Consider the following 57671-nt stretch of genomic DNA (forward strand, 5'->3'; position numbering starts at 1 on the left):
GCTGGCTCGGCCGCGCTTCGCCAGCAGGCTTTCGGTCGACGCGGCGCCGGCGTGGGCGGCGGAGGCGGCCGTGCGCACGGCTTCGGCCAGCGGCTCGTCGCGTCCGGCGGCCGCGGTGAGGGCCTCGGCGGCGGGGACCATGGCGTCGACCATCGTCTTGTGGCCCACCTCCGCCTTGCCGAGGCGCTGGACCACGGCCACGCCGCCGGCGGCCGCTTCGGCCAGCGCCGCCGTGGTCAGCTCCGGCGAGCGCGAGAACTCGCGGAACCACATGCCGAACAGGGGGCCGCTGGTGCCGCCGGTGTTCAGGAACCCGTCGGAGACGGCGGTGAACACGGCGTCCGGCGCGTCGGAGGCGACGCCGGCCAGGTTGGCCTCCACGCGGCGCAACGCCGAGCGCAGGTTCGTGCCGTAGTCGCCGTCGCCGGCGCGGCGGTCCAGCTCGGTCAGCTCTCCGGCCTGGTCGACGACCGTCTTGATGAACCGCTCGACCCAGCTCCGCGCGTTGATGGTCTCCATGGTTTTTCTCCTCACCAGGTCAGGGCCGGCGTGCGGACGGGGGCGTCCCACAGCTCCAGCAGTTCGGCGTCGGCGCGCAGCAGCGTGATCGAGCAGCCGCGCATGTCGAGCGCGGTCACGTACGAGCCGACCAGCGAGCGCGCCACCTCGATGCCGAGGCCGGCCAGATGGGCGCGAAGGTCTTGGTGCGCGGCCGAAAGCTCCAGGCCGTGGGTGGCGCCGAGGCCGTTGACGATCGCGATCACCTGCTCGCCCGCGGTGAGCCCGAGTGCCGCGACGACCGGGTCGGCCAGGTCCGCGACCAGCTTCCGCGCCGGGGCGAACGGGCGCCGCTCGATGCCGTGCTCGCCGTGGATGCCGACGCCGAACTCGATCTCGTCGTCGGCCAGCTCGAACGACGGCCGCGACTCGCCGGGGTGCGTGCACGAGGAGAGTGCGAGCGCGAGCGTCCGGGCGGACGAGGTGACGCGCTCGGCCAGCGTCGCCAGCTCGTCCAGCGAGGCGCCGCGCTCGGCCGCCGCGCCGCAGATCTTCTCGACGGCGACCACGGCGGCCGTCCCGCGCCGGCCGGGGCCCTCGGTGCGGTCGGTGGCCAGGTCGTCGTCCACCAGCACCGTGCGGACCTCGACGCCGTCCTCGGCCGCCAGCTCCGCGGCGATGGTGAAGTTCAGGACGTCGCCGGTGTAGTTCTTGATGATCAGCAGCACCCCGCGCCCGTGGTCGGCGGCCACGACGGCGGCGCGGACCTGGAACGCGGTCGGGCTCGCGAACACCGCGCCGGGCACGGCGGCGTCGAGCATGCCGGGGCCGACGAACCCGGTGTGCAGCGGCTCGTGGCCGGAGCCGCCTCCGGAGACGAGCGCGACCTTCGGCCGGGCGGCCTCCGCGCGGACCACGTACGCCGGGTCGGCGTGGTAGCGGACGAGGTCCGGGTGCGCCTGCTCCAGGCCGCGCAGGGCCTCGGCCACCAGGTCGTCGGGATCGTTCACCAGCTGTCGCACGGCCATTGTGCTCACCTCGCCATGGTTCGTCATCGTCGACTTTGATTCGACATCGTCGAATGTTCGACGAACCATACGAGCCCGGCCCGCTGTTGTAAAGTGCACCGCGTCCACGCGGAAGAGGTGTCGCGATGATCCAGGCCGTCGACCGGGCCGTTCGCGTCCTCGGGGTCCTGCAGGGTGCGCGGAGCGTGCCGCTCTCGGACATCGCCGCGCGGCTCGGGCTCGCACCGTCCACAGTGCACGGGATCGTCAAAACGTTGCAGGCCAACGGAATGGTCGTGCAGGAGGCGGGCTCCACGCGGTACCGGCTCGGCCCGGTGGTGCTGCGGCTCGGCAACGCCTACCTGGGCAGCCTGGAGCTGCGCTCGCGCGCGTTCGCCTGGTCCGCGGAGCTGGCCAAGCGCACCGGGTACGCGGTGCGCGCCGGTGTCCCGCTGCCCGGCGAGGTGATGATCGTGCACCACGAGCCACGCCCGGACGGGTCACGGCAGATGTCGGAGGTCGGCCTGGTCGTGCCCGCGCACGCGACGGCGCTCGGCAAGGCCGTGCTCGCCTTCTCGCCCGGCGCCGACCCGGGTGAGCTGCGCAGCATGACCGGCGAAACGGTGACCGACCTGGCCGTGCTGCGGGCCGAACTCGACGACGTCCGCCGCGACGCCGTCGCCGCGGAGCAGGAGGAGGCCGTGCTCGGGGAGTGCGGCCTGGCGTCGCCGGTCTTCGACGCCGCCGACGCCGTGGCGGGCGCGATCGGCGTGGTGGTCCCCCTCGCGGACTGGCCGGTGGCCGGCGCCGTGCGGGTGGCCGTCGCGGAGACGGCCCGGACGATCTCGCGTGAGCTGGGTGCCTCGCGCTGGCCCGGGCCGTCCGCCTGAGCGGCGCTCAGCCGCAGGTCTGGTTCTTCGCCGGGTCGTGGTCGTAGCGCAGGGAGGTCCGGCCGACGGCGTGCACCAGGTTGTCCCAGAACCGGCCGAACGTCAGCGGGGCGCGCACGGAGTCCAGCATCTCCCGGTTGTGCGGGCAGGCCAGCGTGCGGCGGATGTCGTCCAGCCGGGCGGCGGTGAAGTCGCCCCTGGCGGCGAGCTCGGCCGTGGTGCCGCGGCCACCGTCGGCGACGTCCCAGTCGATGCCGGCGTACTTGTTGTGGCCGGTCCGGCGGTCGGGGTACGGCGTGGTGTGCGCGGCGATCGGGTTCGACAGCCCGATCGGGTCGTGCACCCACGCGTCCAGCGGCAGCAGCAGGCCGGGGCCGCCGATGTTGAAGAACGTGACGGTGTCGTGGCCCGAGGTGGTCGGGTAGGCGTGCCACTCGCCCTGCGCCGTCTGGACCAGGACCACCGGCTCGGGCTCGGTGTCGAGAAGGGCGCGGATCGGGGTCGCGATCGCGGTGAACTCGTCGAAGTCCTCGGCCAGGATCGGGTGCTCGTGGTGGCTGTCGGAGACGTAGTTGGCGCGCTCGTCGGCGATCCCGCGCGCCTCGTCGATCGGGTGCTGCAGGTGCGTGTACGGCGTGCGCAGCCAGCCGACGGCCACCAGCGCCCACACGCCCAGCGCGATCGCCGGGACCACCGTCAGCCGGGTCAGCCGGATCGCCATCACGGGCAGCAGCAGGCAGAACAGCGCGGGCAGCAGCATCCGCGCGTGCATGAAGTCACCGCCGACGCGGATCACGTACAGCGCCAGCCCCAGCGCGGCGAGCACCGGCACGGCCACCACGACCGCGATCTCGCGGTTCACGCGCTTGCCCCACAGCAGCACCACGGCGATCAGCGCGCACAGCAGCACCGGCACCCACAGCCAGTACGGGCCCACGAAGTCGGCGAGGTAGCCGAACCCCTTGTGCCACAAGGCGTTCGACGCTTCCTTGACGAGCGCGGTGTTCGGCGTGAGCAGCCCGTAGTAGCCCATGCGGAACACCTGGTAGGCGGCCGGCAGCGCGGCCGCGGCGACGATCCACAGCAGCCCCGCGCGCCAGCCGCGCCACGCGAGCACCAGCAGCCCCACGCCCGCGACGGCGCTGAACAGCGCCAGGTCCGGCCGCACGAGGTACCCGAGGCCGATCACCACGGCCGTCAGCCACACCGGCCCGGCGCCCTGGTGCCGTGCGCGGCGGACCAGCAGCCACCAGGTGCCGCCGAGCCACAGCGTGATCAGGCCGGTCTCGAGCCCGGAAGTGGCGAAGTCCCGGAACGGCGGCAGCGCCACGAGGACCAGCGCCCCCAGCGGCACCACGAACACCGAGCGCGTGGCCCCGGCCAGCCGGCGCGCGCCGTCGAGCGCGAGCAGCAGCCCGCCGACGGAGCACAGGAGACCGGTCACCACGGCCAGCCACTCCAGCCGCAGCCCGGGGATCCAGGCGAACGCCAGGAGCAGGAACGTCCACAGGGTGCTGGTGTTGGACTCGACGCGTTCGCCCGCGTTGAACACCGGCCCGTTGCCGGCCAGGATCTGGCGGACGGTCCGCAGCACGATCATGCCGTCGTCGCTCATCCACCGGCGGTTCCACGCCAGCACCGCGAACCCCGCGACGGTCAGCCCGAGCACCGCCCAGTTCCACGCGCGCGCCCGCGTCCAGCCCCGTTGCGCCGGGTCCGCGCCGGGGCTCGTGGGCAGCGTTTCACTCACCACGGTGCTCATCGGATCTCCTCGCCGGCCAGGTCAGGCTGCTTTGTCATGCGGCCCGCGACCGCTGCGCGATCGTACCGGCGGGCCGCTGGAGTGGCTGGGGTGGTGCCGACCGGGTGCGGGTGCCGACGAGGGTGTGGTTGTTGTGGTCGGCGCTGGTGGGGTTGGCGGAGGTACTGCCTCGGGGCCGGTTCGGCCGAACATGCCGAGGCGTCAGACGGGTGACGACAGTCGTCCTTTTTATCTGCTTAGTCTGATTAATGTCAATAGTCGTTTGTGTGAACATAGCTAGTCCTGGGGTCTACGTCACTCTCTGTCGAATACGCCGCTTGGCCTCTTCTCGCCGGTTTGCTGATTTGACAGGGTGATCATGGGTTCGTCGGGGGCCTGGCGATTGGCTGGTTGCTCTTGACGAGGGGGATCTCGTGCGTCTTTCCCGTGTGCGTTGGCGCGCCTTTGTGGTGTCGGCTGCGGTTGTTCTCGGTTCAGTGGCGGTGGTTCAGCCGGTATTGGCGGCGCCGGCCGCGGGTGTCCCGGATTCGGCACCGGACGAGGCGACGGCGACGGCGTATGCCCGGTCCGGTGACAAGCCGGTCGAGGTCTCGTCGGAGACGACGGAAACTTCCCGGACCGTCGCGAACCCGGATGGTTCGTGGACGTTGACCGAGTACGTCCATCCGGTACGGGTCAAGCAGGGCGGCAGCTGGGCGCCGATCGACACCTCGTTGATGCGAAGACCGGACGGCACCATCGGGCCGAAGGCGGTGACGGTGGACGTCGCCCTCAACCCCGGCGGTGCAGGCTCTGCGGCAAAGCCGATCGTGCAAGCGGGCGAGGAAGGCACAGAGGTCGGTCTCAAGTGGATCAGCGACCTTCCGGTGCCCACGCTCGACGGTGACACCGCCACCTACTCCGAGGTACTGCCGGGCGTCGATCTGACGGTGAAGGCAGCGGCTGAGGGTTATACCGAGAACCTGGTCATCAAGACGCCCGACGCGGCGAAGAACCCGCAGCTGCGGGACGTTCCGTTCGGGCTTTACACGAAGAACGCCACTGTGTCCGTCGCAGCAGGCGACGGTCGGGGCACCCCCGCGCAGTCGAAGCCGACTGATGGGCTCGAGGTCAAGGACACTGCGGGCCAGGTTGTCTTCGCCGGTGACGCGTCACGGATGTGGGACTCCTCCGGGACGGGCTCGCCCGCTGAACAGCAGCTCGGGGAGGGTGGCGGCCGGCGTGAGGCGGTGATGAACTTCGCGCTCACACCGGACAAGGTGACGATCAGTCCCGACCAGGCTTTCCTGGCCGATCCGGCGACGCGTTATCCCGTGTCTCTGGACCCGGACAACTGGTGCACCTCCTGTGGGATCCAGTCGCACGTGGTGGTCCAGGACGGCTACAAGGACGCGCATAACTGGAACGCCTCGACCGGTGACTTCTCGGATCTCAAAGCCGGCTACGAGAACTACGACAAGGCCGGGACATCGCGGTCCTACATTCAGATGAACACGGCTCGCCTGGGTGGCACGGTCATCAACAGCGCGACCCTGAACACCACGGTGCTGCACAGTTACAGCTGTTCTCCGGAGCCGACCGGCCTGTGGATCTCGAATCCGGGTGACAGCGGTACCACCTGGAACAACCAGCCGTCGTGGCCGTACTTCGTGTCCGACATGAACGTGGCCAACTGTCACGACGCGGGCGACGTCACCGGCCAGTTCGACGCGTTGAAACCCGCACGGGACGCGGCCGCGAACTATTGGCAGAGCGCGTGGTTCGTACTGGCTGCCAAGAACGAGGGTGCTGGAACGGACACGTGGCGCCGGTTCGCTCTGAACCCGTACTTCCAAGTGAACTACGACTCCTACCCGAACCCGCCGGCGAACCTGTCGATGCAGAACGGGCTGCTGCCGTGTACCAGCGGCGCGAACCGTCCGTGGGTGTTCACCAAGTCCCCGCAGCTGGCGGGCCGGGTGTCCGATCCCGACGGCGGCACGCTGCAGGCGAAGTTCGCCGTTGCGTTCGGCGCGCTCGGGCACAACGTCTACACCCACGACAACGCCGCGAACATGGTGACCGTGGGTACGCCGGGCCCGAATCAACAGGCCACCGCGCAGCTGGCCGCGGTTCCGGGCGGCTGGATCAACGACGACGGGATCTACAACTGGTCGATGCAGGTCACCGATGGGCAGCTGCAGTCGAACTTCGTCGGCAACTGCGAGTTCACGGTGGACTCCAAAGTTCCGCACGCTCCCAGCGTGGCCATGAGCGGATCACCCCCGGTCAACCAGGGTGATCCGGCGAGCTTCACCGTCTCGGTCGACATGGCGACCGCCGGGTTGTATGACATCGACCACTTCATCTACACCACCGATGGATCCGAGCCACAGACGCAGGGCTCGCCGACGGCGCCTGCTGCCCAGAGCACCAATGCCTCCGGCAACCTGGTCGCGACCACGAGCCTGTCGACGACAGCGGTCAACGGCAACCAGAACCTGATCCGGGTCAAGGCAGTCAACAAGGCGGGCACCCCCGGTCCGAACGCGACCTGTGTCGCGGACGGCCACCTGGATGGTCCGTCTTGCTCGTACCACGTCCAGCCGGTCACTCCGGCCAAGAGCCTGCTCGCCGCCTGGTCCGCTGACGAGACCAGCGGCACCGTCCTCGGTGACACCGCCGCGGCAACTCCGGGCAACTCCGGTCTCGCCGCTCACCCGGCCACTCTCGCGGGCAGCGCAACGTGGTCCGCGGGCTACAACCAGGGCAACAGCTGGACCCACCCGGACACAAATGGCTACGGCGAGGGGCAGAAGGGCGCGCTGACTCTCGACGGCGTCTCCGGTTATGCGCAGACGAGTGGGCCACTGCTGGACACCACCGAGTCGTTCTCCGTTGCCGCGTGGGTGAAGCTCACCGACACGAGCCACTCGCAGTCGGTCCTCGCCCAGGACGGCACGCTCACTGACCCATTTCTGTTGCAGTACAACAAGGAGAGCAACGCCTGGGTGATGAGGATGACCACCGGCGACAACACCGAGGTCAACGACAACCGTGCAGTCGCGACCAGTCCGCCGCAGCTCGGCATCTGGACGCACCTCGCCGCGACCTACGACGCGTCCACTCACATCGCCACCCTCTTCGTCAACGGCGTCAAACAGGGCACCGTCCTCGCGCACCCGTGGTCCGCGACCGGACCCACGTTGATCGGCGCGAGCAAGTGGAACAGCAGCCGCATCGACTACTTCCACGGCCAGATCGACGACGCCCAGGTCTGGCAGCGTGAGCTATCGGCCCAGGACGCACACGACCTGGGGAACACCGGCGTACTCGTGGCGAGCTACGGCCTCGCCGAGGGGTGCGGACCTGAGCTGACGAGCCCGGCCTCCCGGGTTCCCTCGCAGCAGGCCAACTGGCCGGTCGACGAAACGACCGGTTCGACGGGGAAGGACTCGAGCAGCTTCGGCCACGACCTCACCCTGACCGGGGGCTACAGCTGGGTTCCCGGCCGCGTCGGAGGTGGCGTGCACCTCGACGGAGCCAGCGGTTCCGGGAGCACAGCCGGCCCGGTAGCCGACACTTCTGGCTCGTTCACCGTGTCCGCTTGGGTGAAGCCGGACGACCTCGCTGCGACCTACACGGTGCTGTCCCAGGACGGCGCGCACGCACCGGCCTTCCTGTTGCGGTACGGGAAGGACGTCAACCGGTGGGCGTTCGGGATGTCCCCGGCGGACGATGCGGCGAGCCCGGTCCAGTGGGCGACCGGGACCTCGGCGCCCCAGGCGACGACGTGGACGATGGTCACCGCGGTCTTCGACATCGAAGCCATGCAGGCCCGGCTGTACGTCAACGGCAAGCGTGAGGCGGCTACTGCAGTGCCTGCCGCCTGGTCCGGCTCGGGCAAGACATTCCTGGGTGCTGAGCCCGGTGCGCGAAACCTGTTCAAGGGCACAGTCGACCAGGTCGGAGCTTGGGCAACCGCTCTTTCCGACGATCAAGTCGCCGCGATGGCGGGCTACAGCCACTACGACTCGGTCAGCCAGACCGTCGCCGGCGCCAGTGGCGGAGTCACCCTGGAGGCGGAGGCGGACGCGAATGGTAAGCCGACGGCGTGCGCTGCCCGATTCGACAACTCGTGGAGCGGGCAGGTCGACGTTCCGAAGCCGGCGAACTTCCGCACTGACAAGTCGTTCACCGTCGAAGCATGGGTGAAGCACACCTGGACTGCGGCGGACGTGTCCGCACAAGGCGCTGTGGATCCCTTCGCGCGGGCAGTGGTCGGTGGGAACGACGCGCAGTACTCGCCGTTCATGCTGGGATACCGGGCGGTCGCTGGCAGTTCGGGAACATTGCACGGCAAATGGAGCTTCCTGCTCTCGACGTCGGCTACCGCGGACGGAGCCTGGTACGCGCTCAGCGACGCCGACGCCGTCAACAACACATGGACTCATCTCGCGGTTTCCTACGACGCGTCCTCGAAGATGGTCACCTTGTACGTGAACGACGTGAAGCAGAACTTCTTCCTCAACACCCAGGACGGCAGCGGAGTATCGGGCCGCGACGCGAGTGCCGGGCTGTTCCTGGGCCGCGGTATCTGGAGTGGCAACCGGTCGGACGAGTGGTACGGGGGCCTCGCTGGCGTCCGGGTCTATTCCGGTGTGCGTGGCTTGGCCATTGTCGGCAACGACCGGTTCGAGGACGACCCTCGCCAGCTGTTCGCGGGCTGAGTTCGCCGTTTCTTCGAGGGCTTGAGGGCAGGGGTTTGTCATGCGGACGCAATTTCGGTTTAGCACGTGGGTAAGAGCCACGGCGGGCGCGGTCGTCCTGATGTTGGCCGCGAGCGCGCAGCAGGCCGTAGCGGCACCGGCGGCAGGGCCGAGCGGCTGGCACGGGCTGGGATGGGATCTGCCGCCGCTGCAAGCGACGGCGTCAGTGGCGGGGAAGACCGGTGGTCTGGAACCGCATCCGGCCCCCACACCGTCAGCACCGCTACCGTCCGTCGCTTGGCCGGCCGCGTCGAGCACCGACGTCGCGCTGACCTCGGACCCAGTGGCCGCGAAAACACCGGTCACGGTTACCCGTAGCCAGAAGGCGTCGCCTGCAGCGCACGCGGCAGGCACCGTCAAGCTCGACGTACTGGACAAGTCCGCCGCGGACAAGGCCGGAGTCCGCGGCACCCTGATGAAGGTGACACCGTCGGCGGGGGACACCAGCGGGCCGCTGGAGCTGAACCTCGACTACCGCTCGTTCGCCGGGGCGTACGGCGCGAGCTATGGGTCGCGGCTGCGGTTCGTGCAGTACCCGGAGTGTCTGCTGTCCACTCCGGACCAGCCGCAGTGCCAGGTGAAGACGCCGTTGCCGTCGGCCAACAACACCCAGACCGATCATCTGACGGGCCAGGCATCGCTCGTTTCGCCGAGCAGCGCCATGGTGATCGCTGCCGAGGCTGACGACAAGGGAGACGGCGGTGACTTCAAGGCGACGGACCTGAAGCCCGCCGGTTCGTGGAGTTCGGGTGGCTCGACCGGTGCGTTCACCTACTCGTATCCGCTGAACGTCCCGGCCGGCCCTAGTGGCAAGGGCCCGGGACTGGGCCTGGACTACTCGTCTGACGCGGTGGACGGCCTGACCTCGGCCACGAACAACCAGGCTTCGCCGATCGGTGACGGCTGGTCGCTGTCGGGCGGCGGGTTCATCGAGCGCTCCTACAAGTCCTGTGCCGAAGACCTCGGGGGGAACAACGGCCAGAACAAGCAGAACGGTGATCTGTGCTGGTTCTCCGACAACGCCACACTCTCGTTCGGCGGGTCCAGCGACATGCTGGTCAAGGACAAGAACAGCGCCAACAGCTGGCACACCAAGATCGACAAGGGCTCGAAGATCGAGAAGCTGGACAACGCCGCCAACGGCGTTCAGGGCAGCGAAGCCTGGAAGCTGACCACCTCTGACGGGACGCAGTACTTCTTCGGTCTCAACCATCTTCCCGGCTGGCAGAACGGCAACGCCGAAACCCACTCGGCCTGGACTGAGCCGGTCTACGGCAACAACCTCGGTGAACCGTGCTACCACGCTGCCTTCACTGATTCCCTCTGCGCCAACACGGCGTGGCGCTGGAACCTCGACTACACGGTCGACACCCACGGCAACGCCACCGCTTACTACTACGACACCGAGAACAACGCCTACGCGGTCAACGCCAACACTGCCGCGCCGAGCACCTACGTCCGCAGCGGATACCTGTCGCGGATCGAGTACGGGTTCAACACCCGCGTCGCGAACGTCTACTCGACGCCGCCGGCCCGTGTGCTGCTGGGTACCACCGAGCGCTGTCTTCCGAACGCGACGTTCACGTGTGACGCCGGGCAGCTCACCAAGGACAACGCGACGCACTGGCCGGATGTGCCGTTCGATCGGATCTGCACCGTCGGCACCAAGTGCCTGAACGCCTCCCCGAGCTTCTTCAGCCGTAAGCGATACACCACGATCACCGGCCAAGTCACCGACGGTGCCGGCAGCTGGAAGCCGGTGGTCTCGTGGGCGCTCGGCCAGTCCTACCCGCCCAGCGGAGACGGGAAGAGTCCCGCGCTGTGGCTCGATTCGATCACTCAGACCGGACTGGCAGGAACCTCAAGCAGCAGGCCGCCGGTTTCCTTGCCGCCGACGCTGTTCCACGGAATACCGAAAGCCAACCGCGTCGACGCCTCCACGGGCTACACCGCGCTGACCCGGCAACGGATCGACTCGATCACCACCCCGATGGGCGGGGTCACCACGGTCAAGTACGCCGAGCCGGAATGCGTACCCGGTTCGAAGATGCCCGCGTCCCCGGAGAGCAACACTCTTGCCTGCTACCCCGTCTATTGGACGCCTGGCGGCGCGACGGACCCGATCCTCGACTGGTTCAACAAGTTCCCGGCCACCGACATCACCGAGGATGGCAACACCGCGCTGTCCCAGCAAATCGTCACGCACTACGACTACATCGACGGTGCGGCCTGGCACCACGACGACAACCCTCTCTCCGACCCCAAGTACCGCACCTGGTCACAATTCCGCGGTTACGGTGAGGTCAAGACCACCAAGGGAGCTGCATCCGGCGATCCGTCCGGGCCCCGGACCGTGACGGACGCGCGCTACCTGCGCGGCATGGACGGCGACACGCAGCCGGGCGGTGGCCACCGCAGTGTCTCGGTTCCGAGTTACTGGGGCGAGAACGTCACCGACCTCGACCAGTACGCCGGCTTCACGAGAGAGAACCTGACGTACCTCGACGGCAACGTCATCGCCGAGTCCCTCAACGACCCGTGGCGCAGTCCGAACGCGACAGCGACCGACACAGACGGGCTTCAGTCCTTCTACACCGGCACCGCGGTCGCGCGAACCCGGGTCTGGGTCGCCGCGACGCAGCAATGGCGGGTCAGCCGAAAGATCAGCACCTTCGGCGACTACGGACTCGAGGTCGCCACCGAGAACGACGGCCTCCTCAACGGCACCACGCCCGATCCCGGCCAGACCACCTGCACCACGAGCACCTACCTGCCCAATACCAGTATCTGGCTGCTCAACAGCGTCCAGCAGGCCAGGACGTTCGCCGGCACCTGTTCGACACCGGTGACCGCGGCCACGATCGTCTCCGATTCCAAGAACTCCTTCGACTCGCTGCCCTACGGCAGCGCGCCGACCATCGGCGACATCACCCAGACCGACGTCCTCGACACCTGGGTCCCAGGCGGCGAGACGTTCCAGTCCCCGGCGCACACCGCCACGTTCGACAAATACGGCCGCAGCCTCAAAATCGCGGATCACCGCAATCTGCCGACCCTGACGGCCTACACCCCGGAGACTGGAGGTCCGGTCACCCAGATCGCCACCACGACACCACCGGTCAGCGCCACCGACACCAGGACATTCACTTCGACCAAGATCCTGGACCCGTTCTCCGGCGCGATTCTCGCCGAGATCGACAACAGCGGGATGCGCACCGATGCCACCTATGACCCGCTCGCCCGGATCACCGCGGTGTGGAGTCCTGGACACGACAAGAGCCAGAACGCACAGCCGACCACCACCTATGAGTACTCCGTAACCGCAGACACCGGCAAGGTCAGCTACGTCGCGACCAAGACCCTGCTCGCCAACGCCGGCTATTCCACCAGCTACGCGCTCGTCGACGGTCTCGGCCGCACAATCCAGACCCAGGCCCCGACGCCGTACAGCCAAGGCGGAAGGCTGATCGCCGACAGTCTCTACGACTCCCAGGGCCGCGTTTGCACCACGCACAACAACTACTGGAACGGCGACTCGGGCCCGGACAAGACGTTGCACGTCGTCCAGCACAACGCGGTTCCGAACAGCACCTTCACGACCTACGACAGTGCCGGCCGGACCATCGGCGTCGCTTATGCCTTGGACGGCACCGAGCAGTGGCGCACCACGACCAAGTACGACGGTGACCGCACGGTCACCATCCCTCCCGTCGGCGGGACCGCGACCGCCGCAGTCACCAACGGGCTGGGACAGAACGTCCAGACCATCCAGTTCCACGACCGTGACCACACCGGCACCACCGATCCCGGTGACGTCACGACCTACACCTACACACCCGGTGGCCAGCCGGCCACGGTGACCGACGCGACCGGCAACAACACCTGGACCACCAGCTACGACCTACACGGCCGCAAGGCTTCCTCCACCGACCCGGACACCGGGGCCATCAGCTACACCTACGACGACGCCGACCGGCTCGCCACCAGCACCGACGCGATGCACCGGACACTCGCCTACAGTTACGACAACATCGGTCGCAGGACCGGCGAATACCAGGACTCGCTCACTGGGACCAAGCTCGCTGAATGGGCCTACGACACGGTCATGCCCGGTCAGCCCTCCGGTTCGACTCACTACGTGGACGGACGCGCCTACTCCACCGCGGTGACCGGCTATGACCCCGCCGGTCACGTCACCGGTACCAGGTACACCATTCCGGCGTTCGAGACCGGTCTCGGCGGGACATACAGCTTCAGCACCGAGTACAACTCGCTGACCGGTGCGGTCGCCACGACCACGAGCCCGCAGAAGGGCGGTGTGCCGCGGGAAACGATCTACCACGACTACGGCGCGCTCGGCCAGCCCACCGGGCTACGCGCGTCCTCGGCCGGTGGCAACTTGCTGTACCTCGTGTCCGAAACGGACTACAACCCCCAGGCCCAGGTCCTGCGGACCAACTTCCAGGACCCCGCCAGCCCTTACCAGGTAGCCGTTTCCAACACCTACGAGGACGGCACCAACCGGCTTTCCGGAACCCTGGCCCAGCGTGCCACCGATACCGGGCACGACGTCACCAACCGCCACTACACCTACGGCCCCGACGGCAGCCTCACGAAGCTGGCTGATATTCCTCAGGGCGGCTCACCTGACGTGCAGTGCTTCCAGTACGACTACCTGCAGCGGCTGACCAACGCTTGGACACCCGCCAGCACTGACCCGGCAAAGGCCGACTGCGGAGCCACCCCGAACGCGAGCGCGCTCGGCGGCGCGGCACCGTACTGGACTTCCTGGAGCTACAACACCGCCGGAAACCGCACCCAGCAGGTCCAGCACGCAACAGGCGGTGTCGCGACGACGACCACTACCTATCCAGATCCGGGACAGACGCGCCCCCACGCTGCCCTGACCGCGAGCAAGACCAGTGGGAACGCCACCACGGCCAGCGACTACAGCTATGACGACGACGGTCGTACGAAGACTCGCGGGCCGTCTGGGGCGGGGCAGTCCTTCACCTACGACGCGGAAGGCAACATCGCGTCGGTCACCGAGGCCGATGGGAAGACCAGCACTTACGTCTACGACGCTGATGGCAACCGCCTCGTTACTCGCGATCCGTCCGGTGTCACTCTCACTGTGGGTGACACTGAACTGCACGTCGCCGCCGGCGGGACCACGGCGATCGGCACCCGCTACTACTCCTACAACGGCCAGCCCATCGCGGAACGCAACGCGGTCTCTGGTGTTTCCTGGCTGCTCACCGACAACCAAGGCACTGCCTACGCCACGGTCGATGCCGCGAACCTGGCTGTCCGTAAGCGTTACCAGGATCCTTACGGCGTTCCTCGTGGTAATACCGATGGGCCCTGGGCCGACAATCACGGCTTCCTGGGCGGCTTCCAGAACACGACGGGGCTCACGCATCTCGGCGCCCGCGACTACGACCCGCTCACGGGCAGCTTCACCACGCCGGACCCGGTCCTGGATCTGAGCCAGCCGGCGCACCTGAATGCTTACACGTACGGGTTCGACAACCCGATCGGCAGCCCTGACCCCACAGGCCTTGAGCCCCAACTGTCGGAGTGCGACAAGGCGGACGATCGGCTTGCATGTGAGAACTGGGGTTACACAGCCAGTACCGGTAACGCGTCGGACGACAAGTTCTACAACACTTATCGGCGTTCCTCGATCAAGCTCTGCAATTGGAGCCGTCACTGCCTGACCGACAACCGTGACGTTACGACCAAGGGCCGTAGGGCACCTACTCAGGAGCGCGCGGAGTCGATCTACCGGCAGTTCCACCACGAGGGAATGACGATTCAGCAGATCGTCGAGCTGGGTTGGCAGATGACCGGTATTCCCGACGCGATCGACTGTGTCAACGATCCGTCGTGGGGTTCGTGTTTGTCTGCGGCGGCATCGCTTGTGCCTTACCTCAAGGGTGGCAAGGCGATCAAGGCCTTGGCGGAGTCTGAGAAGTTCGCTGCGGCGGGAAAGTTCATCGGCGACATCGCCGACGCTGTGCGAGGAGGTGACGATGCGGTCGATGTCGCGGTCACAGCGTGCGCGCGACACAGTTTTACTGGTGATACTCGCGTCCTGATGGCTGACGGGGGCACAAAACCGATCGCTGAGGTCAAGGTCGGCGACGAGATCATGAACGCTGAGCCTGACGGTCGAGGTGTAGAGGTTCACACCGTAACCGCGGTTCACGTGACGACCGATGACCAGGACCGGGTCGAGCTTACGACGGCGAGCGGGCCAGACCAGGTCAACACCACCGAGCATCACCAAATCTGGGAAGCGCGCAGCCATCACTGGGTGGAAGCAGGCCAACTCCAGCCTGGCGACAAGTTCGAAACCCTCACCGGTAACCTGACGATCACCAAGGTCCGAGCTGGCGTCGAGCAAGGGACCACTTATGACCTGACGATCGACAGTGTCCACACGTACTATGTACTGGCTGGGACCAGCCCAGTACTTGTTCACAATACCGACTGTGTGAACTGGTCGCCCAAGAGCATTAAGACGTTCGGTCACACTTTCAACACCCACGGTGCCGGTGCAAAGAACACTCGGAGCCTGATTGACCGTGCCCGTAGTACTGGAAATCAGCAGGGTCAATGGCTGGACAATGATGCGGTTGCCGAGTTCTTGCAGGGCGTGCATGTTGAGGGCGCAGGCCCTAGGTCAGTTCAAATTCCCGAAGGCTTGGGGCAAGTGATCATGCCGGATGGCAGCATCGTTCCAGCCAGGGCTGCTACCCTGGTGCCGAGCCCAGGTGGCCTGTATAAGACGGCCTTTCCAACCCTCGGGTCCGGATAGAAGGAGTTTCGTTGGGATTCCGCTGCACTTTGGAGCAGCCATCTTGGTCATCGTCGGCTCCCGAGGTGCTGATCGCCCTAGGGGTTGAGGATGACTTTGAGAGCATGGTCATGGCGGCCTGCGGCATGCTTGGGGACACCGACTGTCGATTTCACATCGAGGGGTTTGGCAGTCTCGAATGGCCCGTGGACGTTGCATACGACCTCTCGGCCTTCATGGAGCAGTTGCCTGATCTCATCGCGCGGATCAGGGCGCGAAACTATGCGGAGCTTGACATGTATTCTCAGGGTATTGAGCGAACGTTGGAATTCACCCACAAGGGAGAATCGGTGGAGATTCGCTGCCTGTCGAGGACGGACTGGGTGCCGAATCCGAGTATTGAGATCATGAGCAGAAAAAACCTCGAAGAAATGCTCTCTCGGTTGGCTATGGACTTTGCGATCTCTCTTACTGTGATCGGTTCTCCGATTGCGCAGGTCTACCCATTTTCTAATTGGGCCTCAGGTAACGATTAGTGCTTCTGTTTGACGGTAGAGGAACGCAACCGGGAAAAAAATCAGTGACCGCACTGAAATGTTTCCGTGGGGTCGCAGGGCGCCTGGTGGTAGTGGTTGACGGCAACGTTCATCGGAAGTGCGCAGCCATCACTGGGTCGAAGCAGGCCAACTCCAGTCTGGCGGAGGGCGTTGCCGGGCGGGTCGGTGGCGCTGCGCCGGAGGCTGAGGCGGATGTCGGCGTATGCTGTTCGGTCACGCCGATGTGGGCGTCGCTCAACAATTCCTTGATTGCGACGAGCCCGTCGCTAGTCGGATGAGGTTAAGCGCGAGTGGGGGGCGGACGCCTCGAGTTTGATACTCGAATTCGAGCCGAAGTCTATGGCAGGGATTGGTAGTTTAATGTCGATTATTAATTCGTCCGATCCAGGGTTCCGCGCGTGTAAGTTAAATTTCAACACGTTGATCGATATTCAACTTGAAGCCGAAGCTCGAGGTTGGGCTACTCGATGGACCTCGGTAGATGCACTTCGTAGTCAGGTCAAGGAAGACTTCGTGATACTTCGGACCCTATGCGGGAGAAGCGAGAATGGGCTGTGAGCTTGTATCGATGCATGATTCTTTTCTCAAGCACCGATGACCTGGGATCCGGCAAGGTTGTCACGATGGATGTTGATCCCGCAAGGCTGGAATCTTTCGAACGTCTCGATCGGAATTTGGATACCCGTAAGGCGTTTGCGCGAATATTCTCGCTCGCATCAAATGGCATCTCGGTGGATTCGAAATCTTAGTACTGCAACGGCCTTCGAGTGAGTGAGTGGCCTCGTCTTCTGTGGTTGCTGAAGTGGGATTGGTGTTAAGGTGGTTATGATCGGAGGTGGGTGGCAGTGATGGTCAGATTCACGGGATGCGATAGCCCTGAACGGCGCATACCTCAAGGCGCGGAAGCTCTTCGAATGGGTGAGGATTACCGCTTCCTTGGGATATACTCCCAGTCGGACGGTGCCAACAAATTCCGCATCCGATTCTCGGAGATTGAGCCCCCGTTTTCGGCCCGTCTGAATGGAGTGAAGTGGGTTTCTGGGAGGCCTTTACGGACCACGAAGACTGGGCTTTACGACTCTACGAAGTTGGCCGTGACAGGTCGGATCATTGTGATTCAGAATGAAGTCTGTGCGAAGTTATGTCGTTGAAGAGGATGCGTCTGGTAGGGATCTTTGGTCAATCATGCCCTCCGGGGCTGGTTGTCGGCAGTAGTCGACAGTGAGGACGACGAGACTGGCCTGCGCCGGGTCGCTGAGTGGATCGTCGCCCAGCTCGGGCTGGACGGTGTTCGGAGGTGATCCGAGGTCCTGAGGTCCGAGCAAGGCAGTCGAGATCGATCCCAGCGAGGCTCTGGTAGGAACGCCGTCCGCGCGTGTCGAGGACGATCCGCTGTACACGGGCTGAGCTCGCCCGCGGCCCGCCCGAACCGTGCCGAACGGGTGAAATCCACCGGTCGGAGCCGCATGGGAGACGTCAGGACCACTGACAAATGTCACCCCCGACCGATGCGCGGCCTCACTACACCGCGCCACCGCGGACGACCAGCATGAAGAGGTGACAAAAACCCACCAAGTCCGGAAAGGACAGTCATGACCGCGATCTCCGCCCAAGCCCTCGAACAGCCGCAAAGCCGGTCGGCGTTCCGCGTTGTGCGGGGGCTGGTCGGTGGGTACCTCGGGCTCAGCGTGCTTACGCTCGTGGCGATCTTCCTCATGCGTGACAACAAGACGATGGTGACCGACGCCGTCTGGGTGCGGGCGACCATCGTCGTGGCCAGCGCGCTGCTGACGCTCTCGTTCGCCGTGCGGGCTGCGCGCGGGTCGCGGCGGGCGTTTCTGCGGTTGCGCATCGTTTCGGGCGTGATGCTGGTCGCGATTGTGGTGATCGTGGCGCTGCCGGGGGCGTTCCCGGTGTGGCTGCGGATCGAGCAGGGCGTCTGCGGCCTCGCGCTGCTGGGGGTCGTCCTGGTCGTCAACGGCCGGCACCTGCGGGCGCTGTTCGCCCGGAGCTGAGCAGGCGTGACCGGTAGCGTGCGGGAGGTGGACCAGAGCAGCGGGGTGGCCGGCCGGCCGGATCGGTGGCTGCTGGGCTGGCGGCGGTTCCTGCTGGACGCCGGGCTGCTCGTCTACCCCCTGGTGACGGCGGCCGCGATCGCGCAGGACTCCAGTGGCGCGGGCCTGGTCGCCGGCTGGGTGATCGTGGCGGCGTTCTGCGTCGGCTACGTGCTGGCCGCGTGGTCCGCGGCGCGGGGGCTGACGCGCCGGTTCTGGACGCTGATCGGGGTCCTCACCCTGCTGTTCCTGGCCGCGCTGCCGTTCACGCACGTGAACGCGTTCTTCCTGGCGACGGTGATCGTCTCGCTCGTCGCGCCGCGGCTGCCGCGTTACGCCGTCCCGCTCGTGGCCGGGTCCGCGCTCGCCGCGCTCGTGGTGCCGTGGGTGGTGCGGCCGTGGCAGAGCGGGCCGGGCTGGACGCAGGCCGTTGCGCTGGTGTTCACCGCGCTCATGGTCTACGCGTTCGCCGAGGCGATCCGCGCCAACCGCGCGCTGGTGGAGGCGCGCGCCGAGGTCGTCCGGCTCGCGTCGGAGGCCGAGCGGGCGCGGATCGCGCGGGACCTGCACGACCTGCTCGGCCATTCGCTCACCGCCATCACGGTCAAGAGCAACCTCGCGCGGCGGCTCGCCGTGAAGGGGGTCGAGCGGTCGGTGGACGAGATCACCGAGGTCGAAACGCTCTCCCGGCAGGCACTCGCCGACGTGCGCGCCGCCGTTTCGGGGTATCGCGACGTCACGCTCGCGGGCGAGCTGGCGCGGGGCCGGGAGCTGCTTCGCGCGTCGGGGGTCATCGCCGACCTGCCCACGGCCGCGGACGTCGTCGACGGCGCGCACCAGGAGCTGTTCGGCTGGGTCGTGCGCGAGGGGCTCACCAACGTCGCCCGCCACGCCCGCGCGACGCGCTGCACAGTCGTGTTTTCCGCGTCGGCGCTGGAAGTCCTCGACGACGGCGTGGGCGCGCGGGCGTCCGCGGGCAGCGGCCTGACCGGGCTGCGCGAGCGCGTCGCCGAGGCCGGCGGGCGAATGGAAGCCGGGCCGCTGGACCCGAAGGGCTGGCGGCTGGCCGTGGTGATGGGAGCGCCCGCATGACGATCCGACTGCTGCTCGCGGACGACCAGGAGCTGGTCCGCCAGGCCCTGTGCGCGCTGCTGGAGCTGGAGGACGACTTCGAGGTCGTCGGCTCCGTCGGCCGCGGCGACCTGGTGGCCGACGCCGCGCTCGCGGGACGGCCCGACGTCGCCCTGCTGGACATCGAGATGCCCGGCCTCGACGGGCTCGCGGCCGCCGCGGTGCTCGCCGCGCAGGTGCCGGACTGCCGCGTGGTCATGCTCACCACGTTCGGCCGCGCGGGTTACCTCCGCCGGGCGATGGACGCGGGCGCCGTGGGCTTCGTCGTGAAGGACGCGCCGGCCGAGGTGCTCGCCGACGCCATCCGCAGGGTGATGAAGGGCGAGCGCGTGGTCGATCCGGCGCTGGCCGTCGCCACCCTGGCCGCCGGGGAATCCCCGCTGACGGCCCGCGAACGCGACGTGCTCATCGCCGCCCGCTCCGGCGTCTCGGTCGCGGAGATCGCGGCGAACCTCTACCTGTCGGAGGGCACAGTCCGGAACTACCTGTCGGCGGCGATCTCGAAAACGGGCACCCGCAACCGGATGGAGGCCCTGCGGACGGCCGACGAGCGGGGCTGGCTGTAGCGGCTCGGGCCGCGCGCCGCAGGCCGCCGTGGTTGGGTGAGGCCCATGACGACCGAGCGATTCGAGGTCCGGCGCGAGGTGGCCGCGCCTCCGGCGACGGTGTTCGCCTTGCTCTGCGATCCACAGGGGCACGTGGCCATCGACAGCTCCGGCATGCTGCAGTCCGCGGACGGCGAGCCGGTCCGCGCGGTGGGTGACGAGTTCGTCGTCCACATGGACCGCGAGGCCCTCAACGACCTGCCGATGGGCAAGTACGACGTCACCGTGATCATCACCCGGTTCGAGCCGGACGCGCAGCTCGAGTGGACGATCTCCGGCACGATCCAGCCGCCGATCCGCCACCTCTACGGCTACCGCCTGGAACCTGCCGAGGCCGGCACCCTGGTCACCTCGTATTACGACTGGAGCCAGATCGAGGAGCGCTACCGCGACAAGGTCGCCTTCCCGGTCATCCCGGAAACCGCCCTGCGCGCGACGCTGGGCATCCTGGCCCGCACCGTGGAGAAACGCTGACCGTCCACTGAGGACTGACCGCGCCCGGCTATCGCGCGAGCAGTCCCGACTCGTAGGCGCTGATCACGAGCTGGGAACGGTCGCCGCGGATCCGCCGGGTCGCCTCGATCCCGTCCATCTCCGGCATCCGGACGTCCATCAGCACCACGTCCGGCTCCTGCGCGACGGTCCGGGGCCGAGCCGGCGAGCCGTCCTGCTCGTGGTTTACAGATATCTAGGACTTGTAAATCACCTTGTACATCGGTTACCGTTTTGTAAATCCAGCCCACGGAGGAGGGTCTGATGAGTGAAGTGATCGGGACCGTGCCCGCCGGCTCGACCGAGCAGTGGCGCGATCGCAAGCGGTACCTGTGGCTGATCGGGCTCGTGGTGCCCTCGCTGGCGTTCCTCGCGATCGGGCTGCACGCGGCGACCGGGTGGGGCGTGTGGTTCTGGATCGGGCCGATCGTGATCCTGGTGGTCGTGCCGCTGATCGACCTGCTCGCCGGGCTGGACCGCGGCAACCCGCCGGACGACGTGATCGAGCGGCTGGAGAACGACCGCTACTACCGGTGGATCACCTTCGTCTTCCTGCCCGTCCAGTACCTCGGCTTCGTCGTGGCGTTCTGGCTGATCGCCCGCGGGGACCTGTCCATTGTGGACAAGATCGGGCTGGCCGTCTCGATCGGCTGCATCGGCGGGATCGGCATCAACACCGCGCACGAGCTGGGGCACAAGAAGGAGAGCCACGAGCGCTGGCTGTCGAAGATCGCGCTGGCGCAGAGCTTCTACGGGCACTTCTACATCGAGCACAACCGCGGCCACCACGTGCGCGTGGCGACGCCGGAGGACCCGGCGAGCAGCCGCGTCGGCGAGAGCTTCTACCGGTTCTGGCCGCGTACGGTGTTCGGCTCGCTGAAGTCCGCGTGGCGGCTGGAGCGCAAGCGTTACGCCCGGCGCGACCGGCACCCGTACCGCATCGGCAACGACGTGCTGAACGCCTGGCTGATGTCGGCGGTGCTGTGGGCGGCGATGATCGTGTGGCTGGGCGTCGGTGTCCTGCCGTACCTGGTGATCCAGGCCGTGATCGGCTTCTCGCTGCTGGAAGTCGTCAACTACATGGAGCACTACGGGATGCGACGGCAGCGAGTGGGCGCGCCGGGGCGGCGCCGGTACGAGCGCGTGGATCCCAGCCACAGCTGGAACTCCAACAACATCGCCACCAACGTGCTGCTGTACCACCTGCAGCGGCACAGCGACCACCACGCCAACCCGACCCGCCGCTACCAGACGTTGCGTGATTTCGCCGAATCCCCGGTGCTGCCGACCGGGTACGCCGGGATGATCGTGCTCGCGCTGGTCCCGCCGCTGTGGCGCCGGGTGATGGACCCGCGGGTGCTCGCCCACTTCGGCGGTGATCTCAGCCGGGCCAACCTCCAGCCGCGTAAGCGGGCCAAGATCCTTGCGCGGTACGGAATTTCCGGTTCGACGGCCTCGACGGCAGTGGACACACACGGCGACGCGACCGAAGGCGGCATGTGCCCGGGCTGCGGCTACGTCTACGACGAGCAGCTCGGCGACCCGCGTGAGGGCTTCCCGGCGGGCACGCCGTGGTCGGCGATCCCGGACTCCTGGTGCTGCCCGGACTGCGGCGTGCGCGAGAAGGTCGACTTCGTCGCGCCGGGACGGGTGGGTGCGTGATGCGGATCGAAGCGGACCGTGGCAAGTGCGCCGGGCTGGGCATGTGCGAGGCGATGGAGCCCGATTTCTTCGAGGTCGGGGACGACGGCACCGTGCTGGTGCTCGACGAGCGGCCTGGTGAGGAGCACCGGCACGACCTTGTTGCCGCGGTCAACGCTTGCCCTGTGCTGGCCTTGAAACTGCGGGACTGACCGTGACTCTTGGGGTTGCCAGCGCGTCCGGTACGCCGTTGGCTCGGGGGCCTAGAATGACGATCATGAGCGGATCACCTCCGGCCGCCCCGACCGACGGCGGCCAGTACCGGCAGCCGATCGTCGCCGCGGCGATCGAGCTGACCGCGCGGTCCGGCTGGTCGGCGGTCACGATGGTCCGGCTGGCCGAGGTCGTGGGCGTCAGCCGTCAGACCGTCTACAACGAGGTCGGCTCCAAGGCGGCGCTGGCGGAGGCGATGGTCGCGCACGAGCTGGACCGGTTCCTGTCGGTCGTCCGCGCCGCCTTCGACCGCCGTCCGGACGACCTCGTCGAAGCGGTCTACGAAGCGGTCCGCGCGGTCCTCGAACTGGCCGACGACAACACCCTGCTCCGCGCGATCGCCTCAGCCACGCACGGCGCCGACACCGAGCTGCTGCCCCTGCTGACCACCCACGCGGACACCCTCCTCACCGAGGCGCGGACGACACTCATCCGGCGCGTGGAGTCCTACCGGCCGCCGTTGGACCCCGACCAGCTCGCCGCGGTGATCGACCTGATCGTCCGGACGGTCCTGAGCCACGTCATGCAGCCTTCCGACACGCCGGCGCGCACGGCGGACAGTTTGGCCTGGATCGTGGGGCGTGTGCTTGAGGTGCCGGCCGGGGTTTCGTTGCGGCATCGGGTTTGAGGGTGTTTGTGGTTAGTGGTGGCGGAGGTTGGTGAGGACGAACTCTGCGGTTTTGAGTACGCCGCCGCAGCGGTCTTTGTCCCAGTAGTGTGACGGTGAGGTCTCTCCTCGGTAGCTGAATTGCAGCATCTTTGCGTCGCTTATCCCGACTGCGACGTTGCAGTCATTGGGTCCGCTGAATTCGTGGTAAATGACAACCGGGTAGCCATCGAGGGAAACTTCGGACCAGGGCTCGAGGCCATGCTCCGCAGACGATCGAGACGCGGCGAGCTCGGTGAGATTCTGTGGTTTCACCAGCGGTTCCAAAATGGTGACGAGCGGTCCACGCGGCGAAGTCCAGTTGCAGCGGAACAACGTGGGGTCGTTGCTCACGAACGGCTGGACGTCGCTGGGTGGGTCAGCCACTACGGCGGCCACTTGTTCCTTGTCCAGGATTTGGCAGGGGGCCTTCTCGAACGGCGTGGGATCCAGCGGCTGCTTTACCGGAGTGAACGGTATAGCGGCACCCGGCCTTACTGGGGTGGGCGGCTGGTCCAGGATCGGAGTGGGCTGCTTCGGGCCGCAAGCGGTGAGCAATGCGGAACCCGCTGCCAGCGCGCACAAAATGGCCGCGGACTTCGTCGAGTTCATTAGACTCATTCCGGGAACGCTGTCGGGTTGACACGCCACTGCTTTTCGTTGTTCATGCCGGAGTTGCCCGGCATCTCCGGCAGCTCTGGGAAATTGGTGGCAGATTGCTGCAGGCTGATCGAGCCAGCCGCAAAATCGCCGAGTGTCGTGACTGATTTGGCGAACAGGGCGCCGATCTTATCCACCAGTGTACTGAAGGCGTCAATCACCGTGTCTATTACGTCTTTAGCTGTGAAGAAGTCTGCGATGGGGATTTCCACGGTGAGTGCCGCGAGTACTCCTTTGATGCCGATTTTGGCGAGCTCGGACGCGCAGGTGCCGACAAGTTCGAGAGCGCTTTCGTAGGTTGTAATCACACATTGGGCGATCTTGACAAGGTTCTCGGACATGCTCGCCACGGCATTCTGCTGGTGATCAAGGGTGCCGCTGACTCGATTAGCATAGGTCGTGAACTGGTCGGCTGCACGGCCCGACCAGGTTCCGCTCACTGCCTGGACTGCTGCGTTGACGCCTTTTTCTCTCGCGGTGTCGAGTGTGTTGTTCTGAGCGAAGGCAAATGCCATTTCCTGCACTACGACGGCATTGCCCAGCAACTTGTTCCGGATGGTGTCGAGCAAACGGATGATGTCGTCACGGCCGAAGATGTTCGCCACCTGGCGGATCTTCGCGTCGGATCCCTCGGGGTATGGTCCTGGTGGCGGTATCCGCTTCGGCGGGGTGACTGTTGTATCGTCCATGATCAGTTCAACCCCTCTTCCTTGTTTCGTAGGCGTCTGTAATCCTCTTCGTCTTGGGTTTCGTAGTAGTCTGCGGCCTTGTCCAGCGCTTCGGCGAGTTGCTCCAACTGTCCGGCACCGCGCACGCTTTTATCGCGTATGCTGGAGATCGCCGAGTTGAAGGCTTCGACGACTCTGGATTCGACGCCGAGCAACCCGACGTCTTCGTTGCGAAGGACCATCGACGACAGATCGTTGTTGGCGAACTTCAGCACCTTCTCGCGTGCGGCGAAGATGTCCTCCGTCGCTCCTCGCAGGGCTTGCGGGTAGACCTCGAAGCCGGAGCCGGACGAGTCGTTGGTCATCGGGTCGAGACCGCTCATCGGGTTCCCACCTCTCGGGCGGCTTCGTCGACCATGATCTTGCGACGGGTCGAAGCCGCGGATTCCGCGTTGTTCACCGCGCGCAGGACGTGGCCTGCCAGGCTGGCGCCGGTTTGGACGGCGACCGCGTCCTGGTCCAGCTCGACCGAGATCAGGGCGCCCGAACCGTCCACGATGACCTGGCCGAGGTCCGCGCCGATGTCCAGGACCAGCGGCAGGGCTTCCCCGTCGGCCGCGGCCTGCTCCACCGCGGCGACCCGGGCGTCGATCTCCTTGGCCAGGTTGTACAGCTCTTCCTCGGTGTTCACCAGTGCCCCCGTCCGGTCTCCGGCTCTTCGTCGGTCAGGAAGTCGATCTCCTCGAAGTTCTCCTCGTCGTCCGGCCGGCGCGGCGTCCTGGTGGACGTCGGCGGAGCCGGCTCGGGGCGGTCCTCCTCGGCATAGGGCGTCCACTCCGGCTGCGGCTCCGGCGGCGTCGGTGGCTCCTTGCCGAACAGCGCGTTCAACTCCGGCAGTGACGACGCCCGCGCGGTATCGCGCGCGTTCTTGATCGTCTGGACGATCACGAGCCCCAGCTTCTGCCCGGCTGAACCGTGCAGCGCACGGTCGTCGATCCGCAGGTCCACGAGCTTTCCCTGGCCGGTCACCACGGCGGTGACCAGGCCGTCGGCTGTGCGCGCGGCGTGCCGGGCAGCCGCGAGCCGGGCGTCCAGTTCGCCGGCTTGCTGCTGCAGCTGCCTGAGATCGCCGACCGGTTGGCGCGGTGCGGTCATGACCGCATCACGGCGTCCACCATCCTCATCCCCCTACTCCAAGTTCCGTCACCATCACGGAACGTGCCCGACTCGTACAATACTGCGGCTGATCCGTGGCGCAAAGACCGTCGGAAGATCGGGCGAAACCGTCGGCCGGATGCCGCCGGGGACCGGTCCCGACCGGCGGGGCTAGCTTGCCGATCATGAAACGGACCCAGCGGATCCTCCTCGCGGCGGCGGTGGCCGGCGCGTTCGTGCCAGGTTTTTCCACCGCGGCGGAAGCGGCGACACCAGCCTGCAGTCATCCGGCGGACGTGCTGGACCTGGCGAACTGGAAGGAAACCCTGCCCACCGGCTCGGAGGGCAAACCCACCGAGGTCAGCCAGCCCAAGCTGAAGACCTTCTCGGCCGACCCGTGGTTCACCACCGCCGCCGGCTGCACCGGAGTCCAGTTCCGGGCGGCGGTGAACGGGGTGACCACCAGCGGCAGCGGCTACCCGAGGTCGGAGCTGCGGGAGATGTCCGACGGCGACGGGGCGAGCTGGTCCACCACCAAGGGCACCAGCACGCTGACGGTCGACACCTCGGTCACCCACCTGCCCGCGGACAAGCCCGAGGTCGTCGTCGCCCAGATCCACGACAGCGAGGACGACGTGACCGTCTTCCGTCTCGAGGGCAGCAAGCTCTACGTCACCAAGGGCGACGAGACGCACTACAAACTCGCCGACGGCAACTACAAGCTCGGCACCCGGTTCACCGTCCGCTTCGTCGCCGCGGACGGCCGGATTTCGGCCTTCTACAACGGGACCAAGGTCGCGGACTTCGCGGAGAAGTCCTCGGGCGACTACTTCAAAGCGGGGGTCTACACCCAGGCCAACTGCGACAAATCTTCGCCGTGCAGCACGGAGAACTACGGCGAGACGGTGGTCTACGGGTTGACCGTCGCCCACCAGGACCAGTGACGAATACCGGAGGGTGAAAACGTTGTCCATCACCAGAATCGTTGTGAGCTGCGCCGCGCTGGCGCTGATGTTGCCGTTCGCGGGGACGGCCTCGGCCGCGCCCGTCGCGGCGGGGGCGCACGCCGGGAACGGGCCGGCCTGTACCCGGCACCTCGCCGGCACCGGGTCAGCCGACGCCGTGCGCCCCGGTGACGTCGTCTGCTTCGACACCGCGGCCAAGGCCAAGCGGCTGAAGATCACCAAGGGCGGCACGGCCCAGGCGCCCGTCACCTATTCCGGTGCCGGCCAGCAGGTGGGCGGGATCGACATCGACGCCGACTACGTGGTGGTCGACGGCTACACGATGAACGAGCCCTCGGCGCCCGGCATCGAGGTCCACGGAAACGGCGTGACCGTCCAGAACAACACCGTCACCGCGCCGAAGGGCGACGACGGGGACGGGCTGCGGTTCTTCGGGGACAACATCACCATCAAGCACAACACCATCAGCAAAACCGACAACAGCACCGGCGCCCACGCCGACTGCATGCAGACCTTCGCCACCGACGAGGACGACGTGGCCAGCAGCCACCTGGTCATCGACAGCAACCGGTGCGAGCAGGTCGACAACATGTGCCTGATGGCGGAGGGCCCGAACTCCGAGGCCGGCGACGGCAGCGGCGAGGGCGTTTCGGAAGACTGGACGTTCAGCAACAACTACTGCCAGACGCGCGAAGCCTCGCAGACGCTCATGGTCGACGACGTCCAGCACCTCACCGTCACCGGCAACACCTGGGCCGCCGGGCCGGACCACGCCATCGGCCTGCAGAACAAGTCGACCGACGCCCACGTCAAGGACAACAAGCTCGACCCGTCCATCAAGTGCGAGGTCGGCATCGACAAGTCCTCCAAGCCGGGTTACCAGGGCCCCACGCCCGGCTGCGACCCGTGATGAACGCTGGTCGCGGCCCGCGTGACGGGCCGCGGCCGGTGCCGTGGGGAAACGGTCACGGCAGTTCGTCGCCGGGCTCCACGTTGACAACGGCCTGGTAGACCATCGGGCGGGCCTTGGCGTCGAGCTCGGGGTCGTTGATCAGACGCTGGATCGAGGCCAGCCACTCGGGGTTGCGCCGGGCGTCGTCGAGGGCGGTGCCGGACTCCCATTCGGCGACGTTGACGAAGGTCAGCTCCGCCTGGTCGCTCATCGCGCGGAGCATGCGCGCGCGGACGAATCCGGGGGCGGACGCCATCAGGCGGGCGTTGTCCTTCCAGCGGCTCAAGAACCGGTCCTGCTGGGTCATCGGCACCGAGAAGGCGTTGATCAGCGTGACCGGCGTGCTCACGCCGGCGGTGGTGTGTCCGGGAGCGGTCATGCCCCCGACCATAAACGCCCTGGGATGGATTGTCACTAGTGATGACAATCCTTGGCTGTTGCTAAGCTGGCACTGTGCAGCTTGATGAACGCGGGGTGTTCCTGTTGTCCCAGATCGGCCACCACGTCGCGGAGCGGATGGCCGTGAGTCTCATGCCGCTGGGGCTCCAGCCGGCGCATTTCGGTGTCCTGTCCCATTTGCAGGCCGACGACGGGCTCACCCAGCAGCGCCTGGCGGACAAACTCGGCATCCACCGCAACTCGATGGTCGGACTGGTCGACGACCTCGAAGCGCACGAGCTGGTCCGCCGCACCCGTCACCCGGACGACCGCCGTGCCTACGCCGTCCGGCTGACCGACCGGGCCCGCACCGTGCTGCGCGAGGCCGAAGCCTCCGCGAACAGCATGGAGGCGGCCGTCCTCGCCCCCCTCAGCGAGCCGGAACGGCGGCGGCTCATCGCGATGCTGCACCGGGTCGCCGTACACGCCGAGCTGCTGCCGGGTGTCCATCCCGGACTGCAGCGGCGGGCGGCCCGCTGATCGACCTCGGCGCGCGCCGGGGCGAATCCTTCTACGCCCGTTTCGACACGACGTACTTCGGCAGGGCGTTCATCCGCTTGGTGAACGGGTCGGGGTCGGTGATCGCCGGCCGGTCGCGCGCACGCCGTGTACGTCCGCCGTCGTTGGTGTCCTCAGTGGACGATCCTGGGTGACGAACTGCGTGACGGCGATCTTCATCGCCCGGCCCCGGCCCCGTTCTCGGCCAGCCGGGCGAGTTGGGCGGTGGTGGTGCCCCAGCCGTCGGCGAAGCCCAGGTCGGCGTGGCGGGCGCGGGCGGCGGGGTCGCCGTGGCGGACGGTGACGCGGTAGTCGGTGCCGTCCGGGTGATCCCGCAGGACGATCTCGGCGGTCATCGGGACCGGGGCGGGGCTCGCGGGCCGCCATTGGCTGTTGATCGCGTTGGTGAAGACGATCCGCTCGTACTCCTCCACCACGAGGAAACAGGCGTCCAGGTGCGGGACGAACGTGTCGCCGTCGTCGCTCATCAGCGTGACGAACGCGCCGCCGGGCCGGGCTTCGAGGCGCTCGACGCGGCAGCGGGTCGGCGCGGGAATCCACCACTGTGCCAGGTTTGCGGGCTCGGTCCACGCGCTCCACACCTGCTTGCGGGGCGCGCGGATGATCCGGTCGAGGCCGAGATCGAGGTCGGGATTCACTGCTTCTCCTCAGGGGTGGTGACGAACCGCTCCAGGCGGTCGGTGCGATCGGTCCAGATGCTCCGCTGCTCCGCGAGCCAGTCTTCGACGAGCGCGAACCGTTCGCGGTTCAGTTCGCAGGTGCGCACCCGGCCGGACTTCGCCGTGCGGATCAGGCCGTTCGACTCGAGCACCCGGACGTGCTTCATGAACGACGGCAACGTCATGGGGGCTTCCCCGGCCAGGTCGCCGACGCTCGCCGGCCCGCGGCCGAGCCGCCGGAGGACCGCGCGCCTCGTCGGGTCGGCCAGCGCGACGAACACACCGTCGAGCACAGCTGAATACTGAGCCATGAGGCTAAGTATTAGCCCAGCGGAACACTTAGCGCAAGGGCTAAGTGTTGACGCTTCGTTGACCTGTCGTCACCAGGAACGTAAATTTCTTTCATATGTTGCGCCGGACGCTCATCCTCGCCCTCACCGCCGCGCTCGTGCTGATCACCCCGCTGCCCGCGAACGCCAACGCCTACGCCGCCGGCAGCTGGTCGCGCCCGTTCTACTGGGGTGTGGCCACCGCCGGGTTCCAGTCGGAGGGCAGCGCGCCCGACAGCAACTGGTCGCGTTACGTCGCGGCCTCCGGCAGCGTTGACCCGTACGGCAACGCCGACGACTTCCGCCATCGTTACCCCGAAGACATCCAGCTCGCCGCCGGCCTCGGGGTGAACACGTTCCGGTTCAGCGTCGAGTGGGCGCGCGTCGAGCCTCAGCCGGGGGTGTGGGACGAGCAGGAACTGGCCTATTACGACGACGTCGTCCGGCTCGTCCGGGCCGCGGGGATGACGCCGATGATCACGCTCAGCCATTGGGCCTACCCGGGCTGGGTCGCCGACCGCGGCGGGTTCGCCGATCCCCGCGTGATCGGCGACTTCACCGGTTTCGTGGGCAAGATCGTGCCGCGGTACCGCGACCTCGGCGTGCTGTGGGTGACCTTCAACGAGCCGGTCACCTTCCTCAGCCAGGAAATCAAGATCGGCGCGCTCAACCCGCTGCTCGCGCCCGTCTGGATCGCCGACGTCGTCCAAGCGCACCGTCGCGCGTACGACCTCATCCACCAGCTCGACCCGACCGCGAAGGTCACCAGCAACCAGGCGTTCTACGCCGGGTTCAACGGGCTGACCGACCTCGTCGTGATGGACCAGATCCGGGACAAGGTCGACTTCATCGGTTTCGACTACTACTACGGCGTCAGCCTCGACAACCTCACTGCGATCAACGCCGCCTCCGGGGACTTCTGGAAGGTCAAGATGCAGCCCGAGGGTATCTACGACGCGCTGCGCTACTACGCCGGCCGGTACCCGAACCTCCCGCTGTACATCGTGGAAAACGGGATGCCCACCGATGACGGCAAACCCCGCGCGGACGGTTACACCCGCGAAGCCGCGCTGCGGGACTCGGTCTTCTGGGTCCAGCGCGCCAAGGCCGACGGGATGAACGTGATCGGCTACAACTACTGGAGCATCACCGACAACTACGAGTGGGGCAGCTACCGCCCACGCTTCGGTCTGTACACAGTGGACGTCCGGACCGATCCTTCCCTCACCCGCAAGCCGACCGCCGCCGTCCCGGTGTACCGGCAGACCATCGCGGACGGCGGGGTGCCCGCCGGCTATCGGCTCGTGCAGGGGCCGGGCTTCTGCTCCCTCGTCGACGCGTTGACCAGCTGCCTCGCCCCCGCGAACCCGGACGGGCCGCTCGCTCGCTTGGGCTGAACCCCCTACTCTTCGGCTGATGGTGGAGACGCTATGAGTGAGCAACCGTCGTGGGTCCCGTCCGCCGCCGAGGTGGAGCAGGCTCGGATCACCGATTTCGCGCGGTACGCGTCGGCCCGGACCGGCCACGACGTGACGGGCGGGTACCGAGAGCTGTGGGACTGGTCGGTGCGGGACATCGACGGCTTCTGGTCGGCGGTGTGGGACTACTTCGGGCTGCCGTCCCGCCCGGAGGGACAGCCCGCGCTGGCGAGCGAGGCGATGCCGGGCAGCGTGTGGTTTCCGGGCAGCACCCTGAACTACACGGCCGAAGTGTTCCGCGGCCGCGAAGACGGTGAAATCGCGGCGGTCGGGGTGACCGAAACCGGCGCTCCCGTCGACGTGAGCTGGGGCGAGCTGCGTCGCCAGGTCGCTTCGGTCGCGTCAGCACTGAGCGGGCTGGGTGTGCGGCCGGGCGACCGAGTCGTGGGGTACCTGCCGAACTCGGTGGAGGCGATGGTGGCGTTCCTGGCCACCGTGAGCCTCGGGGCGATCTGGGCCGTCTGCGGCCTGGACTACGTCGGCTCGGCCGCGGAGGCGCGGTTCGCGCAGCTTGAGCCGACCGTGCTGGTCACCGCTACCCGGTCCCGGCACGGTGGCCGGCTCGTCGACCGCGGCGACGATGTGGCGGGTTTGCGCGCCGCGCTGCCGACCTTGACCGCCACCGTGGTTATCGACAACGCGGATTCGTTGCCCGGCACGATTTCCTGGTCCTCGATCACCAGCGGCGACGCCGAACTGGCGCCCGTGCCGGTCCCGTTCGACCACCCGCTGTGGGTCCTGTTCTCGTCCGGGACCACGGGGCGTCCTAAAGGGATGGTGCACGGCCACGGCGGCGTTGTCCTCGAACAGCTGAAGCAGCTCGCGTTCCACCACAACCTGGGTAAGGGCGACCGCATCCTCTGGTACACCACGCCGAGCTGGATGCTGTGGAACTCCCTCGTCGGCGCGCTCCTGGTCGGGGCGACTGTGGTGTGTTACGACGGCAGCCCCGCGTTCGGCCGCCCGGACGCGTTGTGGGAGCTGGCCGCGCGCTTGCGCGTCACCGTGCTGGGCACCAGCCCCGGTTACCTGGCCTCCTGCCGCAAAGCCGGCGTCCGGCTTCAGGACCACGACCTGGAAACGCTGGTGCGGCTCGGGGTCACCGGGTCGCCGCTCCCGGCCGACCTGCACCGCTGGGCCGCCGGCGAACTCGGGCCCCGGGTGCAGGTGGCTTCCAGCAGCGGCGGGACCGACGTGGTGACGGCCTTCGTCAGCGCGTCGCCCACCACCCCCGTGTGGGCAGGCGAGCTGTCGGCCGCGTGCCTCGGGGTGGCCCTCGAATCGTGGGGGCCCGACGGGGAGCCCGTGCGGAACACCGTCGGCGAGCTGGTCGTGCGACGGCCGATGCCGTCCATGCCGGTGCGGTTCTGGAACGACCCAGACGGCACCCGTTACCGCGACGCGTACTTCGGCACCTTCCCGGGGGTGTGGCGCCACGGGGACTGGACCACCATCACCGACCGCGGTTCGGTGATCATCCACGGCCGCTCGGACGCGACCCTGAACCGCCACGGCGTGCGCATGGGCAGCAGCGACATCTACGGCCCGGTCGAGGAACTCGCCGAGGTCAAGGAGGCGCTGGTCATCGGCGTCGAAGGGGGCGACGGCGAGTACTGGATGCCGTTGTTCGTGACCACGGCCGACGGGGTCGTCCTCGATGAACCGCTACGAGAGCGGATCCGTGAGGCGATCCGTCACGGCGCTTCGCCGCGGCACGTGCCCGACGAGATCGTCGCGGCCCCCGGCATCCCGCACACCCGGACCGGGAAGAAGCTGGAAGTCCCGGTCAAGCGCCTGCTCCGCGGTGAAGACCCGGACACGGTGGCCGATCCTGGCAGCATCGACCAGCCGAGCCTCATGAGCTGGTACCACGAATTCGGCCGGACGCACCGGGCCGAGCCGGTCTAGCTGTGCAGCCGGCGGGAGAGGAAGTCGTGCCAGGTGCGCTCGAACGACAACGTGAGGCGCGACTCCGGGGCGAAGAGATCCCACGCGTGGAAGGTGTGCGCGTAAACGTGTAGTTCGACCGGAACCCCGGCGGCCAGGAGACGGCTGGCGAAGCTGATGTTCTCGTCGCGGAACACGTCGAACTGGCCGACCGCGACGAACGTCTCCGGCATCGCGTGCAGGTCGGTGGCGCGCCCGGGCGCGGAGTACGGGTCGACGTCCGGCCGGCCGACGCGGTCGCCGAGCACCGCCGCCCAGGCCAGGAGGTTTTCGCGGCGGTCCCAGATGCCGAGGTCCGTCACCTCGAAGCTCGACGGTGTTTCGTTGCGGTCGTCGAGCATGGCGTAGTTCAGGGACAGCAGGCACGGGGGTGTCGCCCCGCGGTCCCGGATCATGAGCGCGGTCGCCGTCGCGGGCGCACCGCCTCCGCTCGCGCCCGCGAGCCCGATCCGGTTGGGGATGATCCCGTGTTCCGCGGCGTGCGCGACGAGGTGGGTGTAGGCGAGGTAACCGTCCTCGGCCGCGCCCGGCGCGGGCGTCTCCGGCGCCAACCGGTAGTCGACGACGGCGATGATGCTGTTGAGCGACAAGGCAAGAGCGCTGGGGTACGTGGTGTCGTCGTGTGCGCTGCCGAGAACCTGGCCGCCGGCGTGGAAGTAGGCCAAAGCCGGGAGCGGGCGGTCGGCGTCGGCCGGGGTGAACAGCACGACGTCCATTGTGGACTCATCGGGCCGCGGCACGCGGAGGGTCTTGATGGTGACTCGCGGGTCCGGCTCTGGGCGCTGCTCGCCGGCCGCGCTCAGTTGTGCCCGCAGTGCCGGGATGTCCGTGAGATCCATGAGACTTCCGTTGGCGCCCTTCGGCATGGCCGCCAGCGCGGCAGCGAGCTCGGGGTCGAGGGAAGCGTGGTTTACCGCCATGGGTGTTCCTTGAGGTCGAGGGATCCGGAGGGGGTGCGGGAGGGTGCGTGCCGGGTCAGAACAAGTCCGGCTGTCCGCTGCCTGCGGTGATTCCGCCGTCGACGGGAAGCACCGTTCCGGTGATGAAGCGCGCGTCGTCGGAGGCGAGGAAGGTGACTGCGCCGGCGATGTCCGCGGGCGTGGCGTAGCCGCTCATGGCCCTGCGCTCGTTGAAGCGTTCGATCAGCCTGCCGTACTCGGGGATGGCGGCCTGTTCGTCGTTCACGGTGAGGGAGGGGGCGACGGTGTTCACCCGGATGCCGAACTGGCCGAGGTCGAAGGCGAGCCCTCGGGTGAAGTTCACGACGGCGCCCTTCGCGGCGTTGTAGGCGCTGAGCTTTCGATCGCCGCCGAGGCCGGACGCGGACGCGATGGCGATGATGGTGCCCTGGCTCAGTTTCAGGTGTGGCAGCGCCGCTTGGGCGCCGAAGAAGCAGCTGTCGACGTCGGTGCTCATGATGAGCCGCCAGTCGGCGAGCGTGGTTTCCTCGAATTCCTTTCCCAGCCCGACACCGGCGTTCGACACGAGTACGTCGATGCCGCCGAACCGGTCGACGGTGGCCTGGATGGCCGCCTCGACCTCTTCCGGCTGGGTGACGTCAGTGGCCACGGCGAGCGTGCGTTGCGCGCCGAGTTCGGCCGCGAGGGCGTCGAGCCGGTCCTTCCGGCGGGCCGCGAGGACGACGTTCGCTCCCTCCGCGGCGAAGCGCCGGGCGATGCCCTCGCCGATGCCGGAGCTGGCTCCGGTGACCACGATCGTCTTGCCGTGGAAACGTTCCACAGTGGGTCTCTCTTCGTTCCTGGGCGGCTTCGAGAGGCGAGCCGCCGTCAGTGACTGTCACATATTAGTGACAGTCACTGACGATACATCGTGTCAGTAGCTGACGCAACCCGGGCGCTACTGGGCCGTTTCCGTCCAGGTGATCGGCAGCTCGTGGACCCCGTAGATGTTCATGTCGGTCTTGAGCCGCACCTCGCCGGCGGGAATGGCGAGCTTGAGGGTCGGGAAGCGGCGCAGCAGTCCCTCGAAGCCGGCGCGCATCTCGGTGCGGGCCAGCTGCTGGCCGAGGCATTGGTGGACGCCGTGGCCGAACGCCAGCTGACCGCGGGCCTTGCGGTGGATGTCCAGGGTGTCGGGGTTGTCGAAGCGCTGGGGGTCGTGGTCGGCGGCCAGCATCGAGACGACGACGGTGGAGCCCTTCGGGATGATTTCGCCGCCGAGTTCGAGGTCTTCGGTGGCGTAGCGGTAGTTGATGTCGACGACGGACAGGTAGCGCATGAGCTCCTCGACGGCGTCGGGGAGCAGGTCCCGGTCGGCCCGCAGCTCGGCCAGCTGCTCGGGGTGCTCCAGGAGCGCGAAGGTGCCCAGCGCCAACATGTTGGCGGTGGTCTCGTGGCCCGCGAGCAGCAGCAGGAACGCGATGCCGGTCAGCTCCTCGACGGTGAGGTCGTCCTGGCGGGCCAGATCGGACAGGATGTCCTCGCCGGGCTCGGCGCGCTTGCGCGTGACCAGCTCGGCCAGGTATCCCGTCATCGCGCCGTACGCGGCCATCTTGTCCTCGAGGTTCACGTCCTTCTCCAGGAACTTGGTGGAGTTGGCCTGGAAGTTCCCGCGGTCCTCGTAGGGGACGCCGAGCAGCGCGCAGATCACCAGCGAGGGCACCGGCAGCGCGAACTCCTTGACCAGGTCCACCGGCGGGGTCAGGTGGGTCATCTCCTCCAGCTGCCGCTCGACGATGTCGATGATCTGCTCTTCGAGCATCTTCATCCGCCGGACGGTGAAGGCGCCGGTGAGCTTGCGCCGCAGCCGGGTGTGGTCCGGCGGGTCCATGCTGATGAACAGGCCCGGCGTCTGCGGGGACGGCTCGGTCGGGACGGGCATGCCGGGGGTCTCGTAGGGCACGTGGACCACGCCGAGGTCCTGGCGCGAGCTGAACCGGGTGTCCGCCAGAAGCTGGCGGACCGCGTCGTAACCGGTGACGAGCCAGCCTTCGTGGCCGTCGGGGAAGACCATGGGGCAGACCGGGCGGGCGGCGCGCAGCCCGGTGATCTCGCGCGGCGGGTCGAACGGGCTCGCGTCGCGCTCCACCGGGAGGCTCTTCGGGATGCTGACCGGCTGACTCATCTTCGGTTCCTCTCGTGGTGGCTTGGTAGGGACCACCATCACCGAGAGGCCTGATACGGGGCTGATACGGGGCTGATGCCGGTACTGGCACCGCGGCAGTCTCGTGGCTCTGGCCCTCAGTCGGGCTTGGGGTGGGGGTGCCGCGAGACGAGGTGTGGGGCGTTGGCGGGACTGGATCTGCGAGGACCGGATCCTCAGCTTGAGAGGCCCTCCACGAGTCATCACAGCCCTCGCTGATCAGGCTCCGGTGGCAACTGCTTTTTTCCCTGCTGCAGAAGAATGTTGGGGCTTTGTGGGATGCACCTGAGCCAACGCAAGCGGTTGCTCACTCTGTGCCGGGTCAGGCGGCTGCCTTATGCCCGGCCTCGCCTGTGGTGTCTTTGACTCGGCTTTCGTGCAGTGGTGGTGGTGTTGTCGGGTAGACCCGTCCTGTTGGTGTGGTGATGGTGCCTTGACCGCCGGGCTCTGTGGTGTAGGTCCAGCCTGGTTCGTCTTTGAGGCGGTGGTGTCGTCGGCAGTGTGGGGCGAGGTTGTCTTCGGCGGTGTGGCCGCCTTTCGCGTAGTCCTGGGTGTGGTCGATGTCGCTGTACTGCGAGGGACGGCGGCATCCAGGGTGACGGCACTCGCGGTCCCGGGCTTGGACGAGGTCGGCGAGGGCGGTGGGTGGCCGGTAGCGGGTGCGGCCGACGCTGAGGACTTGCCCGGTGTCGGGTTCGGTGATGATCCGGCGCCACACTGAGTTCGGGTCTGTGGCGAGTGTCCGCGCCAGCCAAGCGGGGATCGTGCCGGAGCCGGATAGTTCGGCGGGGTCCTCGTTCAGTCCAGCCAGCGTGAACCAGGGGGCGTGTCATGACAACCGTGTAAGTCAGAGGTGTACCAAGATCGACTCGCTGGTTTGGCGGTCGGAAAGGACACCGAGTGACTCAGGACACATCGTCTCGTGAGGGTGACGAGACGGCGGCGCGGCGGCTCGCGGACGCGTTCTCGCCGTCCACGATTGACGCGTTGCTGAAGGACGCGAAATCGGCCGGCACGCCGATCGACGGCGTGGACGGCCTGCTGAATCAGATGACCAAAGCGGTGCTGGAACGCGCTTTGCAGGCCGAGTTGACCGACCATTTGGGCTACGATGCCGGTGACCCGGCAGGTCATGGGTCCGGAAATTCTCGTAACGGAAAGTCCCGGAAAACTGTGTCGACCACGAATGGCCCGGTCGATATTGAGGTACCTCGTGACCGGAATGGCTCGTTCGAACCGGCTATCGTGCCGAAACGAGCACGGCGTATCGGCAACATTGATGACATGATCCTGTCGCTCTATTCGCGCGGTATGACGACACGTGATATCGAGGCGCATTTACGTGAAGTGTATGGCGTGAACGCGTCTCGGGAATTGATCTCGAATATCACCGACGTGGTGGTCGACGAGATCAAAGCATGGCAATCGCGCCCGCTGGACGAGGTTTATCCGATCCTGTATGTCGACGGAATCCGGATCCGGGTCAAGGACAACGGGGTCGTCACCACCAAGGTCGCTTACCTGGCCATCGGGGTCGACGTGGACGGCCGCAAGCACGCCCTGGGATGCTGGATCCAGGACACCGAGGGAGCGAAGTTCTGGCAGAAGGTCTTGTCCGACCTGCGTAACCGAGGTGTCAAGGACATCCTCATCGCCTGCTGCGACGGACTGACTGGCCTGCCCGACGCGATTCACGCGATCTTCCCGGACACTGTCGTGCAGACTTGTGTTGTGCACGTCATCCGCAACGCGATGCGATTCGTGTCCTACGGCGACCGCAAGAAGATCGTCAAAGCGATGAAAGAAATCTATACCGCGCCCACTCTCGAAGCAGCCGAGCTCGGCCTGGCCGAATTCGACAAACAATTCGGTACCCAATACCCGGGCGCTGTCGACGTGTGGCGCAACGCATGGGACGAGTTCATCCCATTCCTCGACTACCCACCCGAACTCCGCAAAATCGTCTACACCACCAACACCATCGAGTCTATCAACTTCCAACTCCGCAAAATCACCAAGAATCGCGGCCACTTCCCCGACAAAGACGCCGCAATGAAACTTCTCTACCTCGGACTCCGCAACATATCCAGTCAACGCGGTGGTGAATCAGGAACCGGAACACGCGGCTGGAAGGTGGCACTCAACACACTGATCGACATCTTCCCCGGACGCATACTCTTCTGATAACCTACAAATGTAAGCAATCACCTCTAGCTTACACAAAAAACGTGACAGGCTCCCACATACAGGTAGACTACGGGCTTCACACCGCTGTCGCCCGGCGCTCGGTTCAGCAGCCGGTCGACCAGGACATCCGCACGCAACTGATCCAACGTCCTGGCCTCGCCTCCGCGACGGAGTCTTCGTGCTTGGTGGTCGAGGGAGGTGTAGATCGCTGATGCTTGTTCCACCGGCAGGTCACACAGCAAGGTGGACATCGTTTCGTCCTGATGGATCAGGCATACGTTACGGTCGCGCCGTCGCGCCCGGGATCTTCGCTCATATCCCTCAGCATCCACCTTCTGCACTACCCGATTCACCGCGGCCCGCAATGACGACGGGTTCTTCCCCGCCAGCCGGGTCGCGACAATCGCGTCGACCTGGCTGGCCATCTCATCGGACAGCGCGATGGTTGGTTCGAATACCATTCGCGCCTTGAACCCATCGATTTCTCCACGCTGGAACGCCGCGAACGTCGCCGGTAGCCGGGTTGTCAGCGCCTGCGCCAACGCGACATCGGCCCCCGCGCGGCGTTCTGTCACCGACAGCTCCAACGCCAGCTCGGCCGCGACCGACCGGGCAGAGCCGCCTGTCGCCGCGAACAATGCGACATCAGCAGCCTGCTCGGCCTCCAACTGTGCCATTCGAACGGCCCGTTCGTGAATCCGAGACAAAACATCGACGGCGTCATGTAAAGAAGAATTCCCATAACAGCTCACCCTTTAATTTTACCGGCGCCACCTATTAAAAACGTCACCGAATCGAGTGAACAAAACAGCTCCAACTATCAGGTCCACTCAGAATTCGGTCGACAACTGAGAAAACCTCAGTGGGGCGCTTCGGAGCAAGTCGCGGAGCAGCCGCCGTCAGGCCGGGCGGCGGAGACCGTCGAGCATGGTCTGGAAGAGCGGCTCGAGGTAGTCCGGGCCGCCGTGGATCTTGGCGATGGCGACGATGATGTCGAAGACCTGCTCGAGGGTCAGGTCGTCGCGGATTTCGCGGGCGGCCTGCGCCGCGGTCAGCAACGGCCGGCCGGCGGCCAGCGCGCGGGCGCGGTTGCCGTGGATGACCGGGCTGCCGGGGTCGGTGTGCTCCAGCAGTTCCGAGACGATCAGGCGCTTGCCGGGGACGAACGCGAAGAGCCGGCGTAACCAGTTGATGAGCGCCGCGCTCGGGGACGGCGCGTCCTCGCCGGCCGCTTCGCAGAGGGCGTCGACCTCCTCGGCGTACAGGGCTTCGAGCAGTTCCTGACGCCCGGGGAAGTTGCGGTAGAGGGTGGCCATGCCGACGTCGGCGCGCCGCGCGATCTCGGCCATCGAGATCTCCGCGCCGGGGTCGGCGAAGGCGTCCCGGGCGGCGTCGAGGATCTTGTCGCGGTTGCGCGCGGCCGCCGCCCGCCGGGTGGGGAAGGACGTGCTGCCCGACGCCATCGTGGTACTCCGATCCGGCGTGACTCCGTGCCTCACCTGCGGTAACCGACCCTAGTGGATCCCGTCCGCTGCCTTCAAGGGAGTTGGTGGACAGGCTATCCGGAATCGGCTATGTTGTTGACGGATAGCCTGTCCGACAACTTGCAGGGGAGCTTCACGTGCCGCTCGAACACCAGCTTTCACGAGGGGCCGTCCGGGACCACGAGCCGCAGGAGGTCGCCAAGGCGGGCGTGGGCGTGGCGGTGGTCGCCGTGATCGCCTGCCTGGCGCAGTTCATGGTGGTGCTCGATTCGAGCATCGTGAACGTCGCGCTTCCCGCGATGAAGGAAGGGCTCGGCCTGTCGGCGAACGCGCAGCAGTGGGTCGTCAACGGCTACCTGATCACCTTCGGCGGGCTGCTGCTGGCCGCCTCGCGTGCCGGTGACCTGTTCGGCCGCCGCCGGGTCTTCCAGCTCGGGCTGGCCGTGTTCACCGCCGCCAGCCTGTTCGGCGGTCTCGCCCAGGACGGCTGGATGCTGCTGCTGGCGCGTTTCCTCCAGGGGGCCGGCGCCGCCGCGCTCGCGCCTTCGAGCCTCAGCTTGATCACCGCCAGCCACGCCGATCCACGTCAGCGCACTCGCGCGATGACGTGGTGGGGGGTCGCGGCCTCCAGCGCCGGAGCGGCCGGTGTTGTGCTCGGCGGCCTGCTCACCGCGTCACTGAGCTGGCGCTGGGTGATGCTGGTCAACGTCCCGATCGGCGTCGGGCTGTTCGTCGCCGCTTTCCTTTGCCTCAGGCCTTCTCCGGCTTCCCGGGACCGTATCCGGATCGACATCCCCGGTGCCGTCACGGTCACCCTCGCCGCCGCCGCGATCGTCTACGGCGTCTCGGCCGCCCCGGACCACGGCTGGGCTTCAGGCCCGGTGCTCACCGCGCTCGTCGCCGGAATCGCTTTGCTCGCAGCGTTTGTCGTGATCGAGCGCCGCGCCGCGGAGCCGCTGCTGCCGCTGGAAGTGTTCGCAGTGCACAACATCCGGGTGAGCAACGTGCTGACCTTGTTGATGGGCATCGTGATCACCACACCGTTGTTCTTCCTTTCGCTCTACCTCCAGCAGGTGCTGGGTGAGAGCGCGCTGCGCGCCGGGCTTTCCCTGCTGCCCATGGTTTCCGTGATCAGCGCCGGAGTCCTCGCCTCGCAGAAGCTGATCCCGAAGGTCGGCCCACGGCGGCTCGTGCTGGTGGGCTGCCTGGTCACCGCCGCCGGGCTGGGATGGCTCGCCCGGCTGCCGGTGCGGCCGGACTACGTCGCCCACGTGCTTCTCCCGACCCTGGTCGTCGGGGCGGGGATGAGCGTGACGATGATGCCGGCGATCGTCGCGGCCACCACCGGCGTCGCGCCGCGCAACGCCGGAGTCGCCTCCGGGCTGATCAACATGTGCCGTCAGCTCGGCGCCGCGCTCGGACTCGCCGCACTGGTCACCGTCGCCTCCACCGTCACCCGCCACAGCGGCGTCACCGGCCCCGCGTCAGTCGTCGACGGCTACCGCGTCGCCCTGCTTGTCGTCGCCGCGGTCAGCGTCGCCACCGGCCTTCTCTCGCTCTTTCTGAAGGGGCCCAACACTCGGCAAGGACGCTCCGGGGGGAACGCCGTAGGCTCAGCTGAATGAGCACGGCATCCACCTCGGAGCATCCGATGGTCGAAACCCGGCACCAGACCCAGCTGCTCACCCTGCTGCGCGACGAGGGGCCGATGTCCCGCGTCGAGCTGGGGGAGCGGCTGGAGCTGCCGCGGGCCCGGGTGGGAGCCGAGGTCGCACGGCTGGGTGAGGTCGGGCTCGTCGAGACAGCCGGGCCGTCGGCGAGCCGGGGCGGACGGCGGTCGACGCTGGTGCGGCTCGCCGGGGACCTGCGGGTGCTCGCGGTGGACGTCGGCGCCACGTCGATCGGGGTCGCGCTGACCGACGCGTCGTGCGAAGTGCTGGTGCACACCGTCGAGGACGGTGATGTCCGGCAAGGGCCGCACGTCGTGCTCAAGCGCGTGGGCGAGCTGGCGGCGAAGATCCGCGAAGAGGTGCCGGGCAAGCTGATCGCCGCGGGGATCGGGCTGCCGGGGCCGGTGAGCTTCGCCGAGGGCATGCCCGTCGCCCCGCCGATAATGCCGGGCTGGGACCGGTTTTCCGTGCGTGATCACCTCGGCGGCCTGCTGGGCTGCCCGGTCGCGGTCGACAACGACGTCAACTCGATGGCGCTCGGGGAGCGGCACGCCGGGGTCGCGCGGTCGATCGACGATCTGGTGTTCGTCAAGATCGGCACCGGGATCGGCTGCGGGATCGTGCTCGACGGCAAGGTGTACCGCGGGGTCGCAGGCACCGCGGGCGACATCGGGCACATCCGGCTCGACGACTACGGGCCGACCTGCGCGTGCGGCGAAGTCGGCTGTCTCGAGGCGTTTTTCGGCGGGGCCGCGCTGGCCCGCGACGGGCTGACGCTCGCGCGCAGCGGCCGGTCGGCCTACCTCGCCGACGTGGTCGCGGACCGCGGGGTGATCACCGCGCGGGACGTCGGCCGCGCGGCCGCGGCGGGGGACTTCGGCGCGGTCAACCTGATCCGTGACGGCGGACGGCGGCTCGGCCAGGTGGTCGCGTCACTGGTGAGCTTCGTGAACCCGGGCATGGTCGTGATCGGCGGCGGCGTGGCGCAGCTCGGGCACCAGCTGCTGGCCGAGATCCGCAGCTCGGTCTACCGGCGTTCGCTGCCGCTGGCGACCGGCAACCTCCCGATCGTGCTGTCCGAACTCGGCGACACCGCCGGCGTCATCGGCGCGGCCTGGTCCGCCACCGATCAGGCCTTCACCCTCAGCAGCTGAGGCCCCCCGACACCTCCCCGGCAAGCGCCGGACGGCACGGTGCGCAGCCGTCCGAACCCCGTAAGTAACGTCGAATCGGTACACGCTTTTGCACTCAAGATGCGAAAGTTCGCCATAAATCGGACGGCTATTCGGGTGAATGGGGTGGTTTCTGTCCTGTTGTCACCTTGACGGGTGACAGCAGTCACCCTACTTTCGCTCCCTAAGTAACAAAGTTTGTTACGGCTGAGTCGTAAGTGAGGGCAGTGTGGCCGCGACTGATCCCGGGCAGCAGCACGCACCGGTCAGCCCACGCACGGCGAACCTCGCGGCGCTCCTGCGGGCGCTCCGTGCGGGCCCGCTGTCGCGGACCCAGCTGGCCACCCGGTGCGGGATCACCAAGGCCGCGGTCTCCGGGCTGGTCACGGAGCTGTCCGGCCGCGGGCTGGTCCGCGCGGCGGGGATGCTCGCCGGGGGCAACGGCAGGCCCAGCCAGCTGGTCGAGCTGAACGCCGAAAGCGCGTACGGGCTCGCGCTGAGTGTCGAGGCCGACCGGTTCTCCGCGGTCGTCACGAACCTCGAAGGCCGCGTCATCGCGGAGCGCACCGAGACCGCCGACGTCGCGGCACTCGGCCTCCACCGGAGCATGGACGAACTCGCGTTCCTCGCCGGGCAGGTGCTGGCCGGCGAGCAGCCGGTCGGGGTCACCGTGTCCGTGCCGGGACTGGTCGATTCAGCCGCGGCCGTGCTGCGGTTCGCGCCCACTTTGCGTTGGCGCGACGCGGAAATCGCCGACCTCATGGCCGCCCGGCTCGGCCTGACCGCCGACGCCATCGTGGTGGACAACGAAGCGAACCTCGGCGCGGTCGGCGAATCGGTCGCGGGCATCGGCGCGGGTGTCCGCGAACTCTTCTACCTCAGCGGCGGCATGGGCGTCGGCGGCGGGCTGGTCTCCGGCGGCTCGATTCTGCGTGGTGCCAGGGGTTTCGCCGGCGAGGTCGGGCACATCACCGTCGACCCGTCCGGCGAGCAGTGCCCGTGCGGGCGAGCCGGCTGCCTCGAAACCAAGGCCGGGCTGAACGCCGTGCTGCGCGCCGCGGCTTCACCGGGCGATCCGCTGCACGATCCCGCGCTGGGCGTCGACGGCCGCGTCGCGCTGCTCAAGCACCGCGTGTTGCACGGGGACCAGCGCGCGGTCGCCGCGGTGTCGGAACTCGGTGTCGCGCTCGGGGTCGCCGTGGTCACCGTGGTCGACGTGCTCGACCCCGACGTCGTGGTGCTCGGCGGGTATTTCGCCGCGCTGGGCCGGTGGCTGGTCGAGCCGGTGCGCCGGGAACTGTCCGCGCGCCCGCTCGGCCACGAGCCGTCCTGCCGGGTCGAGCCGTCCCCGCTCGGCACCACCGCCGCGCTGCGGGGTGCCGCGCACCTGGCCACCGAACGGCTTTTCGCCGACCCGACGCTGGTCCCGTTCGCCACGAGTTCTTCCACAAGTACCGAGGAGGCGCCGGCATGACTTTGCTTTCCGTTCGCGGGATCGTGAAGACCTTCCCGGGGGTACGCGCGCTCGACGGAGTCGACTTCGACGTCGAGCCCGGCGAGGTGCACTGCCTGCTGGGCCAGAACGGCGCGGGCAAGTCGACGCTGATCAAGGTGCTGGCCGGGGCGCACCGCCCCGACGAAGGCGAGATCACCTGGCGCGGCGAGCCCGTCACGCTGCCCTCGCCGGTCGCCGCGCTGAAGATCGGCATCGCCACGATGTACCAGGAACTCGACCTGGTGCCGGGGCTTTCCGTCGCCGACAACATCTTCCTCGGCCGCGAGCGCGCGAGCTTCGGCTTCACGAAGATCGGCGAATCCCGTGGCCTGGCCGCGAAACTGCTCGCCCGGCTCGGGCACCCCGAGATCACCCCGTCGACCGAGGTCGGCACACTGTCCGCCGCCGGCCAGCAGCTGGTCTCGATGGCCAGGGCGCTCGCGCACGACGCCAAGCTGCTCGTGATGGACGAGCCCACCGCGGCGCTGGCGGGTGAAGAGGTCGACAACCTGTTCCGCATCGTCGGCGAGCTGACCGCGGAAGGCGTCGCGATCGTCTACATCTCCCACCGGCTCGAGGAACTGCGGCGGATCGGGCACCGCGTCACCGTGCTCAAGGACGGCAAGACCGTGGCCACCGACCTCGACGCGAAGGAGACGCCGACGTCGGAACTCGTCCGGCTGATGGCGGGGCACAAGGTCGAGACGGTGTTCGGCCCTCGCCACGAGGCCCACATCGACCGCGACACCGAGGTTCTCAAGGTCGAGCACCTCACCGTCAAGGGCGAGTTCGAGGACATCGGCTTCACCGTCCACGCGGGTGAGGTCGTCGGCATCGCGGGCCTGGTCGGCTCCGGCCGCAGCGAACTGCTGGAGACGGTCTTCGGCGCGCGTAAGCCGGACGCGGGATCCGTGACCGTGGACGGGAAAACGGTCCGGCCGGGCAGCGTCTCCGCCGCCGTCAAGGCCGGGATCGGCCTGGCACCCGAGGAACGCAAGAGCCAGGGCCTGCTGCTGGACCTGCCCGTCGTGCACAACGTGACCCTCGCGAGCCTCAGCCGGTACGCGAAGTTCGGCTTCACCGACCGGTCGCGGGAACTCGACGACGCCGGGGAAAGCCTGCGGCGCCTCGACCTCCGGCCCGCCGACCCGACGCGGATCATCCGCACGCTCTCGGGCGGCAACCAGCAGAAGGCGGTGCTCGCGCGCTGGCTGGTCCGCGGCTGCCGGGTCCTGCTGCTGGACGAGCCGACCCGCGGCGTCGACGTCGGCGCGCGGGCCGAGCTGTACCGGCTGATCAGCGAGCTGGCCGCGACCGGGGTGGCGATCGTGCTGGTGTCCAGCGAGATCCCCGAGGTACTCGGACTGTCCGACCGGGTGCTGGTGCTGCGCGAAGGACGTGTCCTGGCGACGAGGCCGTCCGCGGACTTGACCGAGGCGGACGTGCTCGACGTGATTCTCGAGGGGAGTGCGGCATGACTGACCAAGCCGAGTCGGTCCGGGTCACCGACCCCGGTAAACCCTTGGCCCCCAAGCAGAAGCGGTTCGCCTGGCGAGCCGATCCCCGGCTGCTCGGGCTGACCGGGGTGCTGGTGGTCCTGTGCCTCGTCGGCCAGCTGACCCGGCCCGACCAGTTCTTCACCGACGGCAACATCTCGACGATCCTGCGGCTCGCCGCGGCGATCGGCGTGGTCAGCGTCGGGATGACGTTCGTGATCATCAGCGGCGGGATCGACCTGTCCGTCGGGTCCATCGTCGCGCTCTCCAGCGTCTGGCTGACCACGCTGGCCACCCAGTCCTACGGCCCGGTCGTGATGGTCGTCTGCGGCGCCCTCGTCGGGCTCGGGTGCGGGCTGGTCAATGGGATTCTGGTGTCCTACGGGAAGATCGTGCCGTTCATCGCGACCCTCGCGATGTACGTCGCGGCCCGAGGGCTCGCCGAACGCATCAGCGGCCGCCGCACCCAGGTGGTCTCGGACCCCGGTTTCCTCGACTTCTTCCGCGGGAACCTGCTCGGCATCCCGGTGCTGATCTGGATGTTCGCGCTGGTGTTCGCCGTCGGCTGGGTCGTGCTGAACCGCACCACCTTCGGCCGCCGCACCTACGCGGTCGGCGGCAACGCGGAGGCGTCGCGGCTGGCCGGCATCAACGTCAAACGGCACACCGCGCTGGTCTACGGCGTGGCCGGGCTGTGCTGCGGCATCGCCGCGCTGATGGTCGTCGCCCGCACCACCGCGGGCGCCTCGACCAACGGCATGCTCTACGAACTCGACGCCATCGCCGCGGTGGTCATCGGCGGCACGCTGCTCACCGGCGGCCGCGGTTCGCTCATCGGCACCCTCATCGGCGTGCTGATCTTCACCGTGCTGTCCAACATCTTCACCCTGAACAACCTGGACACCGACATCCAGAACATCGCCAAGGGCGTGATCATCGTCTTGGCCGCGCTGCTCCAGTTCCGATCCCGCTCCAATAAAACCAAGACGAGCCCGTAGTCACCGTGGATGGAGAGCCGTCATGACCGAACAATCCCTGCACCGTCGTAGATTCCTGCTCGGTGGTGCGGCCGTCGGGGCGGGCGCGCTGCTCACGGCGTGCACCTCGAACCAGGCACCGGCGCAGGAGAACGCCGGCGCCAACGTCGCGAGCGCCGGGGACAACGCCAAGCCGGGCACCCCCGTCACCATCGGGTTCTCGGCGCCCGCCGCCGACCACGGCTGGATGGCGGCCATGACCAAGAACGCCCGCGCGCAGGCCGGGAAGTTCAGTGAGGTCACGCTCAACGCGACCGAGGGCACCAACGACGTCAACCAGCAGATCTCCCAGGTGGAGACGTTGATCAACGCCAAGGTCAACGTCCTGGTGATCCTGCCGTTCGACGGCAAGGCGCTCACCGCCGTCGGCCAGCAGGCGATGGACGCCGGCATCCCGGTGATCAACCTGGACCGCGTCTTCGACACCCCGCTCGCGTACCGCACCTGGATCGGCGGCGACAACTACCGGATGGGCGTCAACGCCGGGAGCTACGTCGCCCAGCAGATGAAGGCGAAGAACATCACCAGTCCGATCATCGGCGAGGTCGCGGGCATCGACTCGCTCCCGCTGACGCAGGACCGCAGCCGCGGCTTCAAGGATGCCTTGGCCCGTCAGGGTTTCAAGGTCGGGCCGCGGGTCTCCGCGCAGTTCACGCCGGAGTCCGGCGAGCAGCAGACGTCGAACCTGCTGCAGTCGGCACCCAAGCTGGACGCGCTGTGGAACCACGACGACGACCAGGGCGTCGGCGTCGTCGCGGCGCTCAGCAACGCCAACCGCAGCGAGTTCATCATGGTCGGCGGCGCCGGCTCGAAGAACGCGATGAACCTGATCAAGGCCGACTCCGGGCCGCTCAAGGCGACGGTGCTCTACAGCCCGTCGATGGCCTCGTCGGCGATCGCGCTGGCGCGGCTGCTCGGCCAGAACAAGGGCGCGAGCGACTTCGCCGAGCACGAGATCCCGTCCGAGATCACCACGTACTCCGCGGTGGTCACCAAGGAGAACGTCGACCAGTACCTGGACGTCGGTTTCGACTCCTGACCGGGAAATCGCGACACCGCAGGCGGATTTGAGGAGGGGCATGAGCACGGCCAGGGAAACGATCGGGATCGCCGTGGTGGGCCACGCGTTCATGGGTGCGGTGCATTCGCACGCCTGGCGCAACGTCCACCGGTTCTTCGACCCGCCGCTGATCCCGAGACTCGCCGTGCTCGGCGGCCGTGACGAAGGACGGGCGAAGGCCGCGGCGGAGCGGTTCGGCTGGGCGGACGTGGAGACGGACTGGCGGGCGCTGATCGCCCGCGACGACGTCGACCTGGTCGACATCTGCACGCCGGGGGACAGCCATGCCGAGATCGCGATCGCCGCGCTCGAAGCGGGGAAACACGTGCTGTGCGAGAAACCACTGGCCAACACCCTGGCCGAAGCCGAGGCGATGGCCGAGGCGGCGGCGAAGGCCCGCGAACGCGGCGTCCGGTCGATGGTCGCCTTCAACTACCGCCGGGTGCCCGCGCTCGCGCACGCCCGCAAGCTGGTCGCGAGCGGGGCGCTCGGCGAGATCCGCCACGTGCGGTCGGTGTACCTGCAGGACTGGCTGTCCGATCCGCAGTCGCCGATGACTTGGCGGCTGCACAAGGAAAAGGCCGGCTCGGGGGCGCTGGGCGACCTCGGCGCGCACATCGTCGACGCCGCCCAGTTCGTCACCGGTGACCGGATCACCGGGGTGTCCGCGCTGATGAACACCTTCGTGCCGGAACGGCCGGACGGCGACGGCGGTCTGGGGCAGGTCACGGTCGACGACACCGCGCTGTTCTTCGGGCGGCTCTCCGGCGGGGCGGTGGCGGGTTTCGAGGTGACCCGGTACGCGCTGGGCCGCAAGAACGCGATGCGGCTCGAAGTCAACGGGACGAAGGCGAGCCTGGCGTTCGACTTCGAATCGATGAACGAGCTGTCCTGGTTCGACGGCACCGAGCCGGCGACCGAGGCCGGGTTCCGCCGGATCCTGGTCACCGAGCCCGAGCACCCGTACGTCGGGGTGTGGTGGCCGCCGGGGCACCTCCTCGGTTACGAGCACACGTTCACCAACGAGGTCGCCGACCTGCTCACCGCGATCGGGGACGGCACCGACCCGGAGCCGTCGTTCGAGGACGGGCTGAGGGTGCAGCAGGTGCTCGACGCGGTCGAGCGGAGCTCGGCCGACGAGGCCCGGTGGACCACGGTTCCGGACGCCGGACCGGTGGCCACCGCGAAAAGGGAGTAACTGACAAGTCGATCCAGCCGAAGTCGCAGGTGAAGAGATCACTACGACTGGTTCGAGCCGAAGTGCCCGATCACGCGTCGGGACGCGGCTGGGAAAGGTGGAGGGTATGCCTGCTCAGGAGCGCACCGGCCTTTGGCTGGTAGGAGCGAGGGGATCGGTCGCCACGACCGCGACGGCCGGGCTGCTCGCCCTGCGCGCGGGGGTGGCCGGGCCGACCGGCTGTGTGACCGAGCTGCCCGCGTTCGCCTCGGCGCCGTTGCCCGGCTGGGACGACCTGGTCATCGGGGGCCACGACATCGTGGCCACGCCGTTGGAGAAGCGCGCCGAGCAGCTGGCCGGGGCCGGGGTGCTCGGGCACGCGGTGTTCGCGGCGATACGGGCGGGGCTGGCCGAGGTGGACGCCGAGATCCGCGACGGTTATCACCCGGCGACGCACACGGGTGCGCAGGCCGAAGCGGCCGAGCGGCTGTCCTCGGACATCCGGTCCTTCGCCGCCCGGCACGACCTCGCGCGGGTTGTGGTGATCGACATTTCGTCCACCGAGGCCCCGTGCCCTCACCTTCCCGAGCACGACGATCTCGACGCGCTGGAACAAGCGTTGGCCGACCCGGCCCGCGCCGTCCTTCCGCCCAGCTCGCTTTCGGCTTACGCGGCACTGAAGGCGGGCAGCCCGTACGTCGGGTTCACGCCGTCCGCCGGGATCACCTTGCCCGCGTTGCGGCAGCTCGCCGAGCGGGAAGGCCTGCCGTACGCGGGTTGCGACGGCAAGACCGGCGAGACCCTGCTTCGCACCGTCCTCGCGCCGATGTTCTCGGCCCGGGCGCTGAAGGTCCGGTCGTGGTCCGGCACCAACCTGCTCGGCGGCGGTGACGGCGAGACGCTGGCCGACCCGGTGACCGTCGGCAGCAAGCTCGAATCCAAGGCCCGCGGGCTGGCGGCGCTGCTCGGCGACGACGTCACCGCGCCGTTGCACATCGACAACGTGCCCGACCTCGGCGAGGTCAAGACGGCCTGGGACCACGTGTCCTTCGAGGGATTCCTCGGCGCGCGGATGAGCCTGCAGTTCACCTGGACCGGCTACGACTCGGCGCTCGCCGCACCGCTGATCCTCGACCTCGCCCGGCTGGTGGGCGCGGCGCACTCGGCCGGGCTGACCGGGGCGCTCACCGAACTCGGCTTCTTCTTCAAGGACCCGCTGGGCAGCGACGAACACCGGTTCGCCGAGCAGGCCCGCCGTTTGACCGACTGGGCGGCGACCCTGTGAAGGCGCCCGCTGTCCAACCCTCATCAGTCAAACCCACAGCTGTGCCGGTGCCAGCGGTGAAGAGCCCTGCTCTCAAGGATTACGTGCAGCTGGTCCGCGCGCCGGCCGCGCTGACCGTGCTCGGTGACACTGTCGCCGGGTCCGCCGCCGCCGGGCTGCGGATGACCGGGCGGCGGTTGCTGCTCCCGTTCTCGTCGGTCGCCTTCTACTGGGCCGGGATGGCCCTCAACGACTGGGCGGACCGGAAGCTCGACGCCGTGGAACGGCCCGAGCGGCCGATCCCGTCCGGGCGCGTGAGCCCCGGCGCGGCGCTCGGCACCGGGGCCGCGCTGACCGGGGCCGGGCTGGGCCTGGCCGCGCTCGGCGGCGGCCGGTCGGCGATGCGGGTGGCGGTCCCGCTCGCGGTTTCGGTGTGGGCCTACGACACCGTGTTCAAGCCGACCCCGGCCGGCCCGGTCGCGATGGCGGTCTGCCGCGCACTCGACGTCCTGCTCGGCGCGGGCGGAGAAACCCGGCGAGCGGCGACGGCCGCGGCGGCGGTGGGCGTGCACACGCTCGGTGTCACCGCGTTGTCCACCGGAGAGGTGCACGGCGCGAACCCGAACACCGCCCGTGCCGCGCTCGCCGCGAGCGGTGTCGCGACAACGTTGGCAGTCTCGGGCCCGGCTTGCACCCGGTGGAACCGGCTGGTGTCGGTCGCGGCGGGCTCGGGTTACGCGGGCTTCGTCGGCCGGGCGCAGGCGGACGCCGTCCGTGACCCGTCGGCGAAGGTGGTCCGTAACGCCACTAAAACCGGCATCCACGGCATGGTCCCGCTGCAGGCCTCGATCGCGGCCAAGCACTCGGTGTTCGGGGCGGCGCTGGTCGCGGCCGCGCTGCCGATCGCCCGCAGGCTGTCGCGGAAGGTGAGCCCGACATGACCTTCCACCTCGGCTACGGCACCAACGGGTTCTCGAACCACCGGCTCGACGACGCCCTCGCGGTGATCGCCGACCTCGGCTACACCGGGGTGGCGCTGACGCTGGACCACGACCACCTCGACCCGTTCGCCGACGATCTGGCCCAGCGCGTCGACCACGTCGCCGCCCGGCTTTGTGGGCTCGGGCTGAACCGCGTGGTGATCGAAACCGGCGCGCGGTACCTGCTCGACCCGTGGCACAAGCACTCGCCGACGTTGCTGTCCAACGAATCCGCGCCGCGAATCGACTTCCTGGTGCGCGCTCTGCGGATCGCGGCGCACCTCGGCGCGGACTGTGTCTCGTTCTGGTCCGGTGTGTCCACAGTGGACGTAGACCTCGCCTGGGTCCGGCTGCGGGCCGGGGTCGCCGCGGTGCTGGAGCACGCGGGCCGGCTGAACGTCCGGCTGGCCATGGAGCCCGAGCCCGGGCACCTGGTGCAACACCTGAGCCAGGTGCTGGACCTGCGTGAGGAACTCGGCGCGCCGGAGCTGTTCGGCGTCACGCTCGACGTCGGGCACTGCGTCGCCGTGGAACCGGCCGACGCGGCCGAATGCGTCCGGATCGCCGGGCCGCTGCTGTGGAACGTGCAGCTCGACGACATGGTCCCGAACATCCACGAGCACCTGGAGTTCGGTGACGGACAGCTGGACCTGCCCGCCACGCTCGCCGCGCTCGACGAGATCGGCTACACCGGGCTGGCCGCGGTCGAACTGCCCCGGCACAGCCATGCCGCGCCGGACGTGGCGAGGCGGGCCATCGAGGCGCTGCGGGCGGCGCGACCGGTCGAAACCGCGCCCGATACGTGGCTGGGCCGGGCCGAACGCCGGATCCGGGAGCAGCCGTCGGTCATCGGCTCGCTGTTTCCGGCCGTCGGCCGAGAGGTCGGCCGCGCGCCGCTGAGCCCCGAGACCGATCCGCAGGGACTGGTCGACGGGACCGTCGACGACCAGGCCCGGGCCCGGCTGATCACCGTGCTCGCGCAGCAACTGACGGCCGACAAGCTGGCGGCCGAGCTGGGTGAGCTGTACCGGTACGGCGACGACGCCGAGCGGCGCGGCGTCCTGCGCGGGCTGAACCAGCTCGTCGAGGACGGGGTCATCGAGGGCAAGATCAGCGCGGCCGGACAGCTGATCGTCGCGGAAGCGTTGCGCGCCAACGATATTCGGCTGGTCGCCGCCGCCATGGGCGCCTTCGCGGCGCGTCACCTGGAGCCGCACGCCTGGCGGCACGGGGTCCTGAAATGCGTCTTCACCGGCGTTCCGCTCGCTGCCGTCGCGAGTCTCGAAACCCGCGCGGACGAGGAGCTGCGGCGGATGCTCGCCGACTTTGCCGACGAACGCCGGGCGGCCGGACGTGACGTGCCCGCGGACGCCCTAGCGCTGCTAACTGTGCCGTTGCTTACTAATCCGACGGCAGCCACGGCGGAAACGGGTTCCGATGAGCAGGTCGGCTGCAGACCGTATCCGCCTACTTTCGGTCGGATTAGTAAGGAAGGTCGATAACTGTGCGCATCTTCGATCCCCACATCCACATGACCTCCCGGACCACCGACGACTACGAGGCGATGTACGCGGCCGGTGTCCGCGCCCTCGTCGAACCCGCGTTCTGGCTCGGCCAGCCCCGTACCAGCGTCGGCTCGTTCACCGACTACTTCGACGCGCTCATCGGCTGGGAGCGCTTCCGCGCCGCGCAGTTCGGCATCCGGCACCACTGCACGATCGCGCTGAACCCCAAGGAAGCCAACGATCCCCGGTGCGTCGAGGTGCTCGACGTGCTGCCGCGGTACCTCGCCAAGGACGGCGTGGTCGCGGTCGGCGAGGTCGGCTACGACTCGATGACCAAGGAAGAGGACGAGGTCTTCGCGCGGCAGCTGGCGCTCGCCGTCGAGCACGAACTCCCGGTTCTGGTGCACACCCCGCACCGCGACAAGCTGGAAGGGACCAAGCGCACGCTCGACGTCGTCCGCGAATCCGGGTTGGCGCCGGAGCGGGTGGTGGTCGATCACCTCAACGAGGTCACGGTCGAGCTGGTCAAGGACTCCGGCGCCTGGATGGGGTTCTCCATCTACCCCGACACCAAGATGGACGAGCACCGGATGGTGGAGATCCTGCGCCAGTACGGCCTGGACAACATGATCGTCAACTCGGCCGCCGACTGGGGCCGCTCGGATCCGCTGAAGACCGCGAAGACCGGGCAGGCGATGCTCGACGGCGGCTTCACCGAGGCGCAGGTGGACCAGCTGCTGTGGGAGAACCCGGTCGCCTTCTACGGCCAGAGCGGCCGGCTCACGCTTGACCCGCTGCCCGGGTTCACCGGCGAGGCGAGCGAGTTCGCGGGCAACTCGATCCTGCGGGGGGCGCGCAAATGATCTCCTACTGCACAAACGTTCACCCCGCCGAGGATGTTGACGGCATCGTCGCGCAACTGGAGCGGTACGCACTGCCGGTGCGCGAGCGGCTGGGCGCCGACCGGCTCGGTGTCGGGCTCTGGCTGTCCGCTCCGGTTGCGCGCGGGCTCGCCGACGACGCCGATGCACGCAGGAAATTCCGGGCCGAGCTGGACGCCCGCGGGCTGGCCGTGTACACGCTCAATGCCTTCCCGTACGGCGGTTTCCACGACGAGGTCGTCAAGCAAGCCGTCTACCGTCCATCGTGGACCAGCAAGGACCGGGCGGCTTACACGATCGACTGCGTGACGGTGCTCGCGGACCTGCTCGCCGAAGACGCGTCGTACGGCAGCATCTCCACGCTCCCGCTCGCCTGGCGCGAACCGTGGACCGAGCACGACGACCACCGTGCGGCCGAGGCGTTCGAACAGGTCGTCCAGGCGATCCGGGCCACCGGCGACCGGCCGATCCGGCTGGCCGTCGAACCCGAGCCGGGTTGTGTGCTGGACACCGTGGCCGACGCGCTGGGCTGGCTGTCGGGCCGCGTCGACCCGGAATACGTCGGGCTGTGCCTGGACACCTGCCACCTCGCGGTCTCGTTCGCCGACCCGGCGGAAACCCTGGCGGCGATCGCGAAGTCCGGGCTGGACGTCGTCAAGGTGCAGGCTTCCGCGGCCCTGCACGTGGAGAAGCCGGCCGAGGCGCGCGACGCGCTGGCCGCCTTCGCCGAACCGCGGTACCTGCACCAGGTGCGGGAACTCGGCGCCGACGGGGTGGTGCACCAGTCCGACGATCTGCCGGAGGCGTGGACCGAGCTGCCGGGGGAGGGGCCGTGGCGGGTGCACTTCCACATGCCGTTGCACCAGGAGCCGGCGGCGCCGCTCAGCACGACGACGGAGGTGCTGCGCGCGGTGGCCGCCGGTCTGACCGATGCGCCGCACGTCGAAGTGGAGACCTACACCTGGAGTGTCCTGCCGGACGCCGGGGACCTGGTCGGTGGGATCGCTGCCGAAGTCGAATGGGCTCAGAGCAACCTTGTCGGGGAAGGGGTTTCCGCGTGAAGCCGCTGGTGGTGATCGACGTCGTCGGGCTGACCCCGAAGGCGTTGCGGGACATGCCGAAGCTGTCCGCGGTGGCGCGCGAGGGCTGGCAGGCGGAGCTGGGCACGGTGCTGCCGGCGGTCACCTGCAGCGCGCAGTCGACGTTCCTCACCGGGCTGATGCCGGCCCAGCACGGGATCGTCGGCAACGGCTGGTACTTTCGCGAACTCGGCGAGATCTTCCTGTGGCGCCAGCACAACCGGCTCGTCGGCGGCGAGAAGCTCTGGGAGACCGCGCGCGCGGCGCATCCCGGGTACACCGCGGCGAACGTCTGCTGGTGGTACGCGATGGGGATGTCCACCGACGTCACGGTGACCCCGCGGCCGATCTACCACGCCGACGGCCGCAAGTCGCCGGACGCCTACGTGCGGCCGCCCGAGCTGCACGACCGGCTGACGGGTGAGCTGGGGGAGTTCCCGCTGTTCCAGTACTGGGGCCCGACGGCGTCGCTCAAGTCGAGCAAATGGGTGATCGGCGCGGCGCGGCAGATCCTGCGCGAGCGGCGGCCGGACCTGGTCCTGGCCTACGTCCCGCACCTGGACTACGACCTCCAGCGCTTCGGCCCCGACGGACCCGAAGCGGCGCACGCCGCGCGGGAGTTGGACAACGCGCTGGCCCCGCTGCTCGACGACGCCCGTAATGCCGGGGCGACCGTGGTTGCGTTGAGCGAATACGGCATCACGAACGTGCGCCGGCCGGTCGACATCAACCGCGTGCTGCGTCGCGAGGGGCTGCTGGAGGTCTACACCCAGGCGGGGATGGAATACCTCGACCCGTGGGCCTCACGCGCGTTCGCCGTCGCCGACCACCAGGTCGCGCACGTCTACGTCCGCGATGAGTCCGATGTGGAGCGAGTCCGGTCGATCGTCGGCGAGCTGGCCGGCGTCGACGAGGTCCTCGACCGCGAGGCGCAGGCGAAGTACGGGATCGACCACGAACGCGCGGGTGAGCTGGTCGCGGTGGCCGAACCGGATTCGTGGTTCACGTACTACTACTGGCTCGACGATGACCGTAAGCCCGACTTCGCGCGTGGTGTCGAGATCCACCGCAAACCCGGGTACGACCCGGCCGAGCTGTTCTTCGACCCGGAGGACAAGTTGGCGAAGGCGCGGGCCGGGCTCAACCTGGCGAAGAAGTTCGCCGGGCTGCGCTACGCGATGGACGTCGTCCCGACCGATCCGCGCTGGGTGCGCGGCTCGCACGGGCGGCTTCCGGATTCCGCCGAAGACGGTCCGGTGCTGCTGTGTTCGGACCCCGCTTTTCAGCCGTCCGGCCGTATCGGCGCGACTGGCGTCCACCCATTGTTGTTGTCCCTACAAGGCTTGAAATAGGAGAGTAGCTCCACCGCGTCCGGTTCTTTGATCGCTGCCGCTCATTGGAAGGATCGCTACAGCTATGTCTTTGAAACGACGGCTCGGCGTGCTCGTCGCGTCGATGGTCACGGCTCTGACCGGCATCGCGCTACCGGCGGAGGCCGAACCGGCGCACGAAGAGGCGACGGTGCTCGTATTCTCCAAGACCGCGGGATTTCGCCATGATTCGATCCCCGAAGGAATCCGGGCGATCCAGGAACTGGGCGCGGAGAACCATTTCGGCGTGGAGGCCACTGAGGATGCGGCGGCTTTCACCGACGCGAACCTCAAGCGGTTCAGCGCGGTCGTCTGGCTTTCCACCACCGGTGACGTGCTGAACGCGGACCAGCAGGCCGCGTTCGAGCGGTACGTGAAGGCCGGCGGCGGGTACGTCGGCGTGCACGCCGCCTCCGACACCGAATACGACTGGCCCTGGTACGGCGACCTGGTCGGGGCGTACTTCAAGTCCCATCCGAACATCCAGCAGGCCGACGTCAAGGTCGAAGACCGCGACCACGTGTCCACAAAGGATCTTCCGGAGACCTGGCCGCGCGCCGACGAGTGGTACAACTACCGGCAGAACCCGCGCAGCAACGTCCACGTGCTGGCCAGCCTGGACGAAAAGAGCTACCAGCCCGGCGCGGACGCGATGGGCGATCACCCGATCGCCTGGTGCCACGAGAACTCCGGCGGCCGGTCCTGGTACACCGGTGGCGGCCACACCAAGGAGTCCTACGCCGACCCGGCCTTCCGCGCCCACCTCGCGGGCGGCATCCGCTACGCCACCAAGTTGAGCGAGGCGGGCTGCGGCAAGCCGGCCCAAGCGGACCCGGTCGACGCGGACTTCGACCAGATCACCCTGGCCAAAGGCGAAGAGAAGCTCGGCGAGCCGATCGCGCTTTCCGTGCTGCCCAACCGCGACGTGCTGCACACCTCGCGTGACGGCCGCGTCTGGTACACCAGCTCCAGCGCGACGACCAAGCTGGCCGCGCAGATCCCCGTCTACAACCACGACGAGGACGGGCTGCAGGGCGTCGCCATCGACCCGGACTTCGCGAACAACCGCTGGGTCTACCTGTACTACGCGCCCACACTGAGCACCCCGGCCGGTGACGCGCCGGAGACCGGCACCCCGGCGGACTTCGAGCCGTTCAAGGGCTACAACCAGCTTTCGCGGTTCAAGCTGGCCGAGGACAACACCCTGGACCTCACCAGCGAGCAGAAGGTCCTGCAGGTGCCGGCCGAGCGCGGCATCTGCTGCCACGCCGGCGGCGAGATCGACTTCGACGCACAGGGGAACCTGTATCTGTCCACAGGGGACGATTCCAACCCGTTCTCCTCCGACGGCTTCACCCCGATCGACGAGCGGGCCGACCGCAACCCGGTGTACGACGCGCAGCGCAGTGCGGGCAACACCAACGACCTGCGCGGCAAGGTGCTGCGGATCAAGGTCGGCGAGGACGGCGCGTACACCGTGCCCCAGGGCAACCTCTTCGCCGAGGGCACCGACAAGACCCGGCCCGAGATCTACGCGATGGGCTTCCGCAACCCGTTCCGGTTCGCCGTCGACCGCAAGACCGGCTGGCTCCACCTCGGCGACTACGGTCCCGACGCCGGTGCGGCCGACCCGGCCCGCGGCCCGGGCGGCACGGTCGAGTACAACCTGATCAAGAAGCCGGGCAACTTCGGCTGGCCGTACTGCGTCGGCGACAACCAGCCGTTCGTCGACTACGACTTCGCGACCGGCCAGTCGGGCGCGGCCTTCAACTGCGCCGCACCGAAGAACACCAGCCCGCACAACACCGGTCTGACCGATCTGCCGCCGGTCGAAAA

At 68.0% G+C, this 57671-nt stretch carries 47 protein-coding genes and 1 pseudogene (2 of these 48 only partly in view); 31 read left to right on the forward strand and 17 right to left on the reverse strand.

Annotated elements, in window-relative coordinates; all coding sequences use genetic code 11:
- Positions 1 to 519 carry the 5' portion of a dihydroxyacetone kinase subunit DhaL gene (dhaL, locus tag OG943_RS44365; RefSeq protein WP_328606853.1) on the reverse strand. Its footprint begins 78 nt before the window's first position, so only the first 519 of its 597 coding nucleotides appear in the window; its start codon is at positions 517 to 519; the stop codon falls past the left edge of the window.
- Between the two features lie 11 nt (positions 520 to 530).
- Positions 531 to 1526 (reverse strand): dihydroxyacetone kinase subunit DhaK, encoded by a 996-nt coding sequence (gene dhaK / locus OG943_RS44370; protein ID WP_328606854.1) that lies wholly within the window; start codon positions 1524 to 1526, stop codon positions 531 to 533.
- Positions 1527 to 1651: 125 nt separating this feature from the next.
- Between dhaK and OG943_RS44375 the strand changes: the two genes are divergently transcribed.
- Positions 1652 to 2395: an IclR family transcriptional regulator gene (locus OG943_RS44375; protein ID WP_328606855.1), complete on the forward strand. Its 744-nt coding sequence runs from the start codon at positions 1652 to 1654 to the stop codon at positions 2393 to 2395.
- Positions 2396 to 2402: 7 nt separating this feature from the next.
- Here OG943_RS44375 and OG943_RS44380 read toward each other — a convergent pair whose 3' ends face one another.
- Complete coding sequence (locus OG943_RS44380; RefSeq protein WP_328606856.1) at positions 2403 to 4157, reverse strand: arabinofuranosyltransferase; 1755 nt, start codon at positions 4155 to 4157, stop codon at positions 2403 to 2405.
- Between the two features lie 476 nt (positions 4158 to 4633).
- Here OG943_RS44380 and OG943_RS44385 point away from each other — a divergent pair, with 476 nt between their 5' ends.
- The 7 genes from OG943_RS44385 to OG943_RS44415 all read left to right on the forward strand — a co-directional run bounded on the left by OG943_RS44385 (position 4634) and on the right by OG943_RS44415 (position 20528).
- The gene (locus OG943_RS44385; protein WP_328606857.1) at positions 4634 to 8866 is read left to right on the forward strand and encodes a LamG-like jellyroll fold domain-containing protein; all 4233 of its coding nucleotides are present in this window, start codon (positions 4634 to 4636) and stop codon (positions 8864 to 8866) included.
- 100 nt (positions 8867 to 8966) lie between these two features.
- Positions 8967 to 15728, forward strand: a complete 6762-nt coding sequence (locus tag OG943_RS44390; RefSeq protein WP_328606858.1) for an RHS repeat-associated core domain-containing protein — start codon at positions 8967 to 8969, stop codon at positions 15726 to 15728.
- A gap of 65 nt (positions 15729 to 15793) precedes the next feature.
- On the forward strand, positions 15794 to 16243 hold the full coding sequence (locus tag OG943_RS44395) for a hypothetical protein (protein WP_328606859.1): 450 nt from the start codon (positions 15794 to 15796) through the stop codon (positions 16241 to 16243).
- A gap of 1613 nt (positions 16244 to 17856) precedes the next feature.
- Entirely contained in the window at positions 17857 to 18279 is a 423-nt protein-coding gene (locus OG943_RS44400; protein WP_328606860.1) for a hypothetical protein, read from the forward strand.
- 27 nt (positions 18280 to 18306) lie between these two features.
- The gene (locus OG943_RS44405) at positions 18307 to 19410 is read left to right on the forward strand and encodes a sensor histidine kinase (RefSeq protein ID WP_328606861.1); all 1104 of its coding nucleotides are present in this window, start codon (positions 18307 to 18309) and stop codon (positions 19408 to 19410) included.
- Positions 19407 to 20015, forward strand: coding sequence for a response regulator transcription factor (locus OG943_RS44410; protein ID WP_328606862.1), 609 nt, complete (start codon positions 19407 to 19409; stop codon positions 20013 to 20015). Before OG943_RS44405 ends, OG943_RS44410 begins: the two co-directional genes overlap by 4 nt.
- Positions 20016 to 20060: 45 nt before the next feature.
- Positions 20061 to 20528 (forward strand): SRPBCC family protein, encoded by a 468-nt coding sequence (locus tag OG943_RS44415; protein ID WP_328606863.1) that lies wholly within the window; start codon positions 20061 to 20063, stop codon positions 20526 to 20528.
- 28 nt (positions 20529 to 20556) lie between these two features.
- On the opposite strand, the pseudogene OG943_RS48570 reads toward OG943_RS44415, so the two are convergent.
- Positions 20557 to 20736: pseudogene (locus OG943_RS48570) on the reverse strand (response regulator); the annotation flags it as partial.
- A gap of 74 nt (positions 20737 to 20810) precedes the next feature.
- Between OG943_RS48570 and OG943_RS44425 the strand changes: the two are divergent.
- From OG943_RS44425 to OG943_RS44435, 3 genes are read left to right on the forward strand one after another with little or no spacing between them, the layout of a single operon-like run.
- Entirely contained in the window at positions 20811 to 22208 is a 1398-nt protein-coding gene (locus tag OG943_RS44425; RefSeq protein WP_328606864.1) for a fatty acid desaturase, read from the forward strand.
- Positions 22208 to 22399, forward strand: coding sequence for a ferredoxin (locus tag OG943_RS44430; protein ID WP_328606865.1), 192 nt, complete (start codon positions 22208 to 22210; stop codon positions 22397 to 22399). Before OG943_RS44425 ends, OG943_RS44430 begins: the two co-directional genes overlap by 1 nt.
- Positions 22400 to 22455: 56 nt before the next feature.
- Positions 22456 to 23088, forward strand: coding sequence for a TetR family transcriptional regulator (locus OG943_RS44435; protein WP_328606866.1), 633 nt, complete (start codon positions 22456 to 22458; stop codon positions 23086 to 23088).
- A 12-nt stretch (positions 23089 to 23100) separates the two neighbouring features.
- On the opposite strand, the gene OG943_RS44440 is transcribed toward OG943_RS44435, so the two are convergent.
- The 5 genes from OG943_RS44440 to OG943_RS44460 form a co-directional block, all read right to left on the reverse strand.
- Positions 23101 to 23718, reverse strand: coding sequence for a DUF3558 domain-containing protein (locus OG943_RS44440; protein WP_328606867.1), 618 nt, complete (start codon positions 23716 to 23718; stop codon positions 23101 to 23103).
- 5 nt (positions 23719 to 23723) lie between these two features.
- Positions 23724 to 24371, reverse strand: a complete 648-nt coding sequence (locus OG943_RS44445; protein WP_328606868.1) for a WXG100 family type VII secretion target — start codon at positions 24369 to 24371, stop codon at positions 23724 to 23726.
- Positions 24372 to 24457: 86 nt separating this feature from the next.
- Positions 24458 to 24817 carry a hypothetical protein gene (locus OG943_RS44450; RefSeq protein ID WP_328606869.1) on the reverse strand — a complete coding sequence of 120 codons (360 nt, stop codon included), beginning with the start codon at positions 24815 to 24817 and terminating at the stop codon, positions 24458 to 24460.
- Positions 24814 to 25125, reverse strand: coding sequence for a hypothetical protein (locus OG943_RS44455; protein WP_328606870.1), 312 nt, complete (start codon positions 25123 to 25125; stop codon positions 24814 to 24816). Before OG943_RS44455 ends, OG943_RS44450 begins: the two co-directional genes overlap by 4 nt.
- Positions 25122 to 25589 (reverse strand): YbaB/EbfC family nucleoid-associated protein, encoded by a 468-nt coding sequence (locus OG943_RS44460; protein WP_328606871.1) that lies wholly within the window; start codon positions 25587 to 25589, stop codon positions 25122 to 25124. Before OG943_RS44460 ends, OG943_RS44455 begins: the two co-directional genes overlap by 4 nt.
- Before the next feature lie 185 nt (positions 25590 to 25774).
- On the opposite strand from OG943_RS44460, the gene OG943_RS44465 reads away from it, so the two are divergent.
- Positions 25775 to 26533: a polysaccharide lyase family 7 protein gene (locus OG943_RS44465; protein WP_328606872.1), complete on the forward strand. Its 759-nt coding sequence runs from the start codon at positions 25775 to 25777 to the stop codon at positions 26531 to 26533.
- A gap of 22 nt (positions 26534 to 26555) precedes the next feature.
- A complete protein-coding gene (locus tag OG943_RS44470; RefSeq protein WP_328606873.1) occupies positions 26556 to 27464 on the forward strand; it encodes a right-handed parallel beta-helix repeat-containing protein in 909 nt (302 codons plus the stop codon).
- A 55-nt stretch (positions 27465 to 27519) separates the two neighbouring features.
- Here the strand turns inward: OG943_RS44470 and OG943_RS44475 are convergent, their stop codons facing one another.
- Positions 27520 to 27885, reverse strand: coding sequence for an antibiotic biosynthesis monooxygenase family protein (locus OG943_RS44475; protein WP_328606874.1), 366 nt, complete (start codon positions 27883 to 27885; stop codon positions 27520 to 27522).
- A gap of 74 nt (positions 27886 to 27959) precedes the next feature.
- Between OG943_RS44475 and OG943_RS44480 the strand changes: the two genes are divergently transcribed.
- Positions 27960 to 28424: a MarR family winged helix-turn-helix transcriptional regulator gene (locus OG943_RS44480; RefSeq protein WP_328606875.1), complete on the forward strand. Its 465-nt coding sequence runs from the start codon at positions 27960 to 27962 to the stop codon at positions 28422 to 28424.
- Positions 28425 to 28618: 194 nt separating this feature from the next.
- Here OG943_RS44480 and OG943_RS44485 read toward each other — a convergent pair whose 3' ends face one another.
- Entirely contained in the window at positions 28619 to 29101 is a 483-nt protein-coding gene (locus tag OG943_RS44485) for an SRPBCC domain-containing protein (protein WP_328606876.1), read from the reverse strand.
- The gene (locus OG943_RS44490) at positions 29098 to 29433 is read right to left on the reverse strand and encodes an ArsR/SmtB family transcription factor (protein WP_328606877.1); all 336 of its coding nucleotides are present in this window, start codon (positions 29431 to 29433) and stop codon (positions 29098 to 29100) included. Before OG943_RS44490 ends, OG943_RS44485 begins: the two co-directional genes overlap by 4 nt.
- Positions 29434 to 29528: 95 nt before the next feature.
- Here OG943_RS44490 and OG943_RS44495 point away from each other — a divergent pair, with 95 nt between their 5' ends.
- Complete coding sequence (locus OG943_RS44495; RefSeq protein ID WP_328606878.1) at positions 29529 to 30848, forward strand: glycoside hydrolase family 1 protein; 1320 nt, start codon at positions 29529 to 29531, stop codon at positions 30846 to 30848.
- Positions 30849 to 30881: 33 nt separating this feature from the next.
- Complete coding sequence (locus OG943_RS44500; RefSeq protein WP_328606879.1) at positions 30882 to 32837, forward strand: acetoacetate--CoA ligase; 1956 nt, start codon at positions 30882 to 30884, stop codon at positions 32835 to 32837.
- Here the strand turns inward: OG943_RS44500 and OG943_RS44505 are convergent.
- From OG943_RS44505 to OG943_RS44515, 3 genes are all read right to left on the reverse strand, one after another.
- Positions 32834 to 33796: an alpha/beta hydrolase fold domain-containing protein gene (locus OG943_RS44505; protein ID WP_328606880.1), complete on the reverse strand. Its 963-nt coding sequence runs from the start codon at positions 33794 to 33796 to the stop codon at positions 32834 to 32836. The genes OG943_RS44500 and OG943_RS44505 overlap by 4 nt on opposite strands.
- A gap of 55 nt (positions 33797 to 33851) precedes the next feature.
- Positions 33852 to 34616 carry an SDR family NAD(P)-dependent oxidoreductase gene (locus OG943_RS44510; protein ID WP_328606881.1) on the reverse strand — a complete coding sequence of 255 codons (765 nt, stop codon included), beginning with the start codon at positions 34614 to 34616 and terminating at the stop codon, positions 33852 to 33854.
- 117 nt (positions 34617 to 34733) lie between these two features.
- Positions 34734 to 35960 carry a cytochrome P450 gene (locus OG943_RS44515; protein ID WP_328606882.1) on the reverse strand — a complete coding sequence of 409 codons (1227 nt, stop codon included), beginning with the start codon at positions 35958 to 35960 and terminating at the stop codon, positions 34734 to 34736.
- A gap of 918 nt (positions 35961 to 36878) precedes the next feature.
- Here OG943_RS44515 and OG943_RS44520 point away from each other — a divergent pair.
- Entirely contained in the window at positions 36879 to 38162 is a 1284-nt protein-coding gene (locus tag OG943_RS44520) for an IS256 family transposase (protein ID WP_328606883.1), read from the forward strand.
- 26 nt (positions 38163 to 38188) lie between these two features.
- Here the strand turns inward: OG943_RS44520 and OG943_RS44525 are convergent, their stop codons facing one another.
- Both OG943_RS44525 and OG943_RS44530 read right to left on the reverse strand, forming a co-directional pair.
- A complete protein-coding gene (locus OG943_RS44525; RefSeq protein WP_328606884.1) occupies positions 38189 to 38833 on the reverse strand; it encodes a DUF222 domain-containing protein in 645 nt (214 codons plus the stop codon).
- A gap of 231 nt (positions 38834 to 39064) precedes the next feature.
- Positions 39065 to 39628: a TetR/AcrR family transcriptional regulator gene (locus OG943_RS44530; RefSeq protein WP_328606885.1), complete on the reverse strand. Its 564-nt coding sequence runs from the start codon at positions 39626 to 39628 to the stop codon at positions 39065 to 39067.
- 158 nt (positions 39629 to 39786) lie between these two features.
- Here OG943_RS44530 and OG943_RS44535 point away from each other — a divergent pair, with 158 nt between their 5' ends.
- The 14 genes from OG943_RS44535 to OG943_RS44600 all read left to right on the forward strand — a co-directional run.
- On the forward strand, positions 39787 to 41274 hold the full coding sequence (locus tag OG943_RS44535) for an MFS transporter (protein ID WP_328606886.1): 1488 nt from the start codon (positions 39787 to 39789) through the stop codon (positions 41272 to 41274).
- A complete protein-coding gene (locus OG943_RS44540; protein ID WP_328606887.1) occupies positions 41271 to 42473 on the forward strand; it encodes an ROK family transcriptional regulator in 1203 nt (400 codons plus the stop codon). Before OG943_RS44535 ends, OG943_RS44540 begins: the two co-directional genes overlap by 4 nt.
- 247 nt (positions 42474 to 42720) lie before the next feature.
- Positions 42721 to 43965 (forward strand): ROK family transcriptional regulator, encoded by a 1245-nt coding sequence (locus tag OG943_RS44545; RefSeq protein WP_328606888.1) that lies wholly within the window; start codon positions 42721 to 42723, stop codon positions 43963 to 43965.
- The gene (locus OG943_RS44550) at positions 43962 to 45464 is read left to right on the forward strand and encodes a sugar ABC transporter ATP-binding protein (RefSeq protein ID WP_328606889.1); all 1503 of its coding nucleotides are present in this window, start codon (positions 43962 to 43964) and stop codon (positions 45462 to 45464) included. The genes OG943_RS44545 and OG943_RS44550 overlap by 4 nt, the downstream gene beginning before the upstream one ends.
- The gene (locus OG943_RS44555) at positions 45461 to 46480 is read left to right on the forward strand and encodes an ABC transporter permease (protein WP_328606890.1); all 1020 of its coding nucleotides are present in this window, start codon (positions 45461 to 45463) and stop codon (positions 46478 to 46480) included. Before OG943_RS44550 ends, OG943_RS44555 begins: the two co-directional genes overlap by 4 nt.
- 22 nt (positions 46481 to 46502) lie before the next feature.
- The gene (locus OG943_RS44560; protein ID WP_328606891.1) at positions 46503 to 47558 is read left to right on the forward strand and encodes a substrate-binding domain-containing protein; all 1056 of its coding nucleotides are present in this window, start codon (positions 46503 to 46505) and stop codon (positions 47556 to 47558) included.
- 40 nt (positions 47559 to 47598) lie between these two features.
- On the forward strand, positions 47599 to 48777 hold the full coding sequence (locus OG943_RS44565; protein ID WP_328606892.1) for a Gfo/Idh/MocA family protein: 1179 nt from the start codon (positions 47599 to 47601) through the stop codon (positions 48775 to 48777).
- A 106-nt stretch (positions 48778 to 48883) separates the two neighbouring features.
- Positions 48884 to 50041 carry an inositol-3-phosphate synthase gene (locus OG943_RS44570; RefSeq protein WP_328606893.1) on the forward strand — a complete coding sequence of 386 codons (1158 nt, stop codon included), beginning with the start codon at positions 48884 to 48886 and terminating at the stop codon, positions 50039 to 50041.
- A 56-nt stretch (positions 50042 to 50097) separates the two neighbouring features.
- Positions 50098 to 50961: an SCO3242 family prenyltransferase gene (locus OG943_RS44575; protein WP_328606894.1), complete on the forward strand. Its 864-nt coding sequence runs from the start codon at positions 50098 to 50100 to the stop codon at positions 50959 to 50961.
- Positions 50958 to 52502 carry an EboA domain-containing protein gene (locus tag OG943_RS44580; protein WP_328606895.1) on the forward strand — a complete coding sequence of 515 codons (1545 nt, stop codon included), beginning with the start codon at positions 50958 to 50960 and terminating at the stop codon, positions 52500 to 52502. Before OG943_RS44575 ends, OG943_RS44580 begins: the two co-directional genes overlap by 4 nt.
- 2 nt (positions 52503 to 52504) lie before the next feature.
- Positions 52505 to 53368, forward strand: coding sequence for a TatD family hydrolase (locus tag OG943_RS44585; RefSeq protein WP_328606896.1), 864 nt, complete (start codon positions 52505 to 52507; stop codon positions 53366 to 53368).
- Complete coding sequence (gene eboE / locus OG943_RS44590; protein ID WP_328606897.1) at positions 53365 to 54447, forward strand: metabolite traffic protein EboE; 1083 nt, start codon at positions 53365 to 53367, stop codon at positions 54445 to 54447. Before OG943_RS44585 ends, eboE begins: the two co-directional genes overlap by 4 nt.
- On the forward strand, positions 54444 to 55817 hold the full coding sequence (locus OG943_RS44595; protein ID WP_328606898.1) for an alkaline phosphatase family protein: 1374 nt from the start codon (positions 54444 to 54446) through the stop codon (positions 55815 to 55817). Before eboE ends, OG943_RS44595 begins: the two co-directional genes overlap by 4 nt.
- Positions 55818 to 55920: 103 nt before the next feature.
- On the forward strand, positions 55921 to 57671 hold the 5' portion of the coding sequence (locus OG943_RS44600; RefSeq protein ID WP_328612338.1) for a ThuA domain-containing protein. Its footprint extends 1345 nt past the window's final position; 1751 of the gene's 3096 nt are visible here — the first part of the coding sequence; it begins with the start codon at positions 55921 to 55923; its stop codon lies beyond the right edge, outside the window.

This window comes from Amycolatopsis sp. NBC_00345, assembly GCF_036116635.1.
GTDB lineage: Bacteria > Actinomycetota > Actinomycetes > Mycobacteriales > Pseudonocardiaceae > Amycolatopsis.

Bases quoted from the DNA above. Each gene is read 5' to 3' on its own strand.
- dhaK (WP_328606854.1), bottom strand. From the start codon at position 1,526: ATGGCCGTGCGACAGCTGGTGAACGATCCCGACGACCTGGTGGCCGAG.
- OG943_RS44375 (WP_328606855.1), top strand. From the start codon at position 1,652: ATGATCCAGGCCGTCGACCGGGCCGTTCGCGTCCTCGGGGTCCTGCAG.
- OG943_RS44380 (WP_328606856.1), bottom strand. From the start codon at position 4,157: ATGAGCACCGTGGTGAGTGAAACGCTGCCCACGAGCCCCGGCGCGGAC.
- OG943_RS44390 (WP_328606858.1), top strand. From the start codon at position 8,967: ATGTTGGCCGCGAGCGCGCAGCAGGCCGTAGCGGCACCGGCGGCAGGG.
- OG943_RS44400 (WP_328606860.1), top strand. From the start codon at position 17,857: ATGACCGCGATCTCCGCCCAAGCCCTCGAACAGCCGCAAAGCCGGTCG.
- OG943_RS44410 (WP_328606862.1), top strand. From the start codon at position 19,407: ATGACGATCCGACTGCTGCTCGCGGACGACCAGGAGCTGGTCCGCCAG.
- OG943_RS44415 (WP_328606863.1), top strand. From the start codon at position 20,061: ATGACGACCGAGCGATTCGAGGTCCGGCGCGAGGTGGCCGCGCCTCCG.
- OG943_RS44425 (WP_328606864.1), top strand. From the start codon at position 20,811: ATGAGTGAAGTGATCGGGACCGTGCCCGCCGGCTCGACCGAGCAGTGG.
- OG943_RS44430 (WP_328606865.1), top strand. From the start codon at position 22,208: ATGCGGATCGAAGCGGACCGTGGCAAGTGCGCCGGGCTGGGCATGTGC.
- OG943_RS44435 (WP_328606866.1), top strand. From the start codon at position 22,456: ATGACGATCATGAGCGGATCACCTCCGGCCGCCCCGACCGACGGCGGC.
- OG943_RS44440 (WP_328606867.1), bottom strand. From the start codon at position 23,718: ATGAACTCGACGAAGTCCGCGGCCATTTTGTGCGCGCTGGCAGCGGGT.
- OG943_RS44450 (WP_328606869.1), bottom strand. From the start codon at position 24,817: ATGAGCGGTCTCGACCCGATGACCAACGACTCGTCCGGCTCCGGCTTC.
- OG943_RS44460 (WP_328606871.1), bottom strand. From the start codon at position 25,589: ATGACCGCACCGCGCCAACCGGTCGGCGATCTCAGGCAGCTGCAGCAG.
- OG943_RS44465 (WP_328606872.1), top strand. From the start codon at position 25,775: ATGAAACGGACCCAGCGGATCCTCCTCGCGGCGGCGGTGGCCGGCGCG.
- OG943_RS44475 (WP_328606874.1), bottom strand. From the start codon at position 27,885: ATGACCGCTCCCGGACACACCACCGCCGGCGTGAGCACGCCGGTCACG.
- OG943_RS44490 (WP_328606877.1), bottom strand. From the start codon at position 29,433: ATGGCTCAGTATTCAGCTGTGCTCGACGGTGTGTTCGTCGCGCTGGCC.
- OG943_RS44495 (WP_328606878.1), top strand. From the start codon at position 29,529: ATGTTGCGCCGGACGCTCATCCTCGCCCTCACCGCCGCGCTCGTGCTG.
- OG943_RS44500 (WP_328606879.1), top strand. From the start codon at position 30,882: ATGAGTGAGCAACCGTCGTGGGTCCCGTCCGCCGCCGAGGTGGAGCAG.
- OG943_RS44505 (WP_328606880.1), bottom strand. From the start codon at position 33,796: ATGGCGGTAAACCACGCTTCCCTCGACCCCGAGCTCGCTGCCGCGCTG.
- OG943_RS44515 (WP_328606882.1), bottom strand. From the start codon at position 35,960: ATGAGTCAGCCGGTCAGCATCCCGAAGAGCCTCCCGGTGGAGCGCGAC.
- OG943_RS44530 (WP_328606885.1), bottom strand. From the start codon at position 39,628: ATGGCGTCGGGCAGCACGTCCTTCCCCACCCGGCGGGCGGCGGCCGCG.
- OG943_RS44540 (WP_328606887.1), top strand. From the start codon at position 41,271: ATGAGCACGGCATCCACCTCGGAGCATCCGATGGTCGAAACCCGGCAC.
- OG943_RS44550 (WP_328606889.1), top strand. From the start codon at position 43,962: ATGACTTTGCTTTCCGTTCGCGGGATCGTGAAGACCTTCCCGGGGGTA.
- OG943_RS44555 (WP_328606890.1), top strand. From the start codon at position 45,461: ATGACTGACCAAGCCGAGTCGGTCCGGGTCACCGACCCCGGTAAACCC.
- OG943_RS44560 (WP_328606891.1), top strand. From the start codon at position 46,503: ATGACCGAACAATCCCTGCACCGTCGTAGATTCCTGCTCGGTGGTGCG.
- OG943_RS44565 (WP_328606892.1), top strand. From the start codon at position 47,599: ATGAGCACGGCCAGGGAAACGATCGGGATCGCCGTGGTGGGCCACGCG.
- OG943_RS44570 (WP_328606893.1), top strand. From the start codon at position 48,884: ATGCCTGCTCAGGAGCGCACCGGCCTTTGGCTGGTAGGAGCGAGGGGA.
- OG943_RS44580 (WP_328606895.1), top strand. From the start codon at position 50,958: ATGACCTTCCACCTCGGCTACGGCACCAACGGGTTCTCGAACCACCGG.
- eboE (WP_328606897.1), top strand. From the start codon at position 53,365: ATGATCTCCTACTGCACAAACGTTCACCCCGCCGAGGATGTTGACGGC.